The organism is Streptomyces sp. H39-C1, from assembly GCF_027158125.1.
Classification (GTDB): domain Bacteria; phylum Actinomycetota; class Actinomycetes; order Streptomycetales; family Streptomycetaceae; genus Actinacidiphila; species Actinacidiphila fildesensis.
In genome coordinates, this window is record NZ_JAPVLS010000078.1 from 1 (window position 1) to 47160 (window position 47160).

Consider the following 47160-nt stretch of genomic DNA (forward strand, 5'->3'; position numbering starts at 1 on the left):
GCGGCCAGCACCGCCCCCCAGCTGCCCCAGGGGGCCATCGCCGCGGTCGCCAACAGCGCGGCGGCGCCGAGCAGGGCGAGGGCGGGGGCGGTGAAGGACGGCAGCCGGCGGGCGAGCGGCCCGGTGGCGCGGGCGACGGCTTCGGCGAGCGGACCGCTGTCGGCCAGCTCGGCGAGCGCCTGGGCGGCCCGGTCGGTGCGGACCGCCTTGCGGGTGAGCGAGCGCAGCACCCGGCCGGCGGTGGTGTAGCAGGCGGCGAGCGCGCAGCCGATGATCAGCACGGTCAGGGTGATGCGGGGCGTGGTGACGGCGGTGAGCACCGCGATCATCGCCCAGCGCTCACCGATCGGCAGCACGATCATCCGGCGCACCCAGACCGTCCAGCCGACGCTGTCGAGCTTGTCGGACAGGGCGGCGGTCGGACTCGTGTTGGCCGTCGCGTCGTGGTTGGCCTCGGTGAACGAGAAGTCGACGACGTGCCGGCAGGTCTGCAGCACCATCGCGCCGAGCGCCAGCGCCCACACGTCGTCACCGCCTCGGGCCGCGCCGAGCGCGAGGCCGGCGTAGTACGCGTACTCCTTGGCCCGGTCGAAGGTGGCGTCGAGCCAGGCGCCGAGCGTCGAGTACTGCAGCGAGTAGCGGGCCAGCTGCCCGTCGGTGCAGTCCAGGACGAACGAGGCGATCAGCAGGACACCGGCGGCGACGAAGCCCGGCCGGGTGCCGGTGGCCGCGCAGCCGGCCGCGATGAGCGCGACGAGCAGGGACGCTGTGGTGACCTGGTTGGGGGTCAGCCCGCGGCGGGCACACCAGCGCGCGAGGTAGCGGGAGTACGGGCTGATGCAGTAAGTGGTGAAGAAGCCGTCGCGCGCCTTGACGGCGTTGCGCAGCCGGACCTTCTCCCCGTCGACCGCGGCGACGGCCGCTGCGGCTTCGGCCCGGTCGGCGTCCGAGGCGGGTACGGCGGCGACCAGGACACCGAGCTCAGGGCGGTGCGGAGCCACCCCCTCGGCCTCGATGGCGGTGGCGAGGGTATCCGGCAGCAGACCCTCGGCCGGCCCGGCGGCGAGCGCCCTGACCAGCGCGGGACGCGCCGCGGCCTGGACGGCCAGCGCGCCGGGAACGGCGGAGGCGTCGAAGCGGGGGTCCGTGAGTGCCAGCCGCAGCGCGTGCGTGTGGCCGACGAAGCGCCGGTCGACGATCGCCACCCGGTCGGTGGCGGGCACCGCGGCGATACGTGCCGCGAGACCGCCGGCCGCCGCTTCGGACTCGCTTCCGGACTCCGGCGCTTCGATCACGTCGAATCCGAGCGACCTCAGGTCGCCCTCGAGCGGCGACGCCGGAGCCGGCGGGCCGGTGAGGATGGCGGTCGGCAGAGGAACTCACTCCCTGGACATGTGGGGATGCCGGCGAGGACGGCGGTGGGCGGGCCGGTGTGGACGGCGGTCGGCAGAGGCTATCGGATCCGCGGAAGCGGCCGTTCACCACCCGTTTGCTTCCTCGTGCGCTTCGCCGGGGCCCTCCCCGCCGTGCGAATGACGTGATCATCATGGTCGATCCGGGCGCCAGCAACAAACAGCGGCCGTGCGGTGGCCGTACCCGGCCGTCCGGGTGACACCGACGCGGCTCTCGCGCCCTTCATCGCCGCAGCTCATCGCGGACGACGGGGGTCACCGGTAGCGGCCCCGCCACTGTGCGTCATGCCGTCGCACCGGCATCCGGAACGTGAGGCACACGTGTGCCAGCGACCCCGTCCGGGTGACAGGGAGCATGCGGTGCAACCACTTCGGTGAGCGGCGCGTGAGGCAGACTGAGGACTTGTCGTCGAATGCGAAGGATGGACATGCCAACCAGTCCCGCCACCGGCCGGCCCGGCACCCCCGCGACGGATCCCTCCAGCAACGGGGTCGCGGAACCGATCATGCTGGAGCTGGTCGACGAGGCCGGTGTGACGATCGGCACCGCCGAGAAGCTGTCCGCTCATCTGGCCCCCGGCCGGCTGCACCGCGCCTTCTCCGTCTTCCTCTTCGACGACGAGGGCCGGCTGCTGCTCCAGCGCCGGGCGATGGGCAAGTACCACTCCCCCGGCGTCTGGTCGAACACCTGCTGCGGGCACCCGTACCCGGCCGAGCCGCCGTTCGTGGCCGCCGCCCGCCGCACCGCCGAGGAGCTGGGAACGGCTCCCGCGCTGCTGCGGGAGGCCGGCACCGTCCGCTACAACCACCCGGACCCGGCGTCCGGGCTGGTCGAGCAGGAGTTCAACCACCTGTTCGTCGGCCTCGTACGGGCGCAGCTGCGGCCCGACCCCGAGGAGATCGGCGAGACCGCGTTCGTGACGCCGCCGGAGCTGGAGGAGATCCGCGAGCGCGGGCCGTTCTCCGCCTGGTTCGGAACGGTGTGGGACGCGTCGCTGCCCGCGATCCGCGAGCTGACCGGCGACGCCGGCTGGTAGGAACGCGCTGATCCGCCGGGGCGGCTCCGCGGAGCGGGCCCGGCGGACCGGCTCCGCGGCCTCAGGGGTTCAGCCTCAGGGGTTCGGGCACGTCTCAGGAGTTCGGGAACGGCAGTGGCAGCAGCGCCCAGATCACCTTGCCGCCGGAGTCAGTGTGCGTCACGTCGCACATGCCGCCGGCTTCCGCCGTGATGGCCTTGACCAGCAGCAGGCCGCGGCCGCCGGTGTCGCCGTACTCCGCCTCCAGCGCCTTGGGACGGTAGGGGTGGTTGTCCTCGACGCCGACCCGGATCCAGTCCGGGCCCACCGCGACCTCGATGGTGATCTGCGGCGACAGCAGCGCCGCGTGCCGGACCGCGTTCGTCACCAGCTCCGACACGATCAGCAGGATGCCGGCCATCAGATCGTCGCCGACGGGCACCTTCCGGTCGGTGATGAGATCCCGGACACCGTGCCGGACCTGGGGTACCGAGGAGTCCACCGCCGGTGCGGTGAAACGCCACGCCCCGGCGTACGGCGGCGGCGGAGCGAACGGACCGCCTGGCCCGCCCGAAGCGCCAGGACCACCCGGATCATCCGGATCGACCGGCACCTCGGCCGTCGCCGGATCGGGCGGGACGCTCCCGCGGACCTCCATGACGGCATCCACCATCGCCTTCGTGTGACGTGTCCCCGCAGTTCTTGCCGCTGCCCGCTGTCGGGCCGACGGCGAGATCCGCCTCACGGATCGAGTCTCCGGAGTGGGGGGCAGTTCACTGGGCGGGTGCCCGTAAGTCCGCACCTTTCGGCGCTTCATGTCCATCAGCGAAAGACTTTTGTCACTCGGGCGACCGATTCCGATCGCCTTGTTCCTGCTTCGTGGAATGTTCCACCATCGGGTCATTCGGCGGTCCCGCCGACGCCGCGGATTCCGGGCCCGCCCCCGCAACGGCCTCCCGCCGGGCTTCCGCCTGGGCGTCCGCCTCGGTGCGGGCGTCCGTGACCATGCCGACGACCCGCCGGCCGCCGATACCGCCGGCCATCAGTCCGAGGCCGTCCAAGAGCAGCATGAGGGAGAAGAAGAAGCCGAGGACGTAGCGGCTGCTCTCCGGCCAGTTGGCCAGCACCAGGACGCCCAGCAGGATGCCGACCGCGCCCTGCACCACGGTCGAGAGCGTCTGCGGTCCGCGCACCACCAGGCCGCCGAACAGCCGGAACACCCCGCCGGTCAGGAAGAGCAGCGCGGCGAACATCGTCAGTGCCGCGGCGGTGCCGTCCGGCCTGCGGATGACGACGACCCCCGCCGCCAGGTTCAGCGCCGCGACGACCAGCGCGAGCCAGAAGAAGTTCGTGTCGCGTGACTGGACGGCGTGCAGCAGGCCGACGAAGCCCCCGATCAGCAGCAGCCAGCCGAAGAGCAGCACCGAGGTGAGGGTGGCGAAGGCCGTGTAGGCGAGACCGAACAGCCCGCACAGCACCAGGACGGCGCCGAGTGCGGCAAGCCATCCGAAACTGCGGCTGATCCGGGCCTCCGGTCGCGGGTCCCGCTTCCTGAGTGCGGCCACGTCCGCCTCCTCGCCTCGGTCGAATGAATGTCCCGTATAGCCTTTTTACTCCTATTTGTTCGCGGATAGGATCCGATGATCGGCCACCTGCGCACCACACCCACGCCGAACGGAACATCACGCCGCACGGAACATACGGAAGGGGAGCCCGGATGCCCGAGCCCGGCCCGAAGCCCGGCCCACAGCCCGGACTGCTGCTGGACATCGCGGACGGCACCGCAACGGTGACGATCAGCAATCCGGCGAAGCGGAACGCCATGACCACGGAGATGTGGGAGGCGCTCCCCGGTCTGCTGGACGGGCTCGCCTCCGATCCCGCCGTGCGGGTCCTGGTGCTCACCGGCGCTGACGGCACCTTCTGTGCGGGCGCGGACATCTCAGGGCTGCGGGAGGCGGGCAGCGGCTCCGCCAGGACACAGGACGCGGCGGTCCGGGCCGAGGAGGCGCTGGCCGCCTTCCCCAAGCCGACGGTCGCGGCCGTGCGCGGCTTCTGCGTGGGCGGCGGCTGCCAGCTCGCCGCCGCCTGCGATCTGCGGTTCGCTGCCGAGGGAGCGCGCTTCGGCGTCACCCCGGCCCGGCTCGGCATCGTCTACGCCGCCTCGTCCACCCGGCGACTGGTCGGCCTGGTCGGGCCCGCGACCGCCAAGTACCTGCTGTTCTCGGCCGAGTTGATCGACCATGAGCGGGCGCTGCGGACCGGGCTCGTCGACGAGGTGCTCCCTGACGGGCAACTCGACAAGCGGGTCGCGGAGTTCACCGCGGTCCTGGCCTCGCGCTCGCAGCTCACCCAGGCCGCGGCGAAGGAGTTCGCGGCGCCCGGCCTGGACCCGGCGCGGATCGAGCACTGGGAGCGGCAGGCGCGCGCGAGCGGGGACACGGCCGAGGGCGTGGCCGCGTTCCTTGAGGGGCGGCCCGCCCGCTTCGACTGGTCGCCGACGGCGGGCTGAACCGGCCCGGATATCCGTTTCTGGGATCAGTCCCGCGGAGACCACCCCGGATGGTCAGCCCGCCTGCGTGCCCGCCCGTTCCGCCACGTGCGGCGGGAGCGGGATGCCGGCCCGCAGGGCCGGGTCCGGCTCGGGCTCGCCCCAGGTGTGGAGCAGCGGCAGCACCCCGGCCCATACGGGCAGTTCGCCGTCGGGGCCGTCGGCGTCGTCGGTGTGACCGGTGCTGGTCTTCACCGAGGCCTCGTCGATCCCCAGCGCGAGCAGCGTGGTGGCGGCGAGCTCCTTGCGGGACGGGCCGCGCGCGTGGTCCCACCGGCCGGGCGCGGACTGCTCGGCCAGGACGCGCAGCCCGTGCAGCTTCTCGTCGGGATCGGTGACGGCACGCGGCACGCCGAGCACCATCGCGCTGCGGTAGTTGACGCTGTGCTCGAAGACGGACCGGGCCAGCACCAGACCGTCGATGTGGGTGACGGTGACGCAGACGGACGCCCCGGGCGACTGCACCAGGCTGCGGCTGGCGGCCGAGCCGTGCAGATAGAGCGTGTCGGCGGCGGCGTCGAACCCGTAGACCGTGGGGACCGCCAGCGGCGAGCCGTCCACCACCACGGCGAGATGGCAGATGAAGCCGGCGCCCAGTACCGCGTCCAGGTCGTCGCGGGACACGCTGCCCTGCTCCCGCAGCCGCCGATGACGGGTCCGGTCCGTGACCGGGAGCATGCGTGCGGGTATGTCGGTGGACATCAGGGCCTCCGTAGGACGTACAGCTGACACGTCAATACTATCGATCTCGACACTTTGCTTCCGTTCCTTCCACCGATTCATGATTCTGGAACCTCTCGTGCAACGTTTTTCGTCGCGGTGGCCGGAACGTATGCATGCCTATCGGCAGCATGCTGACCAGTCGGTAACCTGGGGGCCATGACTACTACCGCTTCGGACCCCCGCGCGTCGCGCCGCTGTCAGAACACTCTCAACCCGCTGCACTCCAGTACGTACTTCTCGCCCGAGTTCACCGCCGAACTCTCCCGGCTCGGCCTCGAACCCGGCAGCATGACGTACTTCGCGGGCCGTGCGGCGCCGCTGGGGGCCGTCGGAGCCGGTACCGTCACCGCGACCTTCTACAACTTCAACCACGACCTGGTGGCCCGGCACATCCCGCGCGCCTGGACGATCGCCACCCCCGAGGCCGTCATCGACGCCCGGCTGCGCGCCGTCGACACCGCGCTCACCCGGCTGCTCGGCGCGGACACCGTCGCCTCGCCCGAGATGGCGGAGGCCGCCGCTCTGGCGCTGCGCGCCTCCGAGGCCTGCGACCGGGCCGCCCGCCCGCTCTACGCCGCCAACGCCGACCTGCCGGTGCCGACGGCGCCGCACCTCGCGCTCTGGCACGCCGCCACGCTGCTGCGCGAGCACCGGGGCGACGGGCACCTCGCCGCGTTGGTAGCGGCCGAACTCGACGGCCTGGAGGCCATCGTCAGCCACACCGCGACCGGCAAGGGCTTCACCCCCCGCTTCGTCCAGGCCAGCAGGGGCTGGACGGCCGAGCAGTGGGCCGCCGCCCAGGACCGGCTGCGCGAGCGCGGGCTGCTCGACACGGCGGGCGAGCTCACCGACGCGGGCGTCGAGCTGCGGCGGGACATCGAAGCCGCGACGGACCGCGTCGACCGGGCCCCGTACGAGCACCTCGGCGCCACCGGCGTCGCGCGCCTCACCGAACTGGCCGGATCCTTCACCCAGACCGCCCTGGCCTCCGGCGCCTTCCCGCTGGAGCACTTCGGCAAGGGGTGACACGGTCGCTCGCCGACGGTGGGTCAACGGGCCGTTCGTGACCGGATGCACAAGTCCTGGGCGGCAGGTGCGGCAGGATGGGGTCCATGCCGGAACTGACGCCCGCCCAGGTGCGGTCCTGGCGCGTGCATGCGCAGGGGCTGGCCGGCCCGCGCGACGGGGCCGGGGTCGTCGAGGCGGCGCGCCGGGCCGGCGCGCTGCAGGCGCAGGACGCCAAGGCGTGCCGGTTGCAGGTACGCGCCAGGACCTCGGGGCTCACCGCCGGGGACGTCGACGCGGCGTGCGGCGCCGGTGACCGGTCGCTGGTCCGTACGTGGCTGATGCGCGGCACCCTGCACGCCGTCCCGGCGGCGGACGTGCGCTGGATGACGTCGCTACTGGGCCCGCGTGCCACCGCCGCGCAGCGCGGCAGACGACTGCGGCTCGGTCTGGACGAGGAGACCTGCGCCCGCGCGCTTCCCGCGCTGGAGAAGGTGCTGGCCGGGCGCCCGCCGATGCTCCGCGACGACATCGTGCGCGGCCTCGGCGAGTTCGGCCTCACCCTGGATCCGCGCAGCCAGGCGCCGGCCCATCTGATGCTGTACGCGGCGGCGACGGGCCTGGTGTGCCGGGGACCCGAGGCCGACGGTGACAAGTCGACTTATGTCCTGCGCGAGGAGTGGCTCGACGGCGTCGCCGGGCCGGACCTGTCGGGGACCGAGGCCCTGGCCGCGCTCGCCGAGCGGTACGTGTCCGCCTACGGACCCGCGACCGACAAGGACTTCGCCAAGTGGTCGGGGCTGCCGGCCGGCCAGGCACGGCGCGGGTTCCAGGCGGCCGGGGAGTACCTGGCGGAGATCGCGGGACCGGACGGCCCGCTGTGGGTGGGGGCCGGCACGGACGCGCCACGGCCGCCGAACCCGTCCGTCCGGCTGATCGGGCACTTCGACCCGTATCTGCTCGGCTACCACGACCGGGATCTGCTGCTGGACCCGTCCTTCGCCCGTCTCGTCGCGACCGGCGGCGGGTTCCTCACCCCGTGCGTGCTGCTGGACGGCGAGGTGGTCGGCGTCTGGCGGCACGAGCGGGGTAGCGGCGACCGGCTCACCGTCCGCGTCGACCCGTTCCGGCCGCCGCTCGACGCCGTCGTCGTGCGCGGCATCGAGGCCGAGGTCGCCGATCTGGGGCGGTTCCTCGGGGTCGAAGCCGGCTGGGACCGGGCCTGAGAGCCCCTGCGAAACTGCGACGTCGACCAGTTCGGGCGCGTACTCGGCCGCCAGAACGGCTCGACCCTCAGCTCGCGCTCGTCGTGGATTCCTTCTCCGGCTGGCCGTCGGACTGCGCGCACGGCATCGCCGGGTGCCGTCCCAGCAGCACCACCCCCACCGTGATCGCCGCGAGCCCGGCCGCCTCCCAGGCCAGCGCCCCGGGTGTCACCCGCAGCCGGTCCCCGAGGAAGCCGATGCCGCAGGCGATGCCCGCCAGTGGCTGTGCGGCCGTCAGCGCGGGCAGCGACATCCGCAGCGGGGCGGTCTCGAAGGCGCTCTGGACGAGGACGAGTCCGGTGAGCCCGATCGCCGCGACCACGTACGGCTGCCAGTGCACCGCCAGTATCTGGACGCCGTCCTCCCGGGCCAACTCACCGCAGATCCGCGTCAGCGCGTCCTGCAGCCCGTAGAGCAGGCCGGCCGCCAGCGCCAGCAGGGTCGCCTCGGACGAGGCGGGCAGCCGTTTGGCACAGGCCACCAGCAGCAGCGCGAGCCCGACGACGATCCCCAGCACCAGCCAGTGGCGCAACGCTCCCGCCTCCGGGCCGCCGCCGGCCGGCTGCCCGGCGACGATGAACGCCGTCACGCCGAGGGCCAGCAGGGCGACTCCCGCCCAGCCGCTCCGGCCCAGCGGCTGCCCCGACAGCCATCTGGACAGCGCCAGGGCGAACAGCAGATTCGTCGCGAGGAGCGGTTCGACGAGGGACACCTCGCCGCGCGCCAGGGCCAGCGCCCCGAGCACCTGGCCGCCGATCATGAGTGCCATGCCCAGCAGCCACTGGGGCATCCTGATCAGATCGAGGAGGAGTCGGAAGGAGAGGAAGTCCGCGAGCGGGGCACGCTGCGCCGCGCGCTGCTGCAGTACGAAACCCAGTCCGAGGCAGCAGGCGGCACCGACTCCGAGCAGGAACACGGCCACGCGGCCACTTTAACTCCCGTGACGCGCGACCGAACGCGTCCCGGCCACCCCGGCCGGGCGGCGCCGCCCACGCCGGCCGAGCCGCCCCAGCCCGGTCGGAACCCCGCACTGCTCACGACGGCGGATCCATGGGCCGGGTCTCGGCGCTCCCCCATACGGTCAGGAAGGCGAGGCGCAGACAGCCCGCGAGGGCCGGGTGCTCGATGAAGAGCGCGGTGGTGGAGCCGGTTCCGGCCACCGGGTCGGGCATGTCGCACAGCACCAGCGAGGCGTCCGCGATGATCAGCTTCATCGGCAGTTCGGCGGCGAACCGCGCCTCCTCCCCCGCCTCGCCGAACCGGCGGACGTTCTCCAGGACTTCCGCGTCGCCGAGCGCGTCGTGCGTGTAGATCGCCCGGACCGTTCCCCCGGCCTTGCGCAGTCTGCGGACGACCTTGATGCCCTCGGTGTTGGCGGCGGGGGCGACGAAGGGCGGCTTGCAGAAGCTGAGCAGCTCGTGGCCGGCCTGCTCCTGGATGTCCGCGAAACGCTCGGCGATCACCTTCGGGTCGCGCAGCACCTCGATGTAGTCGAGCGGATCGGTGTGCGTGCGCCCGTCGGTCCAGATCGGCAGCAGCGCGGAGGCGAGCCCGGCCGAGACCCGGTCCAGCCGTTCCAGCGACTCCCGCTGAAGGGCCATCAGCCGGGCGATCGCCAGTTCCGGCGCGATCGCGGAGAACGTCGCCACCCGGCCGGGCCGTGCGACGGCGAGCCGTCGGCGCACGAGCGCGTCGAGGACGTCGTAGACCCGCTGCCGGGGAACGTCCGCCTCGCGGGCCACCTCCGCCGCGGTGTACGACTCGCGTCTGACGAGCGCGAGGTAGACGCGTGCCTCGTACCGCGCGAGCCCCAGCGCCACAAGGTCGTTGACCGGACCCTCTTCGAACTCCATGAGCGCTCAAGCTATACGCCCGGGATCACCCACCGAAAGGAAGACTTTGCCATTGCCCGGTAGTCCCTTGGGGCAGGTGTCACTACGTTCAGCGTTGGCCACCACTGAACGGGGTGGCAGTTGTTCCCCCAGCGTTGGCGTCACCCTCGCCGCCGCATTCCTCTCCAATGAACGTGCGCCACGCGAAGCCCTGCGGCGTTCTCTTCATCAGGCAGTGTCATGACCATGACACTGCCGTGGACGGTTGCCCGCCGCCGGGACCGATCCCCCCATGGAGGGCTGTTCATTGCCATCGAGAACCCCCACCCGCGCCGGACGCCTCACCCGTCGCGGCGTCACCGCCGTCCTGTCGGCGGCGGCCCTGGCCTCCGTCGGCATGCTGGCCGTCGCCGGCCCGGCCACCGCGTCGGCCGCCCCCACAACGGCCGCCCCGGCCGCGGCGAGCAGCTCCACCGCCCACACCGAGCGGCTCTGCTCGGAGCCCACCCAGGCCGGCTACATGGCCTGTCACGCACTCGCCCGCACCGACCTGGTCCAGCACCTGACCCTCGCCCCGAACGCGCTCCCGTCCGGCTACGGCCCCACTGACCTGCAGAGCGCATACGCCCTGCCTTCGGCCGGTGCCGGTGCGACCGTCGCGATCATCGACGCCAACGACGACCCCAAGGCCGAGGCGGACCTCGGTTCGTATCGCAGCACGTACGGCCTGCCGGCCTGCACCACCGCCAACGGGTGCTTCAAGAAGGTCGACCAGAACGGCGGCACCAGCTACCCGCCGGCCGACGCCGGCTGGGCGGGCGAGATCTCGCTCGACGTCGACATGGTCAGCGCCGTCTGCCCGCAGTGCCACATCCTGCTCGTCGAGGCGGCCACGGCGTCCATGGAGGACCTGGGCGCCGCGGTGAACCGCGCGGTCACGATGGGCGCCAAGTACGTCTCCAACAGCTACGGCGGCGGCGAGGACTCCACCGACCCCAGCTCGGACGCCTCGTACTTCAACCACCCCGGCGTCGCGATCACCGTCAGCTCCGGTGACAGCGGCTACGGCGTCGAGTACCCGGCGGCCTCGCAGTACGTCACCGCGGTCGGCGGCACCTCGCTGAGCCGCTCCAGCACCCCCCGCGGCTGGACCGAGAAGGTCTGGGGCAGCACCAGCGGCGACGGCGCCGGCTCCGGCTGCTCCGCCTACGACCCCAAGCCCTCCTGGCAGACCGACACCGGCTGTGCCAAGCGCACCGTCGCCGATGTCTCGGCGGTCGCCGACCCGGCCACCGGCCTCGCGGTCTACAACAGTTACCAGGCGAGCGGCTGGAACGTGTACGGCGGCACCAGCGCGTCCGCGCCGATCATCGCCTCCGTCTACGCCCTCGCCGGCACCCCGGCCGCGGGCACCACCCCGGCCTCGTACCCCTACGCCCACGCCTCGTCGCTCAACGACGTGACCACCGGCACCAACGGCTCCTGCGGCAGCAGCTACCTGTGCACCGCCAAGGCCGGCTACGACGGCCCGACCGGTCTCGGCACCCCCAACGGCACGGCCGCCTTCACCAACGGCTCGACCGGCGGCAACACCGTCACCGTGACGAACCCGGGCAGCCAGTCGAGCACCGTCAACACCGCGGTCTCCCTGCAGATCCAGGCCACCGACTCCGGCAGCGGACAGACCCTCACCTACAGCGCCACCGGCCTTCCGCCGGGCGTCACGATCAACCCCTCCACCGGCCTGATCAGCGGTACGCCCACCACCGCCGGGACCTACAACGTGACGGTGACCGCCAAGGACGGCACCAACGCCACCGGCAGCGCGTCCTTCACCTGGGTCGTCAACCCGGTCGGCGGCGGCTGCAGCACCTCGCAGCTCTTCGGCAACCCGGGCTTCGAGACCGGCACCGCCAGTCCCTGGACCGCCACCGCCGGCGTGGTCGACAACAGCGCCAGTGAGGCCGCCCACTCCGGCTCCTGGAAGGCGTGGCTCAACGGCTACGGCTCCACCCACACCGACTCGCTCGCCCAGACGGTGACGGTCCCCAGCGGCTGCCACGCCACCCTGACGTTCTGGGTGCACATCGACACCGCCGAGACGACCACCTCCACCGCCTACGACAACCTGACGGTGAAGGCCGGCACCACCACGCTGGCCACGTACTCCAACCTCAACAAGAACACCGGCTACGCGCAGAAGTCCTTCGACCTCTCCTCCTTCGCCGGGCAGTCGGTGAAGGTCACGTTCACCGGCACCGAGGACTCCAGCCTCCAGACGAGCTTCGTACTCGACGACACCGCCCTCAACATCAGCTGAACCACGGCTGGTTGAGGTAGTCCCGCAAGGAAGTCGAAGGACGTCAGACGGACCCGGGCAGGCCCCCACAGCCTGTCCGGGTCCGTGTCTATGGCTGCCGCACGCCGACCGTCACGGTCCATGCCTGCAGGGCGTGGCAGGAGACCATGCCGGGCGCCGAAGGCGCGGGGCAGACCTTCCGAGCGGCGGTCAGCTTCACGATGCCGCGGGAGGAGCCGCGGAAGGTGTCGGCGGACATCTCGGTCAGGCCGGCACCGGACGTGGTCACCGGGCCCCAGCCGGCACCCGGCAGCGAGACGCGTACCGAGCTGCCCACGTCGAGGCAGATGTGCGTGCCGTCCGACGACTCGCCCACGACGATGGAGTCGCAGCGGAGCCCGTTGTTCTTGTCGTTCGTCAACGGATGATCCGCACCGCAGCCGGCCGCACTCAGCAGCGCCACCACGGCAACTGCCCCTACCCATACGCGCATCCGACGGCCTCCCGGTCTCCCGGTTCCTGAACGGTCACGGGTTGGACGTGGCCCACGGCATTCCGGTTCCGCGCGGCGGACCCCGCGCGGAACCCCGCCCGGATCAGGCTTCGGAGACCCGGCCGTCCGCGACCTCGATGCGCCGCGTGGTGCTCACCGCGTCCAGCATCCGCCGGTCGTGCGTGACCAGCAGCAGCGTGCCGTTGTACGAGGCGAGCGCCGACTCCAGCTGCTCGATCGCGGGCAGGTCCAGGTGGTTGGTCGGCTCGTCGAGGACCAGCAGATTGACGCCGCGGGCCTGCAGCAGGGCCAGCGCGGCACGGGTCCGCTCCCCCGGCGACAGCGTCGCCGCGGGGCGCAGCACGTGCGCGGCCTTGAGGCCGAACTTGGCGAGCAGCGTCCGCACGTCGGCGGGCTCCAGGTCGGGGACCGACAGCGAGAACGCGTCCATCAGCGGTTCGTCGCCGAAGAACAGTCCGCGGGCCTGGTCCACCTCGCCCACGACGACGCCCGGGCCGAGTGCCGCGTTGCCGGCGTCCAGCGGGAGCCGGCCGAGCAGCGCGGCAAGCAGCGTGGACTTGCCGGAGCCGTTGGCGCCGGTGATCGCGACCCGGTCCGCCCAGTCGATCTGCAGGTCCACCGGGCCGAACGTGAAGTCCCCGCGGCGGACCTCGGCTCCGCGCAGCGTCGCCACCACGGCCCCGGACCGGGGCGCCGCGGCGATCTCCATCTTGAGCTCCCACTCCTTGCGGGGCTCTTCGACGACGTCGAGGCGTTCGATCATGCGCTGCGTCTGGCGGGCCTTCGCGGCCTGCTTCTCGGACGCCTCGCTGCGGAACTTGCGGCCGATCTTGTCGTTGTCCGTCGCCTTGCGGCGGGCGTTCTTGACACCCTGGTCCATCCACGAGCGCTGCATCTGTCCGCGCGCTTCGAGGGAGGACTTCTTGTCGGCGAACTCGTCGTACTCCTCGCGGGCGTGCCGGCGGGCGACCTCGCGCTCCTCCAGGTACGCCTCGTAGCCGCCGCCGTAGATGTTCACCTGCTGCTGGGCGAGGTCGAGTTCGACGACCTTGGTGACGGTGCGGCTGAGGAACTCGCGGTCATGGCTGACGACGACGGTGCCGGCGCGGAGCCCCTTGACGAACTTCTCCAGCCGGTCGAGGCCGTCGAGGTCCAGGTCGTTGGTGGGCTCGTCGAGCAGGAACACGTCGTAGCGGCTGAGGAGCAGCGAGGCGAGGCCGGCGCGGGCGGCCTGGCCGCCGGAGAGCGAGGTCATCTGCTGGTCGAGGCCGATGGCCAGCCCCAGCGAGGCGGCGACCTCCTCGGAGCGCTCCTCCAGGTCCGCGCCGCCGAGGTCGAGCCAGCGCTCCAGGCCGGTGGAGTACGCGTCGTCGGCGCCGGGAGCCTCGTCGACGAGGGCCTGGGTGGCGGCGTCGAGCGCGCTCTGCGCGGCGGCGACGCCGGTACGGCGGGCGAGGAAGTCCCGTACGGTCTCCCCGGGACGCCGCTCGGGCTCCTGCGGCAGATGGCCGACGGCGGCGCTGGGCGGGCTCAGCCGCAGCACACCCTGCTCGGGGGTGTCGAGCCCGGCGAGCAGCCGCAGCAGCGTCGACTTGCCGGCGCCGTTGGCACCGACCAGGCCGATCACATCGCCGGGGGCGACGACGAGTTCGAGGCCGGAGAACAGGACTCGGTCCCCGTGTCCTGCGGCAAGATCCTTGGCAACAAGAGTGGCACTCATCAGGGAGCAGATCCTATATGCCCAGCAAGAAGGCGATCGTCCGCCGTCCCGGTCCGCGCCTGGCCGAGGGCCTGGTCACGCACATCGAGCGCTCGCCCGTCGATCCCGCCCTCGCGCTGCGGCAGTGGGAGCGCTACACCGCCGTCCTGGCCGAGCACGGCTGGGAGACCACTGAGGCCGCCCCGGCGGACGACTGCCCGGACGGGGTGTTCGTCGAGGACACCATGGTCGTGTTCCGGGACGTGGCGCTGATCTCGCGCCCCGGCGCCCCCACACGGCGCCCGGAGACGGCCGGCGCCGAGGAGGCCGCGGTCGCGCTCGGCTGCTCGGTGCGGCGGATCCAGGAGCCCGGGACGCTGGAGGGCGGCGACGTCCTGAAGGTCGGGGACACCATCTACGTCGGCCAGGGCGGGCGCACCAACGCGGAGGGCCTGCGGCAGCTGCGTGCGGCCTTCGAGCCGCTGGGCGCGCGGGTGGTCGGCGTCCCGGTGAAGAAGGTGCTGCACCTGAAATCGGCGGTGACGGCCCTGCCGGACGGAACGATCATCGGATATCCGCCACTGGTCGACGATCCGGCCATCTTTACGCACTTCCGACCGATGCCGGAGGAGGGTGGGTCACACGTGGTGCTCCTCGGCGGAAATGTGCTGCTCATGGCCGCGAGCGCTCCCCGGAGCGCGGAGCTGCTGAGCGGCCTGGGATACCGGCCGGTGCTGGTCGACATCAGCGAATTCGAGAAGCTGGAGGGCTGCGTCACGTGCTTGTCCGTGCGGCTGCGCGAGCTGTCCGCGCGGAGCTAGTCATTCCGTATCTGTCGGTAGTCGTTCCATACACCCAGCGGGGCGACGGTTGCCTTTTCGGCGACTCATAACCTACGGTAGCGTAACTTACGTCCCCGTAGGTGCCTTGCCAGCCATCAGGAGCCACCGTGACCATCACCGAATCCCACCGTCCCGGATCGGACACATGGAGTGACGCGCGGCTGCTGTACGCCCTGGAAGAGGTCGTCGAGACCGAGCTCAACCGTCACCTCGCCGTAGCCAAGGAATGGATGCCGCACGAGTACGTGCCGTGGAGCGACGGCCGTAACTTCGACGGGATCATGGGCGGCGAGGCCTGGGCCCCCGAGCAGTCCAAGGTCACCGACATCGGCCGGATCGCGCTCGTCGTGAACCTGCTCACCGAGGACAACCTCCCGAGCTACCACCACGAGATCGCCTCGCTCTTCGGCCGCGACGGCGCCTGGGGCACCTGGGTGCACCGCTGGACCGCGGAAGAGGGCCGGCACGGCATCGTCATGCGTGACTACCTGCTGACCAGCCGTGCCGTGGACCCGGTCGAGCTGGAGCGCTTCCGCATGATGCACATGTCGGAGGGCTTCGAGTCCGACAACCGGCACAGCATGCTGCACTCGGTGGCCTACGTGGCCTTCCAGGAGCTGGCCACCCGCGTCTCGCACCGCAACACCGGACACCAGTCGGGGGACCCGGTCTGCGACCGGATGCTGGCCCGGATCGCGACCGACGAGAACCTGCACATGGTCTTCTACCGCAACCTGCTCGCGGCGGCACTGCAGCTCGCTCCCGACCTGACGATGCAGGCCATCCGCGATGTCGTCGTGCAGTTCCGGATGCCCGGTCACGGCATGCCCGGCTTCGAGCGGGCGGCGGCCCGGATGGCCATCGGCGGCATCTACAACCTGCGCATCCACCACGACGACGTGCTGCAGCCGGTGCTGCGCCACCTCAAGGTCCTCGAGGTCAGCGGCCTGAGCCCGGACGGACTGCGGGCACAGGAAGAGCTCGGCATGTTCATGGGCGGCCTCAACGACCAGGCCGTGAAGTTCGACGAGCGCAAGCTCGCGCTCGATGCGCGACGGGCGGCCCGCGCCTCCTGACGCCCGGCCGAGCGGCCACCCCTCTCGGATCAGCGCGCGAACGCGACACTGCTCGCACCGCCCATCGCCCCTGCGCACCAGCGCGGGGGCGATGGGCGGTTTTCGTGTGCGGCCAGAAAATCATGCATGCACGCTTGATTGTTCTTGGCGGCACTGCCAGTCTCTGACCCACAACGTTGCTGACCGGGTGTCAACAAGGGGTGGTCATGGCCGATCCACTGTCCGTGCTCGTCGACCTGCGGGCCGAGAGCGAAGACCTCGACCGGCTGGTGGCGCCGCTCCCGGCGGACCGCTGGGCGGCGCCCACCCCCGCCGAGGGCTGGACGATCGCCCACCAGATCGCCCACCTCGCCTGGACCGACGGCGTCGCCCTGATCTCGGTGACCGACCCCGAGGCGTTCGCCCGGGAGACCGAGCGGGCCGCCGCGACGTTCGAGACGTTCGTCGACGACGAGGCCCGCAAGGGCGCGTCGCTGCCGCCGGCCGAGCTGCTGAACCGCTGGCGCACGGGCCGCCAGGCCCTCCTCGACGCCCTGGCCGCTCAGCCGCCCGGCACGCGTTTCCCCTGGTACGGGCCCCCGATGAGCGCCGCCTCGATGGCCACCGGGCGGCTGATGGAGACCTGGGCGCACGGCCAGGACGTCGCCGACGCCCTGGACGCCCGGCGCGAGCCGACCGGGCGGCTGCGGCACGTGGCCCGGATCGGTGTGCGGGCCCGCGACTACGCGTACTTCGTACGGGGACTGAAGCCGCCCGCCGAGGAGTTCCGGGTCGAACTGACGGCGCCCGACGGCGAGCTGTGGACGTACGGGCCCGAGGACGCCGAGCAGCGGGTGACGGGTCCCATGATCGACTTCTGTCTGCTGGCCACCCAGCGCAGGCACCGCGACGACCTGGCCGTACGCGCCGAGGGGGAGGACGCGGACCGCTGGCTGGAGATCGCACAGGCCTTCGCGGGACCGGCAGGACCGGGTCGCGAACCGCAGTCCCCGACCCGGCCGAGGCCGGTGGACCCTCCTCGATCCGTGAATGCGCCGGAGTCGGCGGACGCCGCATCCGCGCAAGAGGACGGGGCCGGCGCATGACTCTCCTGGACACCGCGGACGAGGAGTACACGGCCAACCGCGCGACCATGCTCGCCCGGCTCGCGGAGGTCGACGCCGCGCACACCGCCGCGATCGACGGCGGCGGAGCGAAGTACGTGGAGCGGCACCGCAAGCGCGGCAAGCTGCCCGCCCGCGAGCGCATCGAGCTGCTGCTCGACCCGGACACCCCGTTCCTCGAACTCTCACCGCTCGCCGCCTGGGGCAGCGACTACCCGGTGGGCGCTTCGCTGGTCACGGGCATCGGCGTCGTGGAGGGCGTCGAGTGTCTGATCACCGCCAGCGACCCGACCGTGCGCGGCGGCGCCAGCAACCCGTGGACGCTGAAGAAGGCGCTGCGCGCCAACGAGATCGCCTTCGCCAACCGGCTGCCGGTGATCAGCCTCGTCGAGTCCGGCGGCGCCGATCTCCCCAGCCAGAAGGAGATCTTCATACCCGGCGGCGCGCTGTTCCGGGACCTGACGCGGCTGTCGGCCGCCGGGATCCCCACCATCGCCGTCGTCTTCGGCAACTCGACCGCGGGCGGGGCGTACATCCCCGGCATGTCCGACCACGTGATCATGGTCAAGGACCGGTCGAAGGTCTTCCTCGGTGGACCGCCGCTGGTCAAGATGGCGACCGGCGAGGAGAGCGACGACGAGTCGCTGGGCGGCGCCGACATGCACGCTCGGGTCTCCGGTCTCGCCGACTACTACGCCCTCGACGAGCCCGACGCCCTGCGGACCGCCCGCCGCGTCGTCTCCCGCCTCAACTGGCGCAAGCAGGGCCCGGCCCCGCGGGCGTCCGTCGAACCGCCGCTGCACGATGAGGACGAGCTGCTCGGTATCGTCCCCGGCGATCTGCGGACGCCCTTCGACCCCCGCGAGGTGATCACCCGCGTCGTCGACGGCTCGCGGTTCGACGAGTTCAAGCCGCTGTACGGGCCGAGCCTGGCCACCGGCTGGGCCGAGGTGCACGGCTACCCCGTCGGGATCCTCGCCAACGCGCAGGGCGTGCTGTTCAGCGCCGAATCGCAGAAGGCCGCGCAGTTCATCCAGCTCGCCAACCAGCGGGACATCCCGCTGCTCTTCCTGCACAACACCACCGGCTACATGGTCGGCAAGGAGTACGAGCAGGCCGGGATCATCAAGCACGGCGCCATGATGATCAACGCGGTCGCCAACTCCAAGGTCCCGCATCTGTCGGTCCTGATGGGCGCGAGCTACGGCGCCGGCCACTACGGCATGTGCGGCCGGGCCTTCGACCCGCGCTTCCTCTTCGCCTGGCCCAGCGCCAAGTCCGCCGTGATGGGGCCCGCCCAGCTCGCCGGGGTGCTCTCGATCGTCGCCCGCCAGTCGGCGGCGGCGAAGGGACTGCCGTACGACGACGAGGCGGACGCCGCGCTGCGCGCCATGGTCGAGCAGCAGATCGAGTCCGAGTCGCTCCCGATGTTCCTGTCCGGACGGCTCTACGACGACGGCGTCATCGACCCGCGCGACACGCGGACCGTACTCGGCCTGTGCCTGTCAGCCCTGCACGGCGCGCCCGTCGAGGGCGCGCGTGGCGGCTTCGGCGTCTTCCGGATGTGAGGGCAGTGATGCCGGATGTGAGGGCAGTGATGATCGAGTCCGTTCTGGTGGCCAACCGCGGCGAAATCGCCCGGCGGGTCTTCCGCACCTGCCGTGACCTGGGGATCGCCACGGTCGCGGTGTACTCCGACGCGGACGCCGGCGCCCCGCACGTACGGGAGGCCGACACCGCCGTACGCCTGCCGGGGAACGCTCCCGCCGACACGTATCTGCGCGGCGATCTGATCGTCGCGGCCGCCAAGGCGGCGGGTGCGGACGCCGTCCACCCCGGATACGGCTTCCTCTCCGAGAACGCCGGCTTCGCCCAGGCCGTGCTCGACGCGGGGCTGGTCTGGATCGGCCCGTCCCCCGGCGTGATCGAGTCCATGGGGTCCAAGACCCGCGCCAAGAGCATCATGTCGGCGGCCTCCGTTCCGGTGCTGACCGGTCTCCGGCCGGAGTCGATCGGTCCGGACGACCTCCCGGTGTTGGTGAAGGCGGCGGCCGGCGGCGGCGGGCGCGGCATGCGGATCGTGCGGGATCTCGCGCTGCTGGACGAGGAGTTGGCCGCGGCGCGTGCCGAGGCGGCCTCGGCCTTCGGCGACGGTGAGGTCTTCGTCGAGCCGTTCGTGGAGACGGGCCGGCATATCGAGGTGCAGGTCCTCGCGGACACCCATGGAACGGTGTGGACGCTCGGCGAACGGGACTGTTCGGTGCAGCGCCGGCACCAGAAGGTGATCGAGGAGACCCCGGCGCCGGGCATCGGCGACGAGTTGCGCCGTACGCTGCACGACGCCGCCTCCGCGGCCGCCCGCGCGATCGGCTACACCGGTGCCGGCACCGTCGAGTTCCTGGTGACGCCGGGCGGCCGTCCGTTCTTCCTGGAGGTGAACACCCGCCTCCAGGTCGAACACCCGGTCACCGAATGTGTGACTGGACTCGACCTCGTACAGCTCCAGCTGCGGATAGCCGAGGGCGCCGCGCTGCCGGCGGAGCCGCCCGCGCCGCAGGGCCACGCGATCGAGGCCCGGCTGTACGCCGAGGACCCGGCACGCGGCTGGCAGCCGCAGTCCGGCGTCCTGCACCGGATGGAGCTGCCCGAACTGCCCGAACTGCGGCTCGACTCAGGGGTGGTGAGCGGCGACACCATCGGCGTGCACTACGACCCGATGCTCGCCAAGGTCATCGCCTGGGCCGACACCCGGGACGAGGCCGTACGGCTGCTCGCCCGCGCCCTGGAACGTGCCCGGCTGCACGGCCCGGTCACCAACCGGGAGCTGCTGGTGCGCGTGCTGCGGCACCCGGAGTTCGCGGCGGGCCGGCACTCCACCGCGTTCCTGGAACAGCACAGCTCGGTACTGGCCGGCGACGGCGCGGACACCGGTCCCGTACGGCTGGCGGCGCTCGCCGCCGCGCTGTCCGACGCGTCGGGCCGCTCCGCGTTCGGCGGCTGGCGAAACGTCCCTTCCCAGCCGCAGACCAAGAACTACGCGACGGTGCCCGGCGCCGAGCCGTACGAGGTCCGGTACCGCCTCACCCGTTCCGGCCTGGACGCCCCGGACCATCCGGGGGTGCGGCTGCTGCACGCGGAACGCGGCCAGGTCGTCCTGGAGGCGGACGGGGTACGCCGCGCGTTCGACGTGGCGGTCTACGGCGACCGGGTCCATGTCGACTGCGCACTCGGCGCGTTCGCCTTCACCGCCCTACCGCGCTTCCCGGAACCGGTCAGCGGCACCGAGCCGGGCTCGCTGCTCGCTCCCATGCCCGGCACCGTCATCCGGATCGGTGAATTCGCCGTCGGCGACCACGTCGAAGCGGGCCGCCCGCTGCTCTGGCTCGAGGCGATGAAGATGGAGCACCGGATCACCGCTCCCGCCTCGGGAACGCTCACCGCACTGAACGCCGAGGTCGGCCGTCAGGTCGACGTCGGCGCCGTACTCGCCGTCGTCAAGGAGGAAGCACGCCCATGACCACCAGCCAAGGCACCTTCGACAGCGCACTCCTGGAAAGCGACGAGCGGCGCGCCCTGCGTGCCGCCGTCGGGGATCTCGGCCGGCGCTACGGCCGCGACTACTTCACCGCGGCCGTCCGCGCGGGGAAGCAGACCGACGAGCTGTGGCGGGAGGCAGGCGCGCTCGGCTATCTCGGGGTGAACCTCCCCGAGGAGTACGGCGGAGGAGGCGGCGGCATGGCCGAACTCTCCATAGTGCTGGAGGAGTTGGGCGCGGCCGGCTGCCCACTGCTGCTGCTCATCGTCTCCCCCGCCATCTGCGGCACCGTCATCGCCCGCTTCGGCACCGAGGAACAGAAGCGCCGCTGGCTGCCGGGGCTGTCTGACGGGTCGCTGCGGATGGCCTTCGGGATCACCGAGCCCGAGGCCGGCTCCAACTCGCACCGCATCACCACCACCGCCCGCCGCGACGGCGACGACTGGCTGCTGACCGGGCGCAAGGTCTTCATCTCGGGTGTGGACATCGCGGACGCCACGCTCATCGTCGGCCGCACCGAGGACGCGCGCACCGGCAAGCTCAAGCCGTGTCTGTTCATCGTCGACCGGGAGACACCGGGGTTCGAATACCGGCAGATAGAGATGGAACTGGGCGCTCCCGAGAAGCAGTTCCAGCTCTTCCTCGACGATGTGCGGCTGCCGGCCGACGCCCTGGTCGGCGACGAGGACGCCGGGCTGCTGCAGCTGTTCGCGGGCCTCAACCCGGAGCGGATCATGACCGCCGCGTTCTCGCTGGGCATGGGCCGGTTCGCTCTGGACAAGGCCGTCGAGTACGCCCGCACCCGCCAGGTGTGGCAGTCCCCCATCGGCGCCCACCAGGCGATAGCCCACCCGCTCGCGGTCGCCCACATCGAGCTGGAACTCGCCCGGCTGATGATGCAGAAGGCCGCCTACCTCTATGACGCGGGCGACGACATGGGGGCGGGCGAGGCCGCCAACATGGCGAAGTACGCGGCCGCCGAGGCCGGGGCCAAGGCCGTCGACCAAGCCGTGCACACACTCGGCGGCAACGGGCTCACCACCGAGTACGGGCTGGCCGCCCTGCTCACCGCGTCCCGCGTGGGCCGGATCGCTCCGGTCAGCCGTGAGATGATCCTCAACTTCGTCTCGCACCACACCCTGGGCCTGCCCAAGTCATACTGATATCCACCCATTCACGGTGATGCACACCGAGTCCGGGGCCCCGAGTCCTTCTGGGCCCGACGAGTCCCGCCGGGCCCGCCGCGGCCTGCCGATCCGCATGGAGGAGACCGATCGTGTCCGACGCGCCCTTCGTACGCCGCGACCACCAGCGCGGTATCGCCCTGCTCACCCTGGACTCGCCGCACAACCGCAACGCCCTGTCGGCCCGCCTGGTCACCGAGCTGCGCGAAGGGCTCGACGAGGCGGTCAAGGACCCCGGCGTCCGCGCGATCCTGCTCACCCACACCGGGAGCACGTTCTGCGCGGGCGCCGACCTCAAGGATCCGGCCGCCGGAGGGCCGCTCGGCCTGGCGGAGCTGCTGCGGAGCATCGTCGAGTCGCCCAAGCCCGTGGTCGCCGAGGTCACCGGCCACGCACGGGCCGGCGGTCTCGGGCTGCTCGCGGCGTGCGACATATCGGTGGCCGGCGAGGGAGCGAGCTTCGCCTTCACCGAGGCGCGGCTAGGCCTGGCCCCGGCCGTCATCTCGCTCACCGTCCTGCCGCGCACCGACCCGCGCGCGGCCGCCCGCTACTACCTGACGGGCGAGGTCTTCGACGCGGCGGAGGCCGTCCGGATCGGCCTGGTGAGCGCGACCGCCGACGCGCTGGACGGCATCCTGGACGGTCTGCGGGCCGCCTCGCCGCAGGGTCTCGCCGAGTCCAAACGGCTCACCACCGCAGAGGTGCTGCGTACCTTCGACCGGGACACGGCGGCACTGGCCGAACAGTCCGCCCGGCTCTTCGCCTCGCCCGAGGCGGCGGAGGGGATACGGTCCTTCGCCGAACGCCGGAGTCCGTCATGGGCGTGGTGACCACCCGGGCCCCCAAGCAGGACCGCAGCCGCGCCACCCGGCGGAAGCTGCTGGAGGCGGCCGTCTCCTGTCTGGCGGAACGCGGCTGGAGCGGCAGCACGGTCGCCGCCGTGGCCGAACGCGCCGGGGTCACCCGGGGCGCGGCCCAGCACCACTTCCCGACCCGGGAGGACCTCTTCACCGCCGCGATCGAGCATGTCGCGGAGGAGTGGCTGGACGCCGTCCGGGAACGGGCCCGCGCACTGCCCCGTGACGGTGAGTCCCGTACCCGCGCCGTCGTCGACATGCTCGTCGGCGTCTACACCGGCCCGCTCTTCCGCGCCGCCCTCCACCTGTGGGTCGCGGCCGCGGACGAGGAACAGCTGCGGCCCCGGGTCAACGCCCTGGAGGCCCGGATAGGCCGCGAGGCACACCGTCTCGCGGTGGAGTTCCTGGACGCCGACGAATCCGTCGAGGGCGTCCGGGAATCCGTCCAGGCCACCCTGGACATGGCCCGCGGCCTCGGGCTGGCCAACCTGCTCAGTGACGACTCGGCTCGCCGCGCGGGCATCGTCCGGCAGTGGTCACGCATCCTGGACACCGTCATCCACACCCGCCCGGAGCAGCCGCCGGGGTCGTGACACCGCTGCCGCCGGCGTACCGGCCCTGGCCTACCGGCTCCGGCGTACCGGCTCCGGCGGGTGATCACGGGCGTGGGCGTGCACGGCAGGCGGGCTGTCGGACCCCGGCCCTACCATCGATCACAGACAGCCACGGTCCGCCGCCGAGCTCCTGGAGTCGCCATGCCCCGCCGCGCCCACGATCCGCTCGCCGTCCGCGGGAAGGTCCGCGCGTTCGCCCTGCGGCTGCCGGAGGCGGTCGAGGAGTTCCCCTGGGGCGAGTCCGTCATCAAGGTCAACAAGAAGGTCTTCATCTTCCTCGGTGTCGAGGACGGCAGCTATCCGCCGGCCATCACCGTGAAGCTCAAGGACGAGGACGTGCACGCCCACGCGATGACCGCTCCCGGCGCCGAACCGGCCGGCTACGGCCTGGGCAAGGCGGGCTGGGTCCGGATCCCGCTCGACGAGGGCGTCCCGTCCGCGGAGCTGTTGTCGGACTGGACGGAGGAGAGCTATCGCGTGATCGCCCCCAAGCGGCTCGTCAAGGAGCTGGACGGGCCGCCGGCTCCGTGACGGCGTCGACGAGCGCGGTCAGTGCCCGCACCACGGCGGACAGACCACCGGTGGGCGCTCCGCCCGGCTCGCTCATATAGAGGTCCCGGCGGATCTCGATCATGAGCGCGGACACCTCGGTGCGGTGGCCGTAGTGCTTGAGCGGGACGTAGCAGCCCGCGAACGGGGTGTTGAGGCCGAGCTCACCGCACTCCGCGAAGGCCCGGCGGGCGGCGTCGAGCAGCCAGCGCGGGGTGTGGTGCTCGTCGGTGCCCAGACAGATCGCGGGGCGGGCGCCGGCCGCGTGCAGTTCGTAGGGCAGCGGCCGGGACGGGTACGAGTGCACATCGATGATGACGGCGCGGCCGGTGGCGGCGAGGCGGGCGTCGATCAGCTCGGTGAAGGCTGCCGCGTAGGGGTCGAAGTGCTCGGCGAGCAGCTCCCGTTCGTGGTCGGGGTCGTCGTCGCGCAGCCGCCCGCGGTGCGAGGTGCCGGTGTAGACCGCGCCCATGCCCACGGCCCGCATCTCCTCCCGCTCGTCGGGGAATCGCTCCGGGTCGACGACGAGGCGCGAGAGCAGATTGGCGTGCGTCCAGGGCGTGACGGCGGCACCGTCCGCCGCCCGGCCGGCGATGAGATCGGTATGGGCGTCCGTCATGTGGTCCAGCTCCCGCGACAGCACGGCGTCGTCCAGCAGAACGCTCCTCCGGGCGGCGGGAGTCAGCGTCCGTGAACTGTGCGGGACATGGAGGACGACGGGCGATCGGTCGGCACCGGATCTCTGCTCATACATCGGTCCGGTATATCCCAACGGATCTTCCCGATCACCTCATTTGCGCCGCAGCAGACGGGCGCCGGCGGCCGGGCCGGAACCGGCACATGACAAAGCAGCAGGCCCGGTGCTTGCGCACCGGGCCTGCTGTGTAAGTAGCGGGGACAGGATTTGAACCTGCGACCTCTGGGTTATGAGCCCAGCGAGCTACCGAGCTGCTCCACCCCGCGTCGGTGAACCCAACCCTACGCGGTGGGGGACGCAGGACCAAATCATTATCCGCGCGGCGCTCCCCGGGAGCCGGTACAGCCGGCCTGACCGGTCAGAGCCGGACCACGACCTGGTCGAGGTCCTTGCGGTGGATGTCCGGGACCCGGGCGCCCTCCGCCGGGTAGCCGACCGGGATGACGTACGAGGCGCGCTCCTCGGGAGGGCGGTCGCAGACGTCGTTCAGGAAGCGCATCGGGCTCGGTGTGTGGGTGAGGGTGGCCAGGCCCGCCTGGTGGAGCGAGGCCAGCAGCAGGCCGACGGCGATCCCCACCGACTCCTTGGTGTAGTAGGGCCGGGGCGATTCCGGGCCCTTGTGGACCTCGAAGACGACGATGACGGCCGGGGCGTCCTCGAGGAACAGCTTGTGCCAGTCGGTGCCGATCGGGGCGAGCGCCGCCAGCCACTCCTCGGAGGCCCGGCGCTCGTAGAACTCGCGCTCCTCGGCCTCCGCCGCCTCGCGCAGGGCACGTTTGCGCTCCGGGTCGGTGAGGACGACGAACCGCCAGGGCTGCACGTTCGCCCCGCTCGGGGCGGTGGCCGCGGTGCGGATCGCCCATTCGACGACGCCCTGCGGGATCGGCCGGGAGGAGAAGTCCCGCACGGTCCGTCGGCTCGCCATGACCTCGTGGAAGGTGCGGCTGCGCGCCTCCGCCTCGTGGGCGGGGACCGTGTGGGGGTGGAGCGGCACCGTGGGATATGCGGAGTCGTCAACCATGGGCATCACCTCAGCACATCGCGCGCCGTCACGGAAGAAGGCACCCCGGCCACGCGACCCCGGACACACGACCCCCGGCCACGGGACCCACCGGCCGCCCGGCCGGCAGTCAGAAAAGGCGTTGCACGCCCACCGACCCCCGGCGTAACGTCTTTCTCGGCCCTGTTGTCGTCGATTGGAGAAGGCCGTTGCGCGTCTGAGGTCATGAGACACCGTGCCCGTGGGGATTCCCGCGTGCCCGAGTGCGACCTCGGCAGTGACCCGCCTTCCGTTCCGCCAGGGCGTCATCACCCACTCCATCTCCCCCTCAGGGGTTGAGCCGCGTCGCGTTCCGGTGTCTCCACAGTTGCCCTCTCATCCAGCAACCAGGAGGCCCTCATGGCATTCACCCCCCTTTCCATCACCTGCTCCCGCCTCTCCTTCTCCTGGCCGGACGGCACCCCCGTGCTCGACGAGTTCGACTTCGCCGCCGGCCCCGGCCGCACCGGCCTGATCGGACTCAACGGCTCGGGGAAGTCGACGCTGCTCCGGCTCATCGCCGGTGAACTACGCCCGGCCGGGGGAACGGTGAAGGTCTCCGGCGAGATCGGCTACCTGCCGCAGAACGTCTCGCTCGACACGTCCGTCAGGGTCGACACCGCGCTCGGCATCGACGTGGCCCGCGCCGCCCTGCACGCGATCGAGGGCGGTGACGCGAGCGAGGAGCACTTCGCCGCGGTCGGCGACGACTGGGACGTGGAGGAGCGCGCCCGCGCCACCCTCGACCAGCTCGGCCTCGGCCACATCACCCTCGACCGCACCATCGGCGAGGTGTCGGGCGGGGAGTCGGTGCTGCTGCGGCTGGCCGCGCTGCTGCTGCGCCGGCCGGACGTCCTGCTGCTCGACGAGCCGACCAACAATCTGGACCTGGACGCCCGGCGCCGCCTCCATGAGGCCGTCGCGTCCTGGTCCGGGCTGCTGCTCGTGGTCAGCCACGACCGGGAGCTGCTGGAGCTGGTCGACCGGATCGCCGATCTGCGCGGCGGCGAGACGCACTGGTACGGCGGGAACTTCTCGGCGTACGAGGAGGCGCTCGCCGTCGAGCAGGAGGCCGCGGAACGGATGGTGCGGGCGGCCGGGACCGATCTGCGCCGGCAGAAGCGCGACCTGGCCGAGGCCCGGGTCAAGCTGGCCCACCGGGTCCGCTACGGCCAGAAGATGTCCGACCAGAAGCGCGAGCCGAAGATCGTGATGAACCAGCGCAAGCGCGATGCCCAGGTCTCTGCCGGCAAGCACCGCATCCTGCACACCGAGAAGCTGGAGGAGGCCAAGGAGCGCTTCGACGAGGCCGTCGAGGCGGTCAGGGACGACGACGAGATCCGCATCGACCTGCCGCACACCACCGTCCCCGCCGGCCGGACCGTACTGACCCTGCGCGGGCTGCAGGTCCGCTACGGCGCCCGCGCCGACCTGGACGTGCACGGCCCGGAACGGATCGCGCTCCTGGGCCGCAACGGGGCGGGCAAGTCCACTCTGCTGCGGACGATCGCCGGGCAGCTGGAGCCGGTGGCGGGCGAGGCGGTGGCGCACGTGCCGATGCGGTACCTGCCGCAGCGGCTCGACCTCCTCGACGACGAGCTGACGGTCGCGGGCAATGTCGCCCGCTTCGCGCCCGGCGCGACCGACAACCAGATCAGGGCGCGGCTGGCCCGTTTCCTCTTCCGGGGCGGGCGCGCGGACCAGCCGGTCGGCACCCTCTCGGGCGGTGAACGGTTCCGCGCGTCGCTCGCCGCGCTGATGCTCGCCGATCCCGCTCCGCAGCTGCTGATGCTCGACGAGCCGACGAACAATCTGGACCTGGCCAGCGTGCGCCGGCTCACGGCGGCCCTGGCCTCGTACCGGGGAGCGCTGATCGTGGCCGGACACGATCTTCCGTTCCTGCACGGCATCGGCATCACACGCTGGGTGCGGCTCGACGGCGAGCTGACGGGCATCGATCCGCCCACCGCCGGCGGCGAGCCGGAAAGGGAGCTGTGGAGGGAGGTGTGAGCTGGAGGTTTGGGAATGCCGGCGGTCCGACAGGAATGAGAGATGGACCCTCGTACAGTCGTTCCCTCCTCGCTGTCCCTTGCGCTCTCCGACGAAGTGCGGGACGCCCTCGACCGGCGCACGCCGGTGGTGGCCCTCGAATCGACGATCATCGCCCACGGTCTCCCCCGGCCCCGCAACCTCCGGGTGGCCGTGGAACTGGAGGACATCGTCCGTGCCGCGGGCGCCGTCCCGGCGACCGTCGCCGTGCTCGACGGGACGGCGCACATCGGGCTCGGCAAGGATCAGCTGGAGCGGGTCGCGAGCGACCAGGGCCTGCGCAAACTCGGCTTCCGGGACCTCGCGCCGGCGCTCGCCACCGGTGCCGGCGGCGCGACGACGGTCTCCGGCACGGCGTTCCTGGCCGCCCGTGCCGGGATCCGGGTCTTCGCCACCGGCGGTCTCGGTGGGGTGCACCGCGACTGGGTCAGCCATCAGGACGAGTCCGCGGACCTCAGGCTGCTCGCCCGTACCCGCATCACGGTCGTCTGCGCGGGCGTGAAGTCGATACTGGACGTGCCGGCCACCCTGCAGCGGCTGGAGACGCTGGGCGTCGGCGTCCTCGGCTTCCGTACCGCTACCTTCCCCGGCTTCTACCTGACGAGTTCCGGTGAGCCACTGGACTGGACGCTGCAGCAACCGTCCGAGGTCGCCGCCGTGATGCGCGCCCAGGACGCGCTGGGCGGTCCTGGCGCCGCGCTGATCGTGGCCAATCCCGTCCCCGAGGCGGAGCAGCTCGATCCCGCGCTGCACGACCGGGTCCTGGTCGACGCGCATGAGGCGGCTCGCGCGGCGGGGGTCACCGGGCAGGCCATCACGCCGTTTCTGCTCGCGTACTTCGCCGAACACACCGGCGGCGCCTCCCTGGAGGCGAATCTGGCGGCGGTGCGGGGCAATGTCCGGCTCGCCTCCGCGATCGCCGCGGACTGGTCGCGGCACATATGACGGCCGCCGAGGCCGGGACATCTCTGGTGGTCATCGGTGACGTCGTCACCGACATCGTGGCCCTGCACGACAAACCCCTCGCGCCCGACACCGACACCTCCGCCAGGATCGCGGTCCGACCCGGCGGGTCCGGCGCCAACACCGCTTCCTGGGCCGCCCGTTCCGGGGCCGACGTGCGGCTGCTGGCTCGCGCCGGGGCGGATTCCGCCGACTGGCACCGGGACGTACTGCGGCGCTGCGGGGTACAGCCCCATCTGCGCGTCGACCCGTCGCTGCCGACCGCCGTCGTGATCGCGCTGGTCGACGCGGCGGCGGAGCGCACCCTGGTCACCGACAGCGGCGCGAGCGTGCGGCTCGGCCCGGAGGACTGGGACGCGGCGCTGCTCGACGGCGCCGGCCGGCTGCACCTTTCCGGCTATCTGTTCTTCAACGGGCCGGGCCGGGAACTCACCGCGCTGGCCATGGCCGCGGCCCGCGCCCGGAACATCCCGGTGAGCGTGGACCCCGCCTCCACCGGTTTCATCCAGCAGCTCGGGGTCCGCCCTTTCCTGGACGCCATCGCGGGCGCCGAGCTGCTGCTGCCGAATCTCGCGGAGGCCCGGTTACTGACCGGTGACCCCGATCCGGTGCGCGCCGCCCAGCAGTTGAGCGCCGTCCATGGAGTGGCGGTGGTGAAACTCGGCGGCGCGGGTGCGCTGGTCGCCGAACGGGGAAAGGTCACCGCCCGCGTGCCCGGGGTCGCGGCCGACGCCGTCGACACCACGGGCGCCGGCGACGCCTTCGCCGGCGGCTTCCTGGCGGCCCGGCTCACCGGCGCCGACCTGGCTGAATCCGCAGCCGCGGGCTGCCGTACGGGCGCGGCGGCGGTCGCCGCAGTGGGCGGCCGGCCGGAATATCCATGAGACCGGGCGCACTGTCATACGGCAAGGTGATGATCGTCGCCGATCACGCAGCGGGTCGGTTCCGCGGTCCGTCGTCCCGCGACCGGCCGACTCCGCTGCCGTCCGAAGGAGCAGCACCCATGCGCACCACCACCCTCGGCACCAAGGGTCCCGAAGTCGGCGTCATAGGACTCGGCTGCATGGGCATGACCCATGCCTACGACCCGAGCGGCCGTGACGACACCGTGTCCGTCGACGTCATCCGGCGCGCCCTCGACCTGGGTGTGACGCTGATCGACACCGCAGACGCCTATGGCCCCTACACCAACGAGGAGTTGGTCGGCCGCGCGCTCGCGGGGCCCTACCGGGAGCGGGCCGTACTGGCCACCAAGGTGGGCCTGGTGCTGACCGGCTCGGACGAGGGACGGCCCGTCTACGGCCAGAACGGCCGCCCGGAGCACATCAAGGCGTCGATCGACGCGAGCCTGCGCCGGCTGGGCACCGACCACGTCGACCTCTACCAGCTGCACCGCATCGACGCCGAGGTCCCGGTCGAGGAGACCTGGGGCGCGCTCGCGGAGGTGGTGGCCGCGGGAAAGGCCCGCAGGATCGGCCTGTCCGAGGCCTCGGTCGAGGAGATCGGGCGGGCCCACGCCGTCCACCCGGTCGCCTCCGTCCAGTCCGAGCTGTCGCTGTGGACCCGTGACGCGCTGGCGGACGTCCTGCCGCACTGCGAACGCGAGGGCATCGCCTTCCTGCCGTTCTCCCCGCTGGGCCGCGGTTTCCTCGCCGGCCGCTTCAGCTCGTACGACGACCTGCCGGCCGACGACATGCGCCGCAACCTCCCCCGCTTCCAGCAGGAGGCGCTGCGCACCAATCTCGCCATGGTCGGCACGGTCCGCGCCATCGCCGGGCGCACCGGCTCCACCCCCGCCCAGGTCGCCCTCGCCTGGGTCCTCGCGCAGGGCCGCTACGTCGTCCCCATCCCCGGCACCAAGACCCCGAAGTACCTCACCGACAACGCGGGCGCCGCCGACCTCACCCTCTCCCCCGGCGACCTCGCCGAACTGGACGCCCTCCCGGCCGCCACGGGCACGCGGTACTGACCCGCGGCACCTTGCCGGGCCCGGAGCATCACCGGCGGCGGGAAAATCACCGAGCGGCCGCCGCGCGCCCGATGGCGGTATGGGCGGACCGCGAGGAAGGTGGTCAGCGGGGATACAGACCCGCCCGGGCGCCGCCCGCGGCGGACCACCGCTGGGAGACGTCAGATGTCCGAAGTCACCGCTCCGTACGAACCCGGAACACCGTGCTGGATCGACCTGATGGTCCCGGACCAGCAGGCAGCCCTGGACTTCTACCGGGACCTCTTCGGCTGGCAGGGCGAGGTCGGCGCCGAGGAGTTCGGCGGCTACTCGGTCTGCACGCTGAAGGGCAAGCCGGTCGCCGGGATCATGAAGGCGATGTCGATGGGCGACGAGCCCGCACCGCCACCCAACTGGACCAGCTACTTCTCCACCGCCGACGCCGACGCCACGCAGGCCGCGATCAGCGCGAACGGCGGCACGGTGATGGCCCCCGCCATGGACGTCGGCGACACCGGCCGGATGCTGGTCGCGGTGGACCCGCAGGGCGCGGTCTTCGGCGTCTGGCAGCCGAAGGAGTTCCCCGGCGCGCAGATCGTCAACGAACCCGGCGCCCTGGTCTGGAACCAGCTCGCCACCCCCGACCCGAAGGCCGCCGGCACCTTCTACGAGGCGGCGCTGGGACTGGTGGCCGGCCCCATGCCGGACATGCCGGAGTTCACCGGCTTCCAGGTCAAGGGCCGCACCATCGGCGGCATGCAGGGCATGGAGAACATGCCGGAAGGCGTCCCGCCGCACTGGCTGGTGAACTTCTCCGTGGACGACGTCGACAGCACGGTCGACGCCCTGGTCCGCGCCGGCGGCTCGGTGATGGCGCCCCCCTTCGACATGGACAAGGTCGGCCGGATGGCAGTCGTGCAGGACCCGCAGGGCGCCGCCTTCGCAGTGGTCGCCACCACGGCACCCGCACAGCCCTGATCAAGCCCCGGCCGGGCGCGTTCGTCGCGCCCGGCCCTATTCGGGTGCCGTCGCCAGCAGCAGCGCCTCGTCACGGACGTCCGGGTGCGGGTGGCGGCGCAGCAGCCGCAGCTGCTCGCGCCAGGACTCCGGCCACTGGGTGCGCTTGCCCCCCACCTCGGTGAGGGCGACGGCGAGCAGCCCCGCGAGACAACCGTCCTCCGTGGACAGCCGGCGGGCCGCGTGCAGCAGGCCGTCCGGGGTGCCCGGCTGCCCCGCGGTCTTCAGCCGTCCGCGCAGGATCTGGGCGGTCCGTACGGCGAGCGCGGGCCGGCCCTCGCTCAGCGGCACCAGCCGGACGAGGGCCGCCGTGAGCACCGCCGGTTCGGCGTCCAGATCCACGGCGCTCACCAGGATGTGGACCGCGTCGGGTACGAACGCGTCGAACCCGGCGAGGAGCTCGCCTGCCGCCTTGGCGACGGGCCGGGTGGCGCCCGCCGCCATCCGGGCGTGGACGGCGAGCTGTTCGACGAGGGCCCTCACCCGGCGCCGGGCCGGCCGGTCACGGTCGGGGGCGGCGTCCGGCTCGTCCGGCAGAGCCGCGGCGGCCACCAGCGACGTCAGAGCGCGGGCCAGCGGACCGCCCTGCTCCGAGCCGGCCGATTCGGAGATCGCCAGGACGACCAGCGCCCCGGCCGCCGCACTCCAGGTCTCCCGGTTGTCGAGGTCGGTGACAGCGGACACCAGGACCTCTGCCGCGTCGGGCGCCCAGGGGGCCCACCGCGGAAGTGCTCCGAACGCCCGCAGGGCGGTTTCCGGATCAGCGCTTTCGCACACGGCTGTGACAAGTCGCGCGTAGCGCCCGCGGTGCCGGTCCGCGATGTCGAGCGGCTGGGTGCGCAGCACGGCCTGCCGCACTTCCGGCCCTCCGGTCGCCGCCGCCTCCAGCAGTTCCCAGGCCGGTTCGCAGCCGAGCAGCCCCGTCGCGAAGGCCACGCACGCGGCCCGCACGTCATGGTGCTGCCCGGCCCGTCGGCAGGTGTCGGCGAGCAGGTCGGCCGCGGCCGCCAGGGGAAGCCGGGTGGCGGCCAGCCTGGCCGCCTCTTTGCGGCTCGTCACCTTCGTGGAGGCGGCGTCCTCGGGCAGCAGCACGGCGCGCAGGTGCGCGTGCAGCCGGGACGGCTCGACGTACAGCGTCGCGCGGGTCGCCGCGTAGGCGGCCACCCGGGCACGGTCGCCCCCGACGTGGGCGAGCAGCTCCGGCAGTGCCTCCCCCGGCCGGTCCGTCCACACCAGCGCGCCGAGCGCGGCTTCGGCGAGCGGAACGCTGGAGGACCCGGTGAAGCGACGGACCAGGCCGGCGCCGAGCTCCGGGATGACGGCGGCCTGGGCGATCGCCGCGGTGCGCTCGTGCATCGGCAGGGAGGCATCACCCGCTCGCCGGGCCAGCAGCCGCGCCGCGGCGGCCTGGTGGCGGGGCAGCCAACGATTCACCGAGCTGTCGATCCACGGCATCCATCGGGCACCCTCGACCCGGAAGCGCCCGTAGGGCGGAGTGTCGCCCAGGACGGCGTCGAGCAGATCGGTACGGTGCTCGGTCAGTACGGTGAGGACGGGCCCCAGCACAGCCGCCGACGGTTCGAGCGCGAGAATCACGGCCACCTCGTCGTCCCTGGCCGGCGAGCCCTCGAGCCAGTAACCGATGGCTTCCTGCACGGTCGCGTTGTCGCCGAACTGGATCGCCTGCCACAGCAGTTCGCGCAGCTGTGACATGGCGTGGGCGCGGCGGCCCAGCGAGCGGGTAAGGGCGAACGTCAGCGCGTGGTCCGCCTTCTCGGCGCCCGCCTCCAGCCACGGCCGCAGCGCCGCGAACACCTCCTGTTCCTGGCCACGGCGCAGCCCCTGGTCCAGTCGGCCCAGATCAACGCCACCGGTGTGCCCGTGGAGCCGTTCCAGAGTGCCCAGGGACCAGCCGACCAGCCGCCGCTCCCCGCTGACGGCATGTTCGCGCAGCAGACCGACGGCGAGCGTGCGCAGGGCGTGATGGGTGCGCCAGGACGAGTCGCGCGCCTCGATCGCGTCGGTGGCGATGCGCTCGAGGACGCTCGTGTTGTCGTCCGTGAAGAGGCGGGGATGCGTCTGGGCGAGCGCTTCGAGGGCGGCGGACCGTACCGGGTCCTGTTCGTTGCGCAGTCGTTCCAGGCTGCCCAGCAGTTCGGTGACACGCGCGGGCTCGCCGGAACGCGCCGCGTTGCGCACCAGCAGCGGCCAGGCCTGAGCCCGGCCCTCCGCCTCGGACCGGCGGGTCGCGGCGGTCAGTTCCGCGACCGCCTCCCCGACCGGCAGGTAGGAGACCGCGGTCAGCACCGTCGTCCAGAACTCGCCGCGCTCGCGCGCCTGAGCGGCCATCCGGCGCGCCTCGGACTCGCGGCGCGCCCGCGGAAGGACATCCAGCAGCACCGGGTTCAGGACCGCCCGGCTCATGTCCTGCCCGCTGGTCCAGGCATCGAACAGGGCGTTGCGGCGGGACGGCGGCTGCGCCTTGAGCAGCTTGGCGAGAGCCGCGTGGTCCTGGCTCATGGCCCGGCCGAGATCGGCCAGTTCGGGCGGGTCCAGGCGTACGAGGCGGTGCAGGGTGGAACGGTTCAGGCCCCGCCGCCGCAGCGCGTCGGCACGTTCGGGGGCCAGCAGGTACCGCAGGGTACGGCCGGGCGCCGCCGACACGAGATCGTCGATCCGGTCCAGGATCCGGGCCGGGGGCGGCCCGGGACACAGCCGCTCCAGCAGCTCGAGTACCCGTTCCGGCTCCGCCGTCACGGCCGCCGCCACACCCGCCACCCGCCCTTCCCACCAGGCGTCGCGCATCGTCTCCGGCAGCGCTTCGAGCTGGCGTCCCGCCTCGTCCAGCACCGCCACGGGGTGCCGCAGGCCCAGCAGCGTCCATCCCCTGACGGCGTGGGACAGTTCCGGCAGCAGCCGTACGACGGTCGGCGTACCGCAGCCGCCCAGCAGCCGGGCCGCCTCCTCGTCGCCCCAGCACGTCCGGTAGGGATCGATCAGCCGGTCGGCGAGCGCGGAGCGCCGCCCGCCGACGATCGCGCGAACCACCTGCCGGCGTACGGCGGCGGGAGCGTCGTCGAGCGCGTCGATGACTGCGTCATCAGGGATGTCTCCGCGCTGGACGGCCTTGACCGCGTACCCGCGCACCATCGCGTCCGGATCCGCGATCCTGTCCCGCAGATAACCGACGTCACGTCCGACGGCCGCCGCGGCGGCGGCCAGCCGCCGTTCGTAGGTGCCGCGGCCCGACAGCTCCCGCAGCAGCACAGCCAGATCACCGCGCGCGGCGGCGTCCCGTGCGCGCTGGGCGAGCACGCGCATGCGTGCCGGGTAGGGCAGCGGGTCCAGCGCCGTGAGCAGGGCGTCGGCGAGGGAACCGGAATCGTGCGGGGTACGGGCCATAACGGCGATTGTGCCGGGCCGGCCACCGCCCTGACCAGCGGATTTACCGGCGGCGAGCGACTCGTCGGGCGGCGGCTCGGGCCGACCCGAGCAAGCGCCACCAACGCAAACAGTGCCGACCGAAGATCGGTCGACACTGTGAGGACTCCAAAAAGTGTCCGAGGGGGGACTTGAACTCTCCACTCGGACACCAGCCTATTAGCTAGCTGACCTGGGGTTATGTGCGCCATAGGGCGCCAGATCCTCTTGCACGTTGATGGCCGTCACCTGCGGTTTCTTCCTGTTCCTGCCCGCTGTTGGTCATGCGTTGGTCACGTGACCATCCCGGTGTCCCGGCACGCAGAGACCCCGCGTCTCGGTTTTAACAGCAGGGCCCGGTGACGACGTGGACTTGCACTGAGTCGCGCGGTGATCCGGGACCCTTGAAACGGAGAGACCCCGCCATCCGGGATTCCGAATAGCGGGGTCTCGCAAGCGGTCAGACGATAGTTAGTGAGCTGCTTGGTATGCCTCGCGCACGGTCGCGGGGACACGGCCCCGGTCGTTCACGTCATAGCCGTTGTCCTTGGCCCATGCGCGAATGTCTGCCGTGTCGTTGTTGGCTGGACTGCTCTTGCGAGGGCCGCTCGCACCCTTGCTGCGGCCGACCTTGTGACCTGCCTTGATGAACGGGGCGAGGGCGTCAAGGAGCTTGTCATAGCTGTCCGGGCCGAGGTCAATTTCATAGGCAACGCCATCAACCGCGAAGGTGTGCGTACCTGCGTCGGACGACTCTTTACCGGTGAGGTCATCCGTGTAAATGGTTACGATTTTCTGGGCCATTGGCGCAGATTAGCAGCCCGTGAGGGATTGCACATATGTGACGGATTGTGCGCAGGTACGTGCGTTCAGACAGCAAGACTGAGCCCCTGTCGAGAGGTGTCGACAGGGGCTCAAGGTCGGTCGGCGTCAGGAAGTCGGGAAGTCGCCGCCTTGGACACCTGCGACGAACGAGCGCCAAGCGTCGGGAGTGAAGGTGAGCGCGGGACCGCCCGGGTCCTTGGAGTCACGGACGGGGACGACACCGCCTGAGACAACGAGGTTGGCCGCGATCTCAACGCAAGCGCCGCCATTGTTGCTGTATGAGGACTTGAACCAGCGGGGGGATTCGGTCGTCACGGGGTGCCCTTTCGTACCTCTTGGATCATGGCCACGGACGCCGCTTGTGACATCGCTTCGGCCTGTAGCTGATGGTAGGCCGTCAGCATCGGCAGTACGAACGTGCTTTCCCGTTCGAGGTGGCCCCGTTGCGTTGACTCGGCATAGGACATGAGAGAGCGGTTTCCTAGAGTCAGCACGTAGATCGGCAGGTCGAACGGACGGCGTGCCCCCATGCCGAACGGAGCAACCTGAAGCACCGTGGTCGGCAGTGCGGCGAACTCCACAAGTCGCGCCAACTGCGCTTCCATGACGGCGGCCTCCCCGATGGGCCGACGAATACAGCTTTCGTCCAGCACAACCAGTACCAGAGGCGCAGGCGTTCGGATGAGTGACGCCTGCCGCTTCGCAACAAGATCCACCCGCTCGCTTGCCTGGTCAGGCGTGATCGCCCCCCGATCAACGGCGCTCTCGGCAAGTTGAGCTGCGTACTCCGGTGTCTGGAGCAGGCCGGGGATCACACCTACCTCGTAGAGCCTGATCTCTGCCGCTTGTGCCTCGTGCCCCACGTACTCCGGAAACCCCTCCAGGATCGCGCTGTGCCGCACCGCCTGGCCCTGGCGTTCGAGCCGGTCACCGGTCCCGAGCACCTTGTCAGCCCTTGCCGAGAAGCGGCGAGTTGGAGGGCGGCGGCCGGTTTCTACGGCAGAAATGTGCGTCCCTGAGTAGCCCATACGTTCGCTTAGTTCGTCCTGTGTCCACCCGCGTTCGTCACGCAACCTGCGCAGACGCTCACCGAACGCAGCGACTGGCGAACTCTCAGGGTCTAATTCTTTGCGGTTCAACGGTGACCACCCAACTCCCTCTTCAAGTTGCGCAAGTTGAAGACTTTCGAACCCTACGCCACGCTGAATCTCCCGGTAGTGCTCCCGCTACAGAGAGGAGCGGGCGTTGCCCCGTGGCGCGCCCCTAGCTCCGCAGCGCTGTGGACGAGCCGACCAAGCCGGAAGAGGTGGACGACGTGCGAGGTGACCCATGGACGCGGCAGGCAAGGCAGCGCAAGCAGAGATCAAGAGCATTGCGGAGCACACGGCGGACGAACTCAGCACAGCATTCGCTGCGGTCGGCTTCGCTCTAGCGGTCACAGCGGAAGCACCCATGCACGGGCGGGCCTATGTCTCCATCGAGATGTTGCGCGCGGATGAGGCCGCCCGGCTGATCGACAAGCTCAGGTCATGGGCGTGATGGGCACCGAGGAACGGCGTAGCGACGAACCCGAACCGATCGAGGGGTGTGCGACGTGCGAGGAACTGGCAGCGAAGCGGGCAGCGACGCCCGATCCGTCGAAGCGGACGGATTTCAACGTGTTGATCCGCCGCCATCCCGAACACGGCCCATCGTCGTGACCCCCGAAGGGATCATCTTCCTTCCCAAGAACGTCCTGGTAGAGCCGTGCCGGCCATGCGTGCGCTGCGCGGGACCGGAGCGGCCGTGAAGGGCTTAGGGCGCTACGCGGGGCCCCTGTTCCTGGCGCTCAACGTCTGCGGGCTTGCGGCGGTAATCGCGCTGATCTGCATGAGCCAGCGCCACGTATAAGCCCCCGCCCCGGCCGCGCAGGACCCACAAGGTTCAGCGACGTGTTCGCGGTCGGAGCGGGCACCACCAGCACCACCCAGACGGCCGCAGGGTTAGGGCCGTAACCCAAGCCCCCGCCCCGGGCGGCAGGAATATCCACAACCCTGCCCGGGGTGGGCCACCAGCACGACCTAGCACGATCTAGCGAAGGGAGAACGCTCATGTGGGCAATCCAGCCTGGTCGATGATTTCCCTGGTTCGGCTTCCGGGGACACGACAGGAGTAGAACACTGTCGGTAACGCATCCGTCACAGGAAGAGAGTCGGTCTCATGCCTAAAGCGCGCCTGCCGTATGACCCTAACTGGGACGAGGACAGCCGTTATATCCCCTGGCTGGACGGACCCAACGACACATGGCACGTCTGCGACCGCATGGGGCCGTACACCATGGTCAACAAGCCGGGAACGCCAGAAGGAGTATCGGACCCCCTGGTGTTCGCCGACAAAGAGGCAGCTCAACGCTGGCTCAATGCGAAGTACCGGGAGTGGGGCAACCATCCCCGGCTCAAGAAGATCCCTCTAGGGGGCAACCCGTGATCTGTAACAACTGTTCGGCAACGATGCAGAAGGAAGGCGAGTGGATGCGCTGCTACGGGTGCGGGAACTCCGTACACGTCGGCTCGCAGTACATCCCCGGGCCCTCAGGGCTGCCGTTCGCTCCTGTCGTGACCAGTCCTCACCTGCTTTTCTGACGGCCCGACCTCGGCCGTACATGGCCGGGGGTGCCAAACGAACAAAGATGCCCCCCGCAATTGCGGGGGGCATCGGTTCGTTTGCTAGGTCGTGTTAGAGCAGAGCGCGGAAAGGGTTGCTGCTGACCGCTTCCGAAACCTGTACCGGGGCCGACCGCTGAGGCCGCTGAACAGTTGCCACCGGTCGGGGGGTCTCGGACTTGGTGGGCCGGTAGGTGTCCAGCCGTACGACCGTGGAACGGTTTACATCGACGGTGGGTGATGTGGACTGTCGTTGTGCCCCTGGCCGGCCGAGCGCTACGTAATCGGAACTGTCGGTCGCAATGGTGAAGACGGTTGCGGGGCGGCCGACCGCCGACCGTTCCTGTGTGACGACGATTCCGGGCAGTGCCTTGACCTCTGCTGCGGTTGCTCCGACGAACGGGAGCACCTGGGAGGAAGTCGCCCGACCGCCGTGGAGAGTGATCCGTGCCCGGACCTTGTCCGCCAGGGTCGCGGGCTTGCGCACGGTCTTGGGTGCCTCGCCGTTGTCCGTGATGCTGACCGCGCACTGGACGCTGTAACGGACCAGTGAGAAGGCTGCTGAAAGGCAAGCGTGGTCGATGATGTCGGAGCACTCGGAGGCAGCCAGGCAGGCAGCCACACGCAAGGCTTGTTCTGCGGTGCGTTCGATGAACACCGCCTGCGTTTCCGGAAGGGACTCGGCGATGATCCGGGCGTATCGGCGGATGATCCGCCACAGCGGCCGGGCGTCGTCACCAAGGCTGATCACCCGGGGCCGGATAGTGGCCCAGGCGTAAGCGTCTGCCAGGTCCCCGCCATCTACCGGCGGGAGCGTGGCGCGGTCGTCATCCAGCATCGGAACGGCCCGAAGGGTGAACGGCATGATCCTGTTGTAGGACCCCCCGGACGCCTCTTGCGCTCCGATGTACCGCGTCCAGTCGGACGGCGTGATGTGCGTGTGCAGCACCAAGGCGGGGTCATCCACAGCCTGTGGATCATCTTTGGTGGTGTTGCGGAGTGGAGCCCCGTCCCATGCGGCTCTGAGCTTGGCGGTGAACGAGGGGTCGCGTTTCACCCGCCGGAGCACTTCGGACCATTCTTCCTCGATCACGAGGGCGCGCACATCGCGCCCCGCTTCGGTTTCCTCGGTCGCTTCCTGCTGCTCCCACAGGTAGTTGACCAGAGAGGCGCCCGACGTGATACCGGATGTGGTGTGCGTGTCCAGGAAGCGGCCTACAGCGGGTCGCATGACGTGCTGAGCCGCCCGCAATGCGGTTCCCTTGCCGCGACCGGTTCCGGCTACCAGTGCCGACCACAGCAGGGCCGGGCGGGCGTTGCCACGGGAGGACACCCGCACGCTTTGGCCGATAGCGGCACTCCACATACTGAGCGCTGCGACGTACACGCCGACCGGGTCGCACTCGATGTGCGGAGCAACAGCGCGGACAGTGCGGCCGATCGGGCCGTATAGAACGGGGGCGTTCATGGGGTGTCGATCTCCCAGAAGGTGAGCTGTACGGGGGGTGGTGCGGGGTGGGGGACACGCTGCGTGTCCGCCACCTGGGGCACGGCACTCAGGCCGCGACTGCTTTTCCCTCGGTCACGTCACGGTGCGTCAGGTCGTAGGCGTAGCGAACGCTCATCGGGATACGTCCCTTGTCCGGGACGCGGTAGCCGTTGGCCCGCGCCCACACCCGCACCAACCGGTTGCGCTCCCGCTCACTGATCACCGCAGGCGCATCCTTCTTCACCGGTTCCGGCAACAGGTCGCCACCGCTGAACTGTCCAGCGCAGACAGCAGCCTTGAACGCGCCCGGCTTGGTGGCGTCGAAGCACGGCAGGTCACGTTCCCGCGCGTCCCGCAACTTGGTCGCGTTACGCTCCGCACCTTCTCCACAGATGATCAACACGGTCGTCTCGTCCGCACGTCCCACCACCTGATAGCCAAGGTTCCGCACCGCTTCGCGGGCGTCGTCCCACCCGTAACCGGGGATCTCGCCACTGATCATCACGGACCGCACCGGCTCAGCGTCGCTCACAGACTCGGACTCCGGTTCGTCGTCTGCCTCAGGCTCCAACGCCGCACCACTCACCGGCTCAGCCTCAGGAGTGGGTTCCTGGGCAGGGTCACCCATGGCGCTGGCCGGTACTCCCATGGCGTCGCACAGGTAGCGCCCAAAGATCACGGAGTGTTCAAGGCACAAGTCCCACGTGTGGCGGCCGAGCTCCAACGTGTCCGTGGCATCCATCTCGGACCCATCACGCGCTATGTGGGCATCGCACAGGCGCTTCTCAACGGGCACAAGCACGGTCTTACGCATAGCGGCGCATTCCTTTGTTCGGACTGGGCGGGAAGTCTCAGTAGGTGGCCGGAGCATCGCTCTCACAGCCTCCGCACTCGGCGGGTTGGAACTGACTACATCCTGCACACTCCGTATCACGGAACGGTAACTAACGCATAACTGTCTGATTATGCAAATGCATATACGAGTGGGGGTAACACGCATTAGAAAGAGAAAGGGACCCACCGGGGGTGCCGTATCTCGACCGCGTTTGCCAATCAAATCCCCAAGGGCCATCGGTTCACATCTAGCGACACGCAAAACATTGCTTAGGCTGGTGCCTGAAATCGTCATTCCAGGGCCGCACTTTCCCGGTCAGTTCCCATCCGGTGTGAACAGCGAACTCCTGGATACATCCCGAGCACTGAGGCTCACCCCAGGGACACTCATAACCAGCCCGGTGCACTCCGTCATGACTGCCTGCGGCCCCGGCCTTGACCGTTCGTCTGCTCACTCGTCCCCCTCGAAGGCCCAGCCCAGCCGCTTCATCCCGTCAGCGGTCAGCCCAAGCGATGTAGCCAACTGCCGATATTCGGTCAAGTGGTCGCGGGTGGCGTTTCCGTCCAGGATCTTGCCGTAATAAGTCAGCATGACTGCCACGGTCGGAACGTAGGACTCATCCCAGCGCGCCGCCTGCGGGCTGCTCCACCATTGCGACCATTGCTCATTCTCGGCGTCTGACCATTCCCTGACGGAGGGCAGATCTGGAACGGGTAGCCCGTGGTCGTTCGGCAGTACGTCGAGTCCCTTGTATCGCGAGTGCGGGGAGTTCGGGTTGCGCATCTTCGGCACGGGACCTCCTGTTTTCGTCACGCACGGTCGAAGGCCGGCGCGGGTTGTTGATCGACGGACAGTGAAAAGAAACGGGCCCCTGCCAGATGGGCAGGGGCCCGAACTAATCAACCGGTTAGGCAACGGGCCAGGTCACCGCAGCCTTGACAATGCCCTTGGTGGGCTTGCTCTCGTCAAAGGTGTTGTCCGGCTTCTGGGTGTCCAGTTCGGGGAAGCGGACGACCTTCCCGCCGTACAGGTGCAGAGTGTCGATGTAGTCGGCCCGGTACTTCTCCGACTGCCCCTGTCGAAAGCCACTGAACTGACTGGCATACGTCGCGAATTCAGAGTGACCCGCGACGATGTCCGCTCCAGCAGGCATGGCGGTGGTGGACAGGATCGTGAAGCCAGCGAGCCGCGCCACCACACCGTTTGCAGTGACGCCGCCCTCGCCGTAAGCCGCAGCGTTAGCCACCGAGGGGTGCTCGATCAGATACCGCTTCGCACGGGGCGAGACGACCGCGTAACGGCCTCCGGGGATGTCGTGGTCGTCCAGGGCCAGCATCATGTCCAGGATGCCGCTGTACAGCGCCTGCGGCGCCGTCGCGGTGGTAACGGCAATGTTGGGAAGGGCCGTTGCCCCGGCTGCGATCACGCCGCCCATGAAGACATCCGCCGCACGGGCAAGCGCTCGGATCATCTGCTGATTGATGGGAGAGTTCAACGCGCCCGCGCTCTGTAGACGCTCAGCGTCTTCTACCAGAACTTGCAGGTACTTGGCTTCGGTGATCTCAAGCTTCTGATCAACGGTTTCCGGCCGCTGGGCCGTCATCCCCTCAGGAAGTCTGTAGTCGCCCACCGAGGGGCGGGACAGCGAGTTGATATGGACCACATCGCCTCGGTCCCGAATATTACCTTCGTACTTCTTGTTGGACACAATCGGGGAAGCCCAGACCAGAAGCGGGTCAAACTGCGTGAGGAGGCTAGAATCCCAAACTTCAGGAACGAAGGAATGCGTCGAAGCATTCTGATAAGCCTTGACTGTCATAGGGGAACTCCTGGTTTATCGGTTGCGGGCGTCAAGAGAGACAGTGGGGTGGGAGTCCGTATAGCCACCTTGGCGGCCCAGGCCGATCCCCTGAAGGTACTGAGGTGGTTTCGCGGCCTTGAACGGTTCAAGGAGGTTCCCAATTGCCTCAGCTGACGGCTGGCCGTCATCACCGACAAGCTTGGACGCATCCAGGAAGTCAGTGAAACCGGCGGGCAGCTCCACTCCATTCCTGGCGGCCTGGAATCTCAGTTCGGCATGCGCCAGCTTCCCGGCATACTCCTGGGCTACCTGGGCGCGGATAGCTTCTACTGGGTCAGGTGCGGCCGGAACTACCTCGGCCGGCATGGCTACCGGAGCGTCTGGAATCTGTTCTGATTCGCTCATGGCAACATCTCCTCAGTGGTTGAGTAAGGGCTCTTCTAACTAACGGGCCGCTAAAGGCGGCCTCGTACCTCACAAGAGGACAACGTAAGAGAAAACACTGCCCCCCTACCCCCCACAGTGAACGATTCAGTGAGAGGCAAGGGAGGAGTGTCTTCTCTACGCTGTCCCCCTTCACAGGGAGGTATCCGCAGAGCCCCATGACGACTTGGGAACTGCCCGGCCCGTGGCCGTGCCAGAGGCACACCGCCGAGTGTGCATGGCCCGGAGGAATGACCCTCCACTGTTCTGAATTAATGCGACACGGCAAGAGGCCGCCCGGAAGCGGCCTCGCTCCGTCATGTCCCCGTAGTGTTGATCGGGCCCCACAGCTCCCGGTACCCGGTGAGATCCTGCTCCGCTATCCCCGCGAAGTCGTAGACCAAGTTCCTGTTCCGCCCCACCTGGACGCCCCCGTACCGCAGACGCCGCGTACGGGCCCTGGCAGGCTTCTGGTGCCCCTGGCAGTACCTGCGTGGGCGCCCGCGCTTTCTCGTACTCGGCGAGGCATGAAAGGGCTCACGGCATCCGGCCCATTGGCAGGAATCCGGTGGGTAGTTCCGGCGCTCCACCAGGAAGCCGGAACCGTACTGTGCTTCCGTTTCGGACAGCAGGGAGAGCAGTTCGGCGTACGGGTCCGGCTCTCCCGCGCCGGGTCGTTTCTGCATGTCGGATTGCACGTCACGGCGATGTGACTGCGGGTCGAAGGTCGGTAGTGCCGCCGCAATCGGAGCCCAACTCAAAGGAATCATCCCGGTGTGCGCCGCCGCTATCCGCTCGAACTCCGTCTCTTCGCGCTGCGGCCAGAAGCCCGGCCATGTCTCGCCGACCTCGGCACCGGCCGCTTCTAGCAGTGCATCAGCACGGCGCTCCAACTCGGTTTGTCCCCGCTCGCTCAACGGCGGAATGCTGGTGTTCATCCGTCCCCCAACAAACAAAAAGCCCCCGATAGCCTCGGGGGCGTCAATTCCTGCTGTCTTTCAATCCTGCTCGTCGAGCCACTTTTCTAGGTCGGTCGGGCGGCACCGGAGCGCCTGCCCCACCTTGCGGAACGGGATCTGCTCTCGCCGCCAGTTCCCGTACACCCAAGAACGGGGCTTGCCCAGGTAGGCAGCCACGTCTTCCACGGTCATGAGCTTGTTCAACGCGTCTCCCCGATGGCCGAGGGGCGGTTGCCGCCCGTTGCTGTCCGGCCCTACTACCAATTTAACTCACTCCGAACCTGTTGCGTCAGGTTCGGAGTAGTGATGGCTGCCACATGTCCGAACCTGTTGCCACTCGTTCGGATACTGCTAGGGTCGGGCACGTGAACACACCTACAGCACACACCACAGGCCATGACGGCTGGCAGCGCGACGGTAGTGAACTGGTCTGGCACCGCGCCTACGGGCCGTGGCTGGTCACTGCCCGATGCCCCGTCGGAGCCCCCTTCACGGGACCGTCTGAACTGTCTATCCGTCTCGCAGTCGGAGGGACCGAAGAGGAGGTCAACCGGGGCATGGAGGAGGCCCTAGAGACCGATGGCATCCCGTCATCCCTACTGCGGCAAATCCCGTTCGCCGAGATCAAGGCCGGAGCCCGCGCCGCACTCGCCGAACAGGAGGACCGGACGATGAACGAGCCCTACCCCGTTCCGGCCCGCTGCCGAACAGAGGAGGACTACACGCTGTTGGTGGCGGAGCTGCTCCGAATGCGCGCCACCGGCACTACCGCTCCTCAAGGCGAGCTGGCCGGCCGTTTGGGAATCGGCAAGGCAACCATGTCCGAGCGCATCAAACGATCTAAGGAACTCGGCCTGTGGGACGGCCAGCGGCTCACCAACAAGGCGTCAACGCTCCTTACCCAGTGGCACCAGGAACAGGAAGGTAAGTAACCCACGTGGCCAAGCGCGGTAACGGGCTCGGCGGGACTCCAGTGGAGATCCCCCGCAAGGGCCGACCCAACACCTGGGGCGTACGAACGCCCCTGCACCTCAACAAGGCGTCCGGCAAGCAAGAGCGCTACTGGATCGGACGCGAGTACCCCACCAAGACCGCCGCAGAAAAGGCGCTGCGGAAGTGGATTACGGACCACGAGACGGGCCAGGTCGCGGCCCGCTCTGACATGAAGCTGAGTGACTGGTTGGACAAGTGGTTGTCCAACCACCGAAAGGAGGGAACAACGATCGCCGGATACGAGACGAAGATCCGCCTGCACATCAAGCCGCACATCGGCGGCGTCAAGCTGTCCGAGGTTACGGACGACATCCTTGACGACCTGTACCGGTTGCTGGAAAGCGCCCCGTGCCCGACGAACAAGGGCAAGCCCCTGGGGGCCAAGTCTGTGCGGCACGTGCACAACATCCTGTCCGGCGCTTTCGGGGCCGCTGTGCCCAAGCTGATACCCACCAACCCGGCTACCACAGCACACCCGCCCACCCAGCGGCAGATACGGGCACAGGAAAGCAAATACCCGACCCTGGACGACGACCACACGGCCCGTTTCCTGGGCTCGGTGTGGGAGCCGTGCGGGAACCGGGCCTGCGATGGCGGGCTTACCCACCACTGCCTACGGGACGCCCCGCTGTGGACCGTGTACGCCGCGACCGGCGTGCGCCGCAGTGAGGCACTGGGTATGAAGTGGTCCCTGATCCACTGGGACACCGGAGCCATCGAACTGGGCTGGGTCGTGGTCGAGGAGGGCAACACCTACCGGCTCCGCAAGCTCACCAAGGACGGTGACGACAACGCACTGATCTACGTGGACCAGTCCGTGATGAACGTGCTCAAGCGGCAGAAGGAGCGCCAGGACGCGGAGCGCAAGCGGTTGGGCTCCGCCTGGACTGACCATGACCTCGTGTTCGCCCGTGACGGATTCAAGCTGTACCGGGGCGAGGCAGGCGGACCACAGGACCCCGAAAAGGTCTCGGCACGGTGGCGCACCCTGCGCACCCGGCTACACCTGCCGGAGGACTTTCGGATTCACGACTGGAGGCACAGCAAAGTCACGAACGATCTGGAAGCCGGGGAGAATCCCGTAGAGGTCTCAGCGAACGTGCGGCACCACTCGCCCGGTTACACCATGGCCCGATACGGCCACTCACGTAAGGACGGAGCGCGCCGACTGGCCGCCTCCGGAGCGGGCCGACTCGGCCTGTCTTCCCTGGTCTGACCTGGGGAAATCCCTGGGCTGTTGGTCACGTGGTTGGTCACGCCACAGCCTAGAAATGCAGAAAACCCCTGATCAACAGGGGTCTTAGCTGGTGTCCGAGGGGGGACTTGAACCCCCACGCCCGATAAAGGGCACTAGCACCTCAAGCTAGCGCGTCTGCCATTCCGCCACCCGGACAGGGTGTGTGCCGAGGTATCCCGCGGCGACATGGACAACGATACCAAGGAATCGGAGTGCTTCTCACCTGCATAAGACGCCGTCCTGGGCGCCGTGCCGGGGGCCGTGCGCGGGGGTGGGCGGGGTCCCGGGTTCGGGGGGTGGGAGGACGTAGGGTCCGGGTGTGAGCGATATGTCACCTACGGTTACGCACCGTGAGAGTCGCAGGCCACGGGCGCTGTCGCCGCTACGGGAGCATCTGCGGGACACGTTCTGGTTCGCGCCCGCCGTGGGGTTGGTCGGGGCGCTGGTGCTGGCGGGTGCGGTCGGGGAGCTGGACGCCTGGCTGATCGGGACGCTGCAGGACGAGGGCGACTACGAATCGGTCACGTCGTTGATCAAGATCGCGGAGGACGCGAAGTCGGTCGTGACGACGGTGGGCTCGGCGATGCTGACGTTCATCGGTGTCGTCTTCAGCATCTCGCTGGTCGCGCTGCAGATGGCGAGCAGCCAGTTCTCGCCGCGGGTGGTGCGGCTGTATGTGCGCAGCCGGATCACCAAGGGAACGTTCGCGGTCTTCCTCGCGACGTTCCTGTTCTCGCTGGCGGGCCA

Annotated in this window: 46 protein-coding genes and 2 tRNA genes; 25 read left to right on the top strand and 23 right to left on the bottom strand. The window is 70.2% G+C overall.

The annotated features are described in order from the left end of the window. Positions 1 to 1373: DUF5941 domain-containing protein (locus O3W51_RS36385; protein WP_269288450.1), on the bottom strand; the 1373-nt coding region annotated here is incomplete at its 3' end. A 467-nt stretch (positions 1374 to 1840) separates the two neighbouring features. On the opposite strand from O3W51_RS36385, the gene idi reads away from it, so the two are divergent. Further along, complete coding sequence (gene idi, locus O3W51_RS36390; protein ID WP_138355758.1) at positions 1841 to 2449, top strand: isopentenyl-diphosphate Delta-isomerase; 609 nt, start codon at positions 1841 to 1843, stop codon at positions 2447 to 2449. A 94-nt stretch (positions 2450 to 2543) separates the two neighbouring features. Here idi and O3W51_RS36395 read toward each other — a convergent pair whose 3' ends face one another. Both O3W51_RS36395 and O3W51_RS36400 read right to left on the bottom strand, forming a co-directional pair. Beyond that, entirely contained in the window at positions 2544 to 3086 is a 543-nt protein-coding gene (locus O3W51_RS36395) for an ATP-binding protein (RefSeq protein WP_138355772.1), read from the bottom strand. Positions 3087 to 3267: 181 nt separating this feature from the next. After that, on the bottom strand, positions 3268 to 3993 hold the full coding sequence (locus tag O3W51_RS36400) for an HdeD family acid-resistance protein (protein ID WP_244809511.1): 726 nt from the start codon (positions 3991 to 3993) through the stop codon (positions 3268 to 3270). A gap of 152 nt (positions 3994 to 4145) precedes the next feature. Here O3W51_RS36400 and O3W51_RS36405 point away from each other — a divergent pair, with 152 nt between their 5' ends. Continuing rightward, positions 4146 to 4940: an enoyl-CoA hydratase/isomerase family protein gene (locus O3W51_RS36405; RefSeq protein ID WP_164295578.1), complete on the top strand. Its 795-nt coding sequence runs from the start codon at positions 4146 to 4148 to the stop codon at positions 4938 to 4940. Between the two features lie 54 nt (positions 4941 to 4994). Here O3W51_RS36405 and O3W51_RS36410 read toward each other — a convergent pair whose 3' ends face one another. After that, positions 4995 to 5681 carry a pyridoxamine 5'-phosphate oxidase family protein gene (locus O3W51_RS36410; RefSeq protein WP_164295579.1) on the bottom strand — a complete coding sequence of 229 codons (687 nt, stop codon included), beginning with the start codon at positions 5679 to 5681 and terminating at the stop codon, positions 4995 to 4997. 177 nt (positions 5682 to 5858) lie between these two features. Between O3W51_RS36410 and O3W51_RS36415 the strand changes: the two genes are divergently transcribed. Then, positions 5859 to 6728, top strand: a complete 870-nt coding sequence (locus O3W51_RS36415; RefSeq protein WP_138355755.1) for an SCO6745 family protein — start codon at positions 5859 to 5861, stop codon at positions 6726 to 6728. An 86-nt stretch (positions 6729 to 6814) separates the two neighbouring features. Next, positions 6815 to 7933: a winged helix DNA-binding domain-containing protein gene (locus O3W51_RS36420; RefSeq protein WP_198358101.1), complete on the top strand. Its 1119-nt coding sequence runs from the start codon at positions 6815 to 6817 to the stop codon at positions 7931 to 7933. Positions 7934 to 8000: 67 nt separating this feature from the next. Here O3W51_RS36420 and O3W51_RS36425 read toward each other — a convergent pair whose 3' ends face one another. Both O3W51_RS36425 and O3W51_RS36430 read right to left on the bottom strand, forming a co-directional pair. Then, a complete protein-coding gene (locus O3W51_RS36425; protein ID WP_138355753.1) occupies positions 8001 to 8894 on the bottom strand; it encodes a DMT family transporter in 894 nt (297 codons plus the stop codon). A gap of 112 nt (positions 8895 to 9006) precedes the next feature. Beyond that, a complete protein-coding gene (locus O3W51_RS36430; RefSeq protein ID WP_138355752.1) occupies positions 9007 to 9825 on the bottom strand; it encodes a TrmB family transcriptional regulator in 819 nt (272 codons plus the stop codon). A gap of 376 nt (positions 9826 to 10201) precedes the next feature. On the opposite strand from O3W51_RS36430, the gene O3W51_RS36435 reads away from it, so the two are divergent. Next, positions 10202 to 12124: a putative Ig domain-containing protein gene (locus tag O3W51_RS36435; protein WP_232485555.1), complete on the top strand. Its 1923-nt coding sequence runs from the start codon at positions 10202 to 10204 to the stop codon at positions 12122 to 12124. An 88-nt stretch (positions 12125 to 12212) separates the two neighbouring features. Here O3W51_RS36435 and O3W51_RS36440 read toward each other — a convergent pair whose 3' ends face one another. Further along, on the bottom strand, positions 12213 to 12596 hold the full coding sequence (locus O3W51_RS36440) for a hypothetical protein (protein WP_138355750.1): 384 nt from the start codon (positions 12594 to 12596) through the stop codon (positions 12213 to 12215). 103 nt (positions 12597 to 12699) lie between these two features. Continuing rightward, the gene (locus O3W51_RS36445; protein ID WP_138355749.1) at positions 12700 to 14337 is read right to left on the bottom strand and encodes an ABC-F family ATP-binding cassette domain-containing protein; all 1638 of its coding nucleotides are present in this window, start codon (positions 14335 to 14337) and stop codon (positions 12700 to 12702) included. Positions 14338 to 14354: 17 nt separating this feature from the next. Between O3W51_RS36445 and ddaH the strand changes: the two genes are divergently transcribed. From ddaH to O3W51_RS36490, 9 genes are all read left to right on the top strand, one after another. Continuing rightward, on the top strand, positions 14355 to 15137 hold the full coding sequence (ddaH, locus tag O3W51_RS36450) for a dimethylargininase (protein ID WP_138355748.1): 783 nt from the start codon (positions 14355 to 14357) through the stop codon (positions 15135 to 15137). Positions 15138 to 15265: 128 nt separating this feature from the next. Then, positions 15266 to 16234: an acyl-ACP desaturase gene (locus tag O3W51_RS36455; RefSeq protein ID WP_138355747.1), complete on the top strand. Its 969-nt coding sequence runs from the start codon at positions 15266 to 15268 to the stop codon at positions 16232 to 16234. 206 nt (positions 16235 to 16440) lie between these two features. Next, entirely contained in the window at positions 16441 to 17319 is an 879-nt protein-coding gene (locus O3W51_RS36460; protein WP_138355746.1) for a TIGR03084 family metal-binding protein, read from the top strand. After that, positions 17316 to 18905 carry an acyl-CoA carboxylase subunit beta gene (locus O3W51_RS36465; RefSeq protein WP_269288428.1) on the top strand — a complete coding sequence of 530 codons (1590 nt, stop codon included), beginning with the start codon at positions 17316 to 17318 and terminating at the stop codon, positions 18903 to 18905. Before O3W51_RS36460 ends, O3W51_RS36465 begins: the two co-directional genes overlap by 4 nt. Positions 18906 to 18934: 29 nt before the next feature. Continuing rightward, entirely contained in the window at positions 18935 to 20854 is a 1920-nt protein-coding gene (locus O3W51_RS36470) for an acetyl/propionyl/methylcrotonyl-CoA carboxylase subunit alpha (RefSeq protein ID WP_138355744.1), read from the top strand. Continuing rightward, positions 20851 to 22035: an acyl-CoA dehydrogenase family protein gene (locus tag O3W51_RS36475; protein ID WP_138355743.1), complete on the top strand. Its 1185-nt coding sequence runs from the start codon at positions 20851 to 20853 to the stop codon at positions 22033 to 22035. Before O3W51_RS36470 ends, O3W51_RS36475 begins: the two co-directional genes overlap by 4 nt. 113 nt (positions 22036 to 22148) lie before the next feature. After that, a complete protein-coding gene (locus O3W51_RS36480; protein ID WP_138355742.1) occupies positions 22149 to 22886 on the top strand; it encodes an enoyl-CoA hydratase family protein in 738 nt (245 codons plus the stop codon). After that, the gene (locus tag O3W51_RS36485; RefSeq protein WP_138355741.1) at positions 22874 to 23506 is read left to right on the top strand and encodes a TetR/AcrR family transcriptional regulator; all 633 of its coding nucleotides are present in this window, start codon (positions 22874 to 22876) and stop codon (positions 23504 to 23506) included. The genes O3W51_RS36480 and O3W51_RS36485 overlap by 13 nt, the downstream gene beginning before the upstream one ends. A 162-nt stretch (positions 23507 to 23668) precedes the next feature. Next, a complete protein-coding gene (locus O3W51_RS36490) occupies positions 23669 to 24058 on the top strand; it encodes an MmcQ/YjbR family DNA-binding protein (protein ID WP_138355740.1) in 390 nt (129 codons plus the stop codon). On the opposite strand, the gene O3W51_RS36495 is transcribed toward O3W51_RS36490, so the two are convergent. The 3 genes from O3W51_RS36495 to O3W51_RS36505 all read right to left on the bottom strand — a co-directional run bounded on the left by O3W51_RS36495 (position 24027) and on the right by O3W51_RS36505 (position 25794). After that, positions 24027 to 24830, bottom strand: a complete 804-nt coding sequence (locus O3W51_RS36495; RefSeq protein WP_138355739.1) for an N-formylglutamate amidohydrolase — start codon at positions 24828 to 24830, stop codon at positions 24027 to 24029. The genes O3W51_RS36490 and O3W51_RS36495 overlap by 32 nt on opposite strands. Positions 24831 to 24965: 135 nt before the next feature. Next, positions 24966 to 25039, bottom strand: a tRNA-Met gene (locus tag O3W51_RS36500). Positions 25040 to 25131: 92 nt separating this feature from the next. Then, positions 25132 to 25794, bottom strand: coding sequence for a nitroreductase family protein (locus O3W51_RS36505; protein WP_443048379.1), 663 nt, complete (start codon positions 25792 to 25794; stop codon positions 25132 to 25134). Between the two features lie 378 nt (positions 25795 to 26172). Here O3W51_RS36505 and O3W51_RS36510 point away from each other — a divergent pair, with 378 nt between their 5' ends. The 5 genes from O3W51_RS36510 (at position 26173) to O3W51_RS36530 (ending at position 31750) form a co-directional block, all read left to right on the top strand. Then, entirely contained in the window at positions 26173 to 27822 is a 1650-nt protein-coding gene (locus tag O3W51_RS36510; RefSeq protein ID WP_138355737.1) for an ABC-F family ATP-binding cassette domain-containing protein, read from the top strand. A gap of 42 nt (positions 27823 to 27864) precedes the next feature. Continuing rightward, entirely contained in the window at positions 27865 to 28806 is a 942-nt protein-coding gene (locus O3W51_RS36515) for a pseudouridine-5'-phosphate glycosidase (RefSeq protein WP_269288430.1), read from the top strand. Continuing rightward, positions 28803 to 29708, top strand: coding sequence for a carbohydrate kinase family protein (locus tag O3W51_RS36520; RefSeq protein WP_269288432.1), 906 nt, complete (start codon positions 28803 to 28805; stop codon positions 29706 to 29708). Before O3W51_RS36515 ends, O3W51_RS36520 begins: the two co-directional genes overlap by 4 nt. A gap of 119 nt (positions 29709 to 29827) precedes the next feature. Continuing rightward, the gene (locus O3W51_RS36525; protein WP_269288433.1) at positions 29828 to 30793 is read left to right on the top strand and encodes an aldo/keto reductase; all 966 of its coding nucleotides are present in this window, start codon (positions 29828 to 29830) and stop codon (positions 30791 to 30793) included. 165 nt (positions 30794 to 30958) lie between these two features. Continuing rightward, positions 30959 to 31750 (top strand): VOC family protein, encoded by a 792-nt coding sequence (locus O3W51_RS36530; RefSeq protein WP_138355734.1) that lies wholly within the window; start codon positions 30959 to 30961, stop codon positions 31748 to 31750. 36 nt (positions 31751 to 31786) lie between these two features. Here the strand turns inward: O3W51_RS36530 and O3W51_RS36535 are convergent, their stop codons facing one another. The 4 genes from O3W51_RS36535 to O3W51_RS36550 form a co-directional block, all read right to left on the bottom strand. Further along, positions 31787 to 35191, bottom strand: coding sequence for a hypothetical protein (locus tag O3W51_RS36535; RefSeq protein ID WP_269288435.1), 3405 nt, complete (start codon positions 35189 to 35191; stop codon positions 31787 to 31789). Positions 35192 to 35680: 489 nt separating this feature from the next. After that, positions 35681 to 36013 carry a histone-like nucleoid-structuring protein Lsr2 gene (locus O3W51_RS36540; RefSeq protein ID WP_269288436.1) on the bottom strand — a complete coding sequence of 111 codons (333 nt, stop codon included), beginning with the start codon at positions 36011 to 36013 and terminating at the stop codon, positions 35681 to 35683. Between the two features lie 126 nt (positions 36014 to 36139). Further along, a complete protein-coding gene (locus O3W51_RS36545) occupies positions 36140 to 36349 on the bottom strand; it encodes a DUF397 domain-containing protein (RefSeq protein ID WP_269288437.1) in 210 nt (69 codons plus the stop codon). Next, a complete protein-coding gene (locus O3W51_RS36550; protein WP_269288438.1) occupies positions 36346 to 37173 on the bottom strand; it encodes a helix-turn-helix domain-containing protein in 828 nt (275 codons plus the stop codon). The genes O3W51_RS36545 and O3W51_RS36550 overlap by 4 nt, the downstream gene beginning before the upstream one ends. Before the next feature lie 190 nt (positions 37174 to 37363). Between O3W51_RS36550 and O3W51_RS36555 the strand changes: the two genes are divergently transcribed. The 3 genes from O3W51_RS36555 (at position 37364) to O3W51_RS36565 (ending at position 38500) form a co-directional block, all read left to right on the top strand. Then, a complete protein-coding gene (locus O3W51_RS36555; RefSeq protein WP_269288439.1) occupies positions 37364 to 37573 on the top strand; it encodes a hypothetical protein in 210 nt (69 codons plus the stop codon). Then, a complete protein-coding gene (locus O3W51_RS36560; RefSeq protein WP_269288440.1) occupies positions 37564 to 37734 on the top strand; it encodes a hypothetical protein in 171 nt (56 codons plus the stop codon). Before O3W51_RS36555 ends, O3W51_RS36560 begins: the two co-directional genes overlap by 10 nt. Positions 37735 to 38233: 499 nt before the next feature. Then, the gene (locus tag O3W51_RS36565) at positions 38234 to 38500 is read left to right on the top strand and encodes a hypothetical protein (protein WP_250991623.1); all 267 of its coding nucleotides are present in this window, start codon (positions 38234 to 38236) and stop codon (positions 38498 to 38500) included. A gap of 249 nt (positions 38501 to 38749) precedes the next feature. Here the strand turns inward: O3W51_RS36565 and O3W51_RS36570 are convergent, their stop codons facing one another. The 7 genes from O3W51_RS36570 to O3W51_RS36600 all read right to left on the bottom strand — a co-directional run bounded on the left by O3W51_RS36570 (position 38750) and on the right by O3W51_RS36600 (position 44387). Continuing rightward, entirely contained in the window at positions 38750 to 40144 is a 1395-nt protein-coding gene (locus O3W51_RS36570) for a DUF3987 domain-containing protein (protein WP_269288441.1), read from the bottom strand. Between the two features lie 88 nt (positions 40145 to 40232). Next, positions 40233 to 40979, bottom strand: coding sequence for an Lsr2 family DNA-binding protein (locus O3W51_RS36575; protein WP_269288442.1), 747 nt, complete (start codon positions 40977 to 40979; stop codon positions 40233 to 40235). Between the two features lie 471 nt (positions 40980 to 41450). Then, positions 41451 to 41792: a phage terminase small subunit gene (locus O3W51_RS36580; RefSeq protein ID WP_269288443.1), complete on the bottom strand. Its 342-nt coding sequence runs from the start codon at positions 41790 to 41792 to the stop codon at positions 41451 to 41453. A 115-nt stretch (positions 41793 to 41907) separates the two neighbouring features. Beyond that, the gene (locus O3W51_RS36585) at positions 41908 to 42819 is read right to left on the bottom strand and encodes a phage major capsid protein (RefSeq protein ID WP_269288444.1); all 912 of its coding nucleotides are present in this window, start codon (positions 42817 to 42819) and stop codon (positions 41908 to 41910) included. Positions 42820 to 42834: 15 nt separating this feature from the next. Then, positions 42835 to 43206, bottom strand: a complete 372-nt coding sequence (locus O3W51_RS36590; protein WP_269288445.1) for a hypothetical protein — start codon at positions 43204 to 43206, stop codon at positions 42835 to 42837. 335 nt (positions 43207 to 43541) lie between these two features. Continuing rightward, positions 43542 to 44162 carry a hypothetical protein gene (locus tag O3W51_RS36595; protein WP_269288446.1) on the bottom strand — a complete coding sequence of 207 codons (621 nt, stop codon included), beginning with the start codon at positions 44160 to 44162 and terminating at the stop codon, positions 43542 to 43544. A gap of 60 nt (positions 44163 to 44222) precedes the next feature. Next, positions 44223 to 44387, bottom strand: a complete 165-nt coding sequence (locus tag O3W51_RS36600; protein WP_269288447.1) for a helix-turn-helix domain-containing protein — start codon at positions 44385 to 44387, stop codon at positions 44223 to 44225. A gap of 353 nt (positions 44388 to 44740) precedes the next feature. On the opposite strand from O3W51_RS36600, the gene O3W51_RS36605 reads away from it, so the two are divergent. Next, positions 44741 to 45115 carry a hypothetical protein gene (locus O3W51_RS36605; RefSeq protein ID WP_269288448.1) on the top strand — a complete coding sequence of 125 codons (375 nt, stop codon included), beginning with the start codon at positions 44741 to 44743 and terminating at the stop codon, positions 45113 to 45115. A gap of 5 nt (positions 45116 to 45120) precedes the next feature. After that, positions 45121 to 46392, top strand: coding sequence for a tyrosine-type recombinase/integrase (locus tag O3W51_RS36610; RefSeq protein WP_269288449.1), 1272 nt, complete (start codon positions 45121 to 45123; stop codon positions 46390 to 46392). Positions 46393 to 46481: 89 nt separating this feature from the next. Here the strand turns inward: O3W51_RS36610 and O3W51_RS36615 are convergent. Further along, positions 46482 to 46569: transfer RNA gene (locus tag O3W51_RS36615), tRNA-Leu, on the bottom strand. Between the two features lie 172 nt (positions 46570 to 46741). On the opposite strand from O3W51_RS36615, the gene O3W51_RS36620 reads away from it, so the two are divergent. After that, positions 46742 to 47160: DUF2254 family protein (locus O3W51_RS36620; protein ID WP_269288451.1), on the top strand; the 419-nt coding region annotated here is incomplete at its 3' end.

What these genes read in the sequence shown, in the direction of transcription:
- O3W51_RS36605 (WP_269288448.1), top strand. Translation starts at nt 44,741, where the DNA reads ATGGAGGAGGCCCTAGAGACCGATGGCATCCCGTCATCCCTACTGCGG.
- O3W51_RS36470 (WP_138355744.1), top strand. Translation starts at nt 18,935, where the DNA reads ATGATCGAGTCCGTTCTGGTGGCCAACCGCGGCGAAATCGCCCGGCGG.
- O3W51_RS36410 (WP_164295579.1), bottom strand. Translation starts at nt 5,681, where the DNA reads ATGTCCACCGACATACCCGCACGCATGCTCCCGGTCACGGACCGGACC.
- O3W51_RS36395 (WP_138355772.1), bottom strand. Translation starts at nt 3,086, where the DNA reads ATGGAGGTCCGCGGGAGCGTCCCGCCCGATCCGGCGACGGCCGAGGTG.
- O3W51_RS36475 (WP_138355743.1), top strand. Translation starts at nt 20,851, where the DNA reads ATGACCACCAGCCAAGGCACCTTCGACAGCGCACTCCTGGAAAGCGAC.
- O3W51_RS36540 (WP_269288436.1), bottom strand. Translation starts at nt 36,013, where the DNA reads ATGGCCCAGAAAATCGTAACCATTTACACGGATGACCTCACCGGTAAA.
- O3W51_RS36515 (WP_269288430.1), top strand. Translation starts at nt 27,865, where the DNA reads ATGGACCCTCGTACAGTCGTTCCCTCCTCGCTGTCCCTTGCGCTCTCC.
- O3W51_RS36575 (WP_269288442.1), bottom strand. Translation starts at nt 40,979, where the DNA reads ATGCGTAAGACCGTGCTTGTGCCCGTTGAGAAGCGCCTGTGCGATGCC.
- O3W51_RS36405 (WP_164295578.1), top strand. Translation starts at nt 4,146, where the DNA reads ATGCCCGAGCCCGGCCCGAAGCCCGGCCCACAGCCCGGACTGCTGCTG.
- O3W51_RS36570 (WP_269288441.1), bottom strand. Translation starts at nt 40,144, where the DNA reads ATGAACGCCCCCGTTCTATACGGCCCGATCGGCCGCACTGTCCGCGCT.
- O3W51_RS36460 (WP_138355746.1), top strand. Translation starts at nt 16,441, where the DNA reads ATGGCCGATCCACTGTCCGTGCTCGTCGACCTGCGGGCCGAGAGCGAA.
- O3W51_RS36440 (WP_138355750.1), bottom strand. Translation starts at nt 12,596, where the DNA reads ATGCGCGTATGGGTAGGGGCAGTTGCCGTGGTGGCGCTGCTGAGTGCG.
- O3W51_RS36590 (WP_269288445.1), bottom strand. Translation starts at nt 43,206, where the DNA reads ATGAGCGAATCAGAACAGATTCCAGACGCTCCGGTAGCCATGCCGGCC.
- O3W51_RS36495 (WP_138355739.1), bottom strand. Translation starts at nt 24,830, where the DNA reads ATGTATGAGCAGAGATCCGGTGCCGACCGATCGCCCGTCGTCCTCCAT.
- ddaH (WP_138355748.1), top strand. Translation starts at nt 14,355, where the DNA reads ATGCCCAGCAAGAAGGCGATCGTCCGCCGTCCCGGTCCGCGCCTGGCC.
- O3W51_RS36490 (WP_138355740.1), top strand. Translation starts at nt 23,669, where the DNA reads ATGCCCCGCCGCGCCCACGATCCGCTCGCCGTCCGCGGGAAGGTCCGC.
- O3W51_RS36505 (WP_443048379.1), bottom strand. Translation starts at nt 25,794, where the DNA reads ATGGTTGACGACTCCGCATATCCCACGGTGCCGCTCCACCCCCACACG.
- O3W51_RS36435 (WP_232485555.1), top strand. Translation starts at nt 10,202, where the DNA reads ATGCTGGCCGTCGCCGGCCCGGCCACCGCGTCGGCCGCCCCCACAACG.
- O3W51_RS36445 (WP_138355749.1), bottom strand. Translation starts at nt 14,337, where the DNA reads ATGAGTGCCACTCTTGTTGCCAAGGATCTTGCCGCAGGACACGGGGAC.
- O3W51_RS36520 (WP_269288432.1), top strand. Translation starts at nt 28,803, where the DNA reads ATGACGGCCGCCGAGGCCGGGACATCTCTGGTGGTCATCGGTGACGTC.
- idi (WP_138355758.1), top strand. Translation starts at nt 1,841, where the DNA reads ATGCCAACCAGTCCCGCCACCGGCCGGCCCGGCACCCCCGCGACGGAT.
- O3W51_RS36415 (WP_138355755.1), top strand. Translation starts at nt 5,859, where the DNA reads ATGACTACTACCGCTTCGGACCCCCGCGCGTCGCGCCGCTGTCAGAAC.
- O3W51_RS36595 (WP_269288446.1), bottom strand. Translation starts at nt 44,162, where the DNA reads ATGAACACCAGCATTCCGCCGTTGAGCGAGCGGGGACAAACCGAGTTG.
- O3W51_RS36420 (WP_198358101.1), top strand. Translation starts at nt 6,815, where the DNA reads ATGCCGGAACTGACGCCCGCCCAGGTGCGGTCCTGGCGCGTGCATGCG.
- O3W51_RS36560 (WP_269288440.1), top strand. Translation starts at nt 37,564, where the DNA reads ATGGGCGTGATGGGCACCGAGGAACGGCGTAGCGACGAACCCGAACCG.
- O3W51_RS36530 (WP_138355734.1), top strand. Translation starts at nt 30,959, where the DNA reads ATGTCCGAAGTCACCGCTCCGTACGAACCCGGAACACCGTGCTGGATC.
- O3W51_RS36525 (WP_269288433.1), top strand. Translation starts at nt 29,828, where the DNA reads ATGCGCACCACCACCCTCGGCACCAAGGGTCCCGAAGTCGGCGTCATA.
- O3W51_RS36535 (WP_269288435.1), bottom strand. Translation starts at nt 35,191, where the DNA reads ATGGCCCGTACCCCGCACGATTCCGGTTCCCTCGCCGACGCCCTGCTC.
- O3W51_RS36465 (WP_269288428.1), top strand. Translation starts at nt 17,316, where the DNA reads ATGACTCTCCTGGACACCGCGGACGAGGAGTACACGGCCAACCGCGCG.
- O3W51_RS36555 (WP_269288439.1), top strand. Translation starts at nt 37,364, where the DNA reads ATGGACGCGGCAGGCAAGGCAGCGCAAGCAGAGATCAAGAGCATTGCG.
- O3W51_RS36565 (WP_250991623.1), top strand. Translation starts at nt 38,234, where the DNA reads ATGCCTAAAGCGCGCCTGCCGTATGACCCTAACTGGGACGAGGACAGC.
- O3W51_RS36585 (WP_269288444.1), bottom strand. Translation starts at nt 42,819, where the DNA reads ATGACAGTCAAGGCTTATCAGAATGCTTCGACGCATTCCTTCGTTCCT.
- O3W51_RS36430 (WP_138355752.1), bottom strand. Translation starts at nt 9,825, where the DNA reads ATGGAGTTCGAAGAGGGTCCGGTCAACGACCTTGTGGCGCTGGGGCTC.
- O3W51_RS36485 (WP_138355741.1), top strand. Translation starts at nt 22,874, where the DNA reads ATGGGCGTGGTGACCACCCGGGCCCCCAAGCAGGACCGCAGCCGCGCC.
- O3W51_RS36510 (WP_138355737.1), top strand. Translation starts at nt 26,173, where the DNA reads ATGGCATTCACCCCCCTTTCCATCACCTGCTCCCGCCTCTCCTTCTCC.